This window comes from Desulfosporosinus fructosivorans (assembly GCF_004766045.1).
Lineage (GTDB): Bacteria > Bacillota > Desulfitobacteriia > Desulfitobacteriales > Desulfitobacteriaceae > Desulfosporosinus > Desulfosporosinus fructosivorans.
In genome coordinates this window covers 461,372-519,042 of the sequence record NZ_SPQQ01000002.1, presented here as the reverse complement: position 1 = coordinate 519,042, position 57,671 = coordinate 461,372, and the positions used below count along the sequence as shown (strand labels likewise).

47 protein-coding genes, 1 pseudogene and 1 riboswitch (2 of these 49 running past the window's edge) are annotated in these 57,671 nt (G+C 41.3%); of the genes and pseudogenes, 31 read left to right on the top strand and 17 right to left on the bottom strand.

Features of this window, described 5'->3' with window-relative positions:
- From E4K67_RS06600 to E4K67_RS06575, 6 genes and pseudogenes are all read left to right on the top strand, one after another.
- A protein-coding gene (locus E4K67_RS06600; RefSeq protein WP_135545621.1) for an HD domain-containing phosphohydrolase crosses the window boundary here: on the top strand, window positions 1–1,940 show its 3' portion. The gene continues 538 nt to the left of window position 1, outside the view; only the last 1,940 of its 2,478 coding nucleotides appear in the window; its start codon lies off the left edge, out of view; its stop codon occupies window positions 1,938–1,940.
- 89 nt (window positions 1,941–2,029) lie between these two features.
- Window positions 2,030–2,938 (top strand): Fpg/Nei family DNA glycosylase, encoded by a 909-nt coding sequence (locus tag E4K67_RS06595; RefSeq protein WP_243454348.1) that lies wholly within the window; start codon window positions 2,030–2,032, stop codon window positions 2,936–2,938.
- 339 nt (window positions 2,939–3,277) lie between these two features.
- Window positions 3,278–3,423, top strand: a riboswitch (cyclic di-AMP (ydaO/yuaA leader).
- Between the two features lie 98 nt (window positions 3,424–3,521).
- Window positions 3,522–4,880: a citrate/2-methylcitrate synthase gene (locus tag E4K67_RS06590; RefSeq protein ID WP_135545620.1), complete on the top strand. Its 1,359-nt coding sequence runs from the start codon at window positions 3,522–3,524 to the stop codon at window positions 4,878–4,880.
- 305 nt (window positions 4,881–5,185) lie between these two features.
- On the top strand, window positions 5,186–6,022 hold the full coding sequence (gene pheA, locus E4K67_RS06585; protein ID WP_135545619.1) for a prephenate dehydratase: 837 nt from the start codon (window positions 5,186–5,188) through the stop codon (window positions 6,020–6,022).
- 323 nt (window positions 6,023–6,345) lie between these two features.
- A complete protein-coding gene (locus E4K67_RS06580; protein WP_135545618.1) occupies window positions 6,346–6,549 on the top strand; it encodes a hypothetical protein in 204 nt (67 codons plus the stop codon).
- A 571-nt stretch (window positions 6,550–7,120) separates the two neighbouring features.
- Window positions 7,121–7,311 (top strand): annotated as a pseudogene (locus E4K67_RS06575) (DUF3102 domain-containing protein); the annotation flags it as partial.
- A gap of 335 nt (window positions 7,312–7,646) precedes the next feature.
- On the opposite strand, the gene E4K67_RS06570 reads toward E4K67_RS06575, so the two are convergent.
- The 3 genes from E4K67_RS06570 to allB (E4K67_RS06560) are packed head-to-tail and all read right to left on the bottom strand — an operon-like array spanning window position 7,647 to window position 11,852.
- Window positions 7,647–9,041 (bottom strand): NCS1 family transporter, encoded by a 1,395-nt coding sequence (locus E4K67_RS06570; protein ID WP_135545617.1) that lies wholly within the window; start codon window positions 9,039–9,041, stop codon window positions 7,647–7,649.
- A gap of 53 nt (window positions 9,042–9,094) precedes the next feature.
- Entirely contained in the window at window positions 9,095–10,447 is a 1,353-nt protein-coding gene (gene allB / locus E4K67_RS06565) for an allantoinase AllB (RefSeq protein WP_135545616.1), read from the bottom strand.
- Between the two features lie 13 nt (window positions 10,448–10,460).
- Window positions 10,461–11,852 carry an allantoinase AllB gene (gene allB / locus E4K67_RS06560; protein ID WP_135545615.1) on the bottom strand — a complete coding sequence of 464 codons (1,392 nt, stop codon included), beginning with the start codon at window positions 11,850–11,852 and terminating at the stop codon, window positions 10,461–10,463.
- A gap of 448 nt (window positions 11,853–12,300) precedes the next feature.
- Here allB (E4K67_RS06560) and E4K67_RS06555 point away from each other — a divergent pair, with 448 nt between their 5' ends.
- Window positions 12,301–13,533, top strand: a complete 1,233-nt coding sequence (locus tag E4K67_RS06555) for a Zn-dependent hydrolase (RefSeq protein ID WP_135545614.1) — start codon at window positions 12,301–12,303, stop codon at window positions 13,531–13,533.
- A gap of 159 nt (window positions 13,534–13,692) precedes the next feature.
- Here the strand turns inward: E4K67_RS06555 and E4K67_RS06550 are convergent, their stop codons facing one another.
- Window positions 13,693–14,214 carry an ureidoglycolate lyase gene (locus tag E4K67_RS06550; protein WP_135545613.1) on the bottom strand — a complete coding sequence of 174 codons (522 nt, stop codon included), beginning with the start codon at window positions 14,212–14,214 and terminating at the stop codon, window positions 13,693–13,695.
- A gap of 208 nt (window positions 14,215–14,422) precedes the next feature.
- On the opposite strand from E4K67_RS06550, the gene allE reads away from it, so the two are divergent.
- Window positions 14,423–15,184, top strand: coding sequence for a (S)-ureidoglycine aminohydrolase (gene allE / locus E4K67_RS06545; RefSeq protein ID WP_135545612.1), 762 nt, complete (start codon window positions 14,423–14,425; stop codon window positions 15,182–15,184).
- Window positions 15,185–15,223: 39 nt separating this feature from the next.
- Entirely contained in the window at window positions 15,224–16,888 is a 1,665-nt protein-coding gene (locus E4K67_RS06540; RefSeq protein WP_135545611.1) for a PucR family transcriptional regulator, read from the top strand.
- A 334-nt stretch (window positions 16,889–17,222) separates the two neighbouring features.
- Here the strand turns inward: E4K67_RS06540 and E4K67_RS31035 are convergent, their stop codons facing one another.
- The 4 genes from E4K67_RS31035 to E4K67_RS06520 form a co-directional block, all read right to left on the bottom strand.
- Window positions 17,223–18,074, bottom strand: a complete 852-nt coding sequence (locus E4K67_RS31035) for a methyl-accepting chemotaxis protein (RefSeq protein ID WP_135545610.1) — start codon at window positions 18,072–18,074, stop codon at window positions 17,223–17,225.
- A gap of 126 nt (window positions 18,075–18,200) precedes the next feature.
- Window positions 18,201–19,184, bottom strand: coding sequence for an amidohydrolase family protein (locus E4K67_RS06530; RefSeq protein WP_158408406.1), 984 nt, complete (start codon window positions 19,182–19,184; stop codon window positions 18,201–18,203).
- Window positions 19,185–19,256: 72 nt separating this feature from the next.
- Window positions 19,257–20,870: an SLC13 family permease gene (locus E4K67_RS06525; RefSeq protein WP_158408405.1), complete on the bottom strand. Its 1,614-nt coding sequence runs from the start codon at window positions 20,868–20,870 to the stop codon at window positions 19,257–19,259.
- Window positions 20,871–21,156: 286 nt separating this feature from the next.
- Window positions 21,157–22,332 (bottom strand): MFS transporter, encoded by a 1,176-nt coding sequence (locus tag E4K67_RS06520; RefSeq protein ID WP_135545607.1) that lies wholly within the window; start codon window positions 22,330–22,332, stop codon window positions 21,157–21,159.
- Between the two features lie 394 nt (window positions 22,333–22,726).
- Between E4K67_RS06520 and E4K67_RS06515 the strand changes: the two genes are divergently transcribed.
- From E4K67_RS06515 to sucD, 13 genes are all read left to right on the top strand, one after another.
- Complete coding sequence (locus tag E4K67_RS06515; RefSeq protein ID WP_135545606.1) at window positions 22,727–23,083, top strand: cupin domain-containing protein; 357 nt, start codon at window positions 22,727–22,729, stop codon at window positions 23,081–23,083.
- Window positions 23,084–23,230: 147 nt separating this feature from the next.
- A complete protein-coding gene (locus E4K67_RS06510; RefSeq protein ID WP_135545605.1) occupies window positions 23,231–23,656 on the top strand; it encodes a DoxX family protein in 426 nt (141 codons plus the stop codon).
- A 21-nt stretch (window positions 23,657–23,677) separates the two neighbouring features.
- Complete coding sequence (locus tag E4K67_RS06505; protein WP_135545604.1) at window positions 23,678–25,114, top strand: SLC13 family permease; 1,437 nt, start codon at window positions 23,678–23,680, stop codon at window positions 25,112–25,114.
- A gap of 458 nt (window positions 25,115–25,572) precedes the next feature.
- Entirely contained in the window at window positions 25,573–26,262 is a 690-nt protein-coding gene (locus E4K67_RS06500) for a GntR family transcriptional regulator (RefSeq protein WP_135545603.1), read from the top strand.
- A gap of 557 nt (window positions 26,263–26,819) precedes the next feature.
- On the top strand, window positions 26,820–27,581 hold the full coding sequence (locus E4K67_RS06495; RefSeq protein ID WP_135545602.1) for a creatininase family protein: 762 nt from the start codon (window positions 26,820–26,822) through the stop codon (window positions 27,579–27,581).
- Window positions 27,582–27,599: 18 nt separating this feature from the next.
- Window positions 27,600–27,956 carry a cupin domain-containing protein gene (locus E4K67_RS06490; protein WP_135545601.1) on the top strand — a complete coding sequence of 119 codons (357 nt, stop codon included), beginning with the start codon at window positions 27,600–27,602 and terminating at the stop codon, window positions 27,954–27,956.
- A 60-nt stretch (window positions 27,957–28,016) separates the two neighbouring features.
- Window positions 28,017–28,979, top strand: a complete 963-nt coding sequence (locus E4K67_RS06485; protein ID WP_135545600.1) for a phosphoglycerate dehydrogenase — start codon at window positions 28,017–28,019, stop codon at window positions 28,977–28,979.
- Window positions 28,980–29,054: 75 nt separating this feature from the next.
- Complete coding sequence (locus E4K67_RS06480; protein WP_135545599.1) at window positions 29,055–30,269, top strand: LeuA family protein; 1,215 nt, start codon at window positions 29,055–29,057, stop codon at window positions 30,267–30,269.
- Window positions 30,270–30,317: 48 nt separating this feature from the next.
- Window positions 30,318–31,988 (top strand): FAD-dependent oxidoreductase, encoded by a 1,671-nt coding sequence (locus tag E4K67_RS06475; RefSeq protein ID WP_135545598.1) that lies wholly within the window; start codon window positions 30,318–30,320, stop codon window positions 31,986–31,988.
- Window positions 31,989–32,041: 53 nt separating this feature from the next.
- Window positions 32,042–32,245, top strand: coding sequence for a 4Fe-4S dicluster domain-containing protein (locus tag E4K67_RS06470; protein ID WP_135545597.1), 204 nt, complete (start codon window positions 32,042–32,044; stop codon window positions 32,243–32,245).
- Between the two features lie 85 nt (window positions 32,246–32,330).
- The gene (locus tag E4K67_RS06465; RefSeq protein ID WP_135545596.1) at window positions 32,331–33,392 is read left to right on the top strand and encodes a Gfo/Idh/MocA family protein; all 1,062 of its coding nucleotides are present in this window, start codon (window positions 32,331–32,333) and stop codon (window positions 33,390–33,392) included.
- 146 nt (window positions 33,393–33,538) lie between these two features.
- Complete coding sequence (locus E4K67_RS06460; protein WP_135545595.1) at window positions 33,539–34,705, top strand: succinate--CoA ligase subunit beta; 1,167 nt, start codon at window positions 33,539–33,541, stop codon at window positions 34,703–34,705.
- Window positions 34,693–35,598, top strand: coding sequence for a succinate--CoA ligase subunit alpha (sucD, locus tag E4K67_RS06455; RefSeq protein ID WP_135545594.1), 906 nt, complete (start codon window positions 34,693–34,695; stop codon window positions 35,596–35,598). Before E4K67_RS06460 ends, sucD begins: the two co-directional genes overlap by 13 nt.
- 546 nt (window positions 35,599–36,144) lie before the next feature.
- Here the strand turns inward: sucD and E4K67_RS06445 are convergent.
- Window positions 36,145–36,945: a ParA family protein gene (locus E4K67_RS06445; protein ID WP_135545593.1), complete on the bottom strand. Its 801-nt coding sequence runs from the start codon at window positions 36,943–36,945 to the stop codon at window positions 36,145–36,147.
- A 209-nt stretch (window positions 36,946–37,154) separates the two neighbouring features.
- On the opposite strand from E4K67_RS06445, the gene truA reads away from it, so the two are divergent.
- On the top strand, window positions 37,155–37,892 hold the full coding sequence (gene truA / locus E4K67_RS06440; protein WP_199242477.1) for a tRNA pseudouridine(38-40) synthase TruA: 738 nt from the start codon (window positions 37,155–37,157) through the stop codon (window positions 37,890–37,892).
- Between the two features lie 127 nt (window positions 37,893–38,019).
- On the opposite strand, the gene E4K67_RS06435 is transcribed toward truA, so the two are convergent.
- Window positions 38,020–38,628, bottom strand: a complete 609-nt coding sequence (locus E4K67_RS06435; RefSeq protein ID WP_135545592.1) for a nitroreductase family protein — start codon at window positions 38,626–38,628, stop codon at window positions 38,020–38,022.
- Between the two features lie 1,210 nt (window positions 38,629–39,838).
- Here E4K67_RS06435 and E4K67_RS06430 point away from each other — a divergent pair.
- The 6 genes from E4K67_RS06430 to E4K67_RS06405 all read left to right on the top strand — a co-directional run bounded on the left by E4K67_RS06430 (window position 39,839) and on the right by E4K67_RS06405 (window position 49,226).
- A complete protein-coding gene (locus tag E4K67_RS06430) occupies window positions 39,839–40,897 on the top strand; it encodes an HD-GYP domain-containing protein (protein ID WP_135545591.1) in 1,059 nt (352 codons plus the stop codon).
- A gap of 231 nt (window positions 40,898–41,128) precedes the next feature.
- Window positions 41,129–42,712 carry a stage V sporulation protein B gene (spoVB, locus tag E4K67_RS06425; protein WP_135545590.1) on the top strand — a complete coding sequence of 528 codons (1,584 nt, stop codon included), beginning with the start codon at window positions 41,129–41,131 and terminating at the stop codon, window positions 42,710–42,712.
- A 255-nt stretch (window positions 42,713–42,967) separates the two neighbouring features.
- Entirely contained in the window at window positions 42,968–43,756 is a 789-nt protein-coding gene (locus tag E4K67_RS06420; protein WP_135545589.1) for an electron transfer flavoprotein subunit beta/FixA family protein, read from the top strand.
- 19 nt (window positions 43,757–43,775) lie between these two features.
- Window positions 43,776–44,987 (top strand): electron transfer flavoprotein subunit alpha/FixB family protein, encoded by a 1,212-nt coding sequence (locus E4K67_RS06415; RefSeq protein ID WP_135545588.1) that lies wholly within the window; start codon window positions 43,776–43,778, stop codon window positions 44,985–44,987.
- A gap of 263 nt (window positions 44,988–45,250) precedes the next feature.
- Window positions 45,251–46,651 (top strand): FAD-binding oxidoreductase, encoded by a 1,401-nt coding sequence (locus E4K67_RS06410; protein WP_135545587.1) that lies wholly within the window; start codon window positions 45,251–45,253, stop codon window positions 46,649–46,651.
- 265 nt (window positions 46,652–46,916) lie between these two features.
- Window positions 46,917–49,226 (top strand): HD domain-containing phosphohydrolase, encoded by a 2,310-nt coding sequence (locus E4K67_RS06405; protein ID WP_135545586.1) that lies wholly within the window; start codon window positions 46,917–46,919, stop codon window positions 49,224–49,226.
- Window positions 49,227–49,237: 11 nt separating this feature from the next.
- Here E4K67_RS06405 and E4K67_RS06400 read toward each other — a convergent pair whose 3' ends face one another.
- The 3 genes from E4K67_RS06400 to E4K67_RS06390 form a co-directional block, all read right to left on the bottom strand.
- Entirely contained in the window at window positions 49,238–49,423 is a 186-nt protein-coding gene (locus tag E4K67_RS06400) for a ferredoxin (protein WP_135545910.1), read from the bottom strand.
- A 148-nt stretch (window positions 49,424–49,571) separates the two neighbouring features.
- Window positions 49,572–50,042 (bottom strand): HAD family hydrolase, encoded by a 471-nt coding sequence (locus E4K67_RS06395; RefSeq protein ID WP_135545585.1) that lies wholly within the window; start codon window positions 50,040–50,042, stop codon window positions 49,572–49,574.
- A gap of 142 nt (window positions 50,043–50,184) precedes the next feature.
- On the bottom strand, window positions 50,185–51,462 hold the full coding sequence (locus E4K67_RS06390) for a M14 family metallopeptidase (protein ID WP_135545584.1): 1,278 nt from the start codon (window positions 51,460–51,462) through the stop codon (window positions 50,185–50,187).
- Window positions 51,463–51,736: 274 nt separating this feature from the next.
- Between E4K67_RS06390 and E4K67_RS06385 the strand changes: the two genes are divergently transcribed.
- Together E4K67_RS06385 and E4K67_RS31030 are read left to right on the top strand one after the other, a co-directional pair.
- Window positions 51,737–52,666 carry a chemotaxis protein gene (locus E4K67_RS06385; protein WP_135545583.1) on the top strand — a complete coding sequence of 310 codons (930 nt, stop codon included), beginning with the start codon at window positions 51,737–51,739 and terminating at the stop codon, window positions 52,664–52,666.
- A 306-nt stretch (window positions 52,667–52,972) separates the two neighbouring features.
- On the top strand, window positions 52,973–53,782 hold the full coding sequence (locus E4K67_RS31030) for a methyl-accepting chemotaxis protein (protein ID WP_135545582.1): 810 nt from the start codon (window positions 52,973–52,975) through the stop codon (window positions 53,780–53,782).
- Between the two features lie 212 nt (window positions 53,783–53,994).
- Here the strand turns inward: E4K67_RS31030 and E4K67_RS06375 are convergent, their stop codons facing one another.
- The 4 genes from E4K67_RS06375 to E4K67_RS06360 form a co-directional block, all read right to left on the bottom strand.
- Window positions 53,995–54,807 carry a GDSL-type esterase/lipase family protein gene (locus E4K67_RS06375; RefSeq protein ID WP_135545581.1) on the bottom strand — a complete coding sequence of 271 codons (813 nt, stop codon included), beginning with the start codon at window positions 54,805–54,807 and terminating at the stop codon, window positions 53,995–53,997.
- 12 nt (window positions 54,808–54,819) lie between these two features.
- Window positions 54,820–55,824, bottom strand: a complete 1,005-nt coding sequence (locus E4K67_RS06370) for an ABC transporter permease subunit (protein WP_135545909.1) — start codon at window positions 55,822–55,824, stop codon at window positions 54,820–54,822.
- On the bottom strand, window positions 55,817–56,734 hold the full coding sequence (locus E4K67_RS06365; protein WP_135545580.1) for an ABC transporter ATP-binding protein: 918 nt from the start codon (window positions 56,732–56,734) through the stop codon (window positions 55,817–55,819). The genes E4K67_RS06370 and E4K67_RS06365 overlap by 8 nt, the downstream gene beginning before the upstream one ends.
- A gap of 261 nt (window positions 56,735–56,995) precedes the next feature.
- Window positions 56,996–57,671 carry the 3' portion of a phosphatase PAP2 family protein gene (locus E4K67_RS06360; protein WP_135545579.1) on the bottom strand. Its footprint extends 221 nt past the window's final position, so 676 of the gene's 897 nt are visible here — the last part of the coding sequence; its start codon lies off the right edge, out of view; it ends in the stop codon at window positions 56,996–56,998.

The following is a 57,671-nucleotide window of genomic DNA, read 5'->3' as shown; positions in this document are numbered from 1 at the left end:
TGCTTATAGGAAGACTTATCGATGAGAATATGATTAAAGAATTAAACGAAATAACAGATAGCAACATTTCTCTATCTACTGTAAATAAGGACAGCGGTGATGTAGCTCAAGAACCTTCTTTGGAGGATAGTGAAAGTGTTTCATTGGATCTAGTGACGCTAACTAAGTCGAAAAACACTTTGCAAGCGGAATTCATAATCACAGATACTGCTTATGAAGGGTCTTCAGTACTGATGACATTAACAAAGACCAGAAACTTTTATAGCAGTGGTATGGATCAGATCCGAAATTTTATGTTGATTTATTCAACCATTATGGTCTTTATTTTATTATTAATCTTTTACTTATTGAGAAGATACATATCACGACCATTTATCAAATTAATTGATGAACTAAAAGGTTTAGACTTAACAAAAAATGAAATTCAAAAATTAAGTATTACTAAGGGGAAAAACGAATTTTCCTTCTTAAGAAATTCTGTAAATCATATGCTCAGTAGAATTGAGACTGAGCAATATAAAGTAAGAGAAAACGAAGAAAAATTATATGCAACATTAGTTTCTGTAGGTGATGGAGTAATAGCTGTTAATAGAAAGGGCATAGTAGACTTTATGAATCCAATTGCACAACATTTAACTGGTTGGAGCATGGAAGAAGGTTATGGAAATTCATTTGAAACTGTATTCCAGATTATTAGTGAATACACACGAGAGAAGATAGAAAGTCCTGTACAGAAAGTGTTTGCTACCGAAGAAATTATTGAGTTAGCCAATCATACAATTTTAATTTCAAAAGACGGCACGGAAAGACCTATCGAGGATACTGCATCACCCATCAAAGATACACTTGGTAATGTGATAGGAGCTGTGTTAGTATTTAGGGATTTTAGTGATAAGAAGGAAAAACGAAGGCAAATTGAGTATTTAAGCTACCATGATCAGCTGACGGGGTTATACAATAGAAGATTTTTTGAGGAAGAATTAAAACGGTTAGATACTAGAAGAAATCTACCGCTGTCCTTTGTGTTTGCTGATGTAAATGGTCTAAAAACCATAAATGATGCCTTTGGTCATCAAGCTGGAGATCTGCTTATTCAGCAGGTTTCAGATGTATTTAAAACGGAATGCCGCGCTGATGATATTATATCAAGGACTGGCGGAGACGAATTCGTCATATTACTCCCCAAAACCGAAGCTGTTTTTGTACAGGAGTTGGTTAAGCGGATAAAGGAAAAAATTGAACAAAAAAAGATAATGGACATTAATATATCAGTTTCATTTGGATGGGATACAAAAACTAGAGAGGAGCAATTTGCCCCGGATGTCTTAAAAAATGCAGAAGATCTCATGTACAAGAAGAAAATTTTTAACAATGCTAGCAAGAGAAGTGAGGTAATCAAATCCATCCTAAACACGCTTCATCTTAAGAGTCCTCGGGAAGATGCACATTCCAAAAGAGTAAGTATCATTTGTGAAGATATCGGTAGAGCCTATAACCTAAGTGATGATGAAATAAAAGAGCTAAGGATTGCAGGAGAATTACATGATATAGGAAAGATAGCCATTGATGAAGTGATATTAAACAAACCAAGCAAATTATCTGAGGCTGAATGGGCCCAAATACAACACCATCCAGAAACCGGGTATCGATTGTTAGGCACTTCTAACGAGTATTATAATATTGCAGAATATGTCCTTGCTCACCACGAGAGATGGGATGGTAATGGCTATCCTAAAGGATTAAAAGGTGAAGCTATTCACTGGAAGGCAAGGATAATATCTCTTGCGGATGCATACGATGCGATGATCTGTGAGCGACCTTACCGTAAGGCCTTAAGTGAAGAATATGCAGTTGCAGAAATAAAGAAAAATGCTGGCACACAATTTGATCCAGATATTGCTAGGGTATTTATTGAAGAAATTTTGGGTTTGACGTGGTGATTTGGGGAGGTCCGTCTGAGGTGTAAAGCTGAGGAACCATACATTTATTTTGGCTTAAGTGGAATTATAGATGCTAAGAGAAGTGATAAATGATGGAGGTTATTATGCCTGAAATTCCTGAGATGGAGATATACAAGGACTATTTGAACAAATGGGTTAAGGACAAACGGATAAGTGAGGTTAATGTCTTACGGGTTAAAAGTGTTAATCTGGAAAGTGTGGATTTTTGCCATAATCTCATCGGTAAAAGGATTCAGGACATTACCCGAAGGAGTAAGTACATTATTTTTCATCTTGACGACGGCTATTTTCTCTTGACACACATGATGTTGGATGGCAGGTTATTTTTGTTGCCATTAGATGAATCGAAAGAAGATCAGCCGATTAAGAATTTAAAGTCTGAGGTTGTAAATAGTGGGGCGGAAGATTTACGGCAACGAATAAAGCAACTACCGGGAAAACCAAGTGTCATTTTTGGATTATCTAACGATCTCGTGCTCTTCTTTTGTAGTCTTACGCTAGGTTATTTGCGCTACCTGAGCCAAGATGAGCTTGAGGCTAAATTAGGAGAATTGGGTAGCGAGCCCTTAGATCCTAGCTTTGATGCCCAAGAATTTAATCGCCTACTTACAGGGAAAAGGGGAATGATCAAGCCTTGGCTAATGAATCCCAAAAATATCGCTGGAGTAGGTAATGCGTATTCTAATGAAGCATTATTTGGAGCGGGTATTCTGCCCACCCGCTTGATTTCGACGCTAAGTAGTGCTGACAGGATAAGGTTATACAATTCCTTGACGATGATTCTTCGGGATTCTATTCGTCTTGGCGGAGATATGGAGGAACCGTTCGCTCCTTGGGACGATTTCACCGGTGGATATAATCCATATTTCAAAGTGTATGATCGAACTGGTAAACCATGTCCAGTTTGTCAAAACGTTATCGAAAAGTCCGAGATTGGGGGGCGGAACGCGTTTTTCTGCTCAATCTGTCAAAAATAATTAAACGAATACCTCTAGGACGATAAAAAGGGCACTATTCAACTTACAACCCAACTCTTTACTTCTGAAAGCTAAGCGCTAGCATTAATGAATATCGATATCACCGGAATGGAAAGAAGCTGCGCCTGAATTGAGTTACAGCCGAATACGGACGAAGAAATGTACAAATATTAAAAGTTATCTAAATCAATCGAAGAAAGAAAGAAATGGATTTTAATAAATTTTAACTAAAGTATGTTTTTTTGGTAAGGGCAAAATAAGTTGACTATTGTTAAGTGATAAACTAAAATGAATTTATTGCTACCCTAAAGTTTGTACACGACGATCCCAACTTAATATCTCGCATTATCGCTTAATTCTATTTAGAAGCGGGGGAACCATTTCTGGGGTGAATCCTTCACAGGCAAGAGTTGCAGGTGAGGGTAGGGTTAACTTTTCAACCCGAATCCGTCAGCTAACTTCGTAAGCGTGGAAAGGGAGGAATCGAGCACTGTAGCTAGCTTTGCTATTCCTTTGCTTTTTTCGTTAGCTGAACCTAGATGTTTTTGTCTGGGGCTTTTTATTTTTAAAGGGGGATCTTATAATGAATGATTACAATTCTGAAGAAAGAATTCTTAGCGAATTAACAAGGATGACTCAGAACAGCTTAATTAAACCTGAATTGTATAGCAAATACGCAGTTAAACGCGGACTCCGAGATTTAGACGGGAGAGGCGTACTCGTTGGTTTGACAGAGATTGGAGAGGTCCATTCCTATATTCTCGATGAAGGAGAAATTGTTCCTGTTCCGGGTCGCTTAATTTATCGCGGCTACGATATTGCAGACCTTGTGAAAGGCTTTACAGCCGATGATCGCTATGGGTTTGAAGAGGTAGTTTATTTGCTGCTCTTTGGACGTCTACCGGATCCTGATGTGCAAAAGGACTTTCAGCAACTTCTTGGCAATTATCAAAGGCTACCCGAGGATTTCGCTCGTGACATGATTTTAAAGGCACCCAGCAAAGATATAATGAATACCCTGGCTAGAAGTGTACTGGCGCTATACTCTTTTGATGACAATCCCGATGATACGTCTCTGGAGAATGTTTTAAAACAGTGCATGCGACTTATTGCTTGTTTCCCATCTTTAGCGGTTTATGGTTTCCAAGCATTTTCCCATTACCATGGGAATCAAAGCCTGTATATTCACAGTCCACGAGCGGACTTAAGTATTGCGGAGAATGTTCTCTCTATGTTGAGACCGGATAGTAAATATACAAAGCTTGAGGCAACGCTGCTTGATCTAGCCTTAGTACTTCATGCCGAACATGGGGGAGGTAACAATTCGTCTTTTGTGACCCACGTCGTCACTTCTACCGGTACAGATACCTACTCTGCTATGGCTGCGGCCATTGGTGCGCTAAAAGGCCCACGGCATGGAGGGGCGAACATTAAAGTTGTTCAGATGTTTGAGGATATGAAAGACAAATTAATGAACTGGGATGATGATGAAGAAATTGAGAACTACCTTACCCAGATCCTTAGCAAAGATGCCTTTGATCGGTCAGGTTTGATTTATGGGATTGGCCACGCAGTGTATTCAATCTCTGATCCTAGGGCAGTAATTCTAAAAGAATATGTTGCCCAACTTGCTCAAGAAAAGGGGCTGGAAGCTGAATTTCAACTCTACTCAGCTGTTGAGAGACTAGCACCTAAGGTAATAGCTAAATCTAATAAAATGTATAAGGCTGTCAGTGCTAATGTCGATTTCTATTCTGGTTTTGTTTACAGAATGCTGAACATCCCAGATGAAATGTTCACTCCAATTTTTGCTATTGCCAGAATCGCTGGTTGGAGTGCTCATCGCATTGAAGAAATTGTCAATGCAGGGAAAATCATTAGGCCGGCTTACAAAAGTGTTGCACCTAGACGGAAATATGTTAGTATGATCGACAGAACCTAATTGGATTTTATTAATAAGCTATCTGATTTTATTCAGATGGCTTATTTTTCGATTTTCTTTGCTAATCTAATCCAATTGAAATAATATATATTAAAATATTAACTATAACGTTGATTCCTATAAAATGTTAACTGATTATGTCTTTACTTTATAGTGGAACAATCTCTGATTTTTTTCTTTCTGTATTGCGTGGTCAACTTATGATGCGATTGCAAAGGGTTTTTGGGAGTGAAAAAGTGTTAGCGCTGAGGCATTATCTCCCAAGGTATGACTTATATTCATTAATAAAGACGGGGGAATTTTATATGCAAAGAATTGGCTTTCTTGGTCCGGAAGGTACCTTTTCCCAACGAGCTGCGTTAATTTATATCACAGATAAGCCTTCTGAATTAGTCGGAATGTCTAGTATTCGAGAAACTCTTTTAGCTGTTCAACATGGCGAACTGGATTTGGCCGTTATCCCTTATGAGAACTCTTTGGAAGGGTCAGTAAATGTAGTCTTGGATATATTGGCTTGGGAGGTGGACTTACATATTATTAATGAACTAACTCTTCCTATATCACAGACTTTAATGATTAATCCTGGGGCAAGGTGGCAGGACATTACTGAGGTTTTCACTCATCCCCAATCAGCCGGTCAGTGCCGTCTTTTCTTGGAAAAACAACTGCCGCAGGCGAAATTGTATTTAACAAACAGTAACTCAGAAGGTGCAAATCAGGCTAAAAAAAATGGAATTACTGCGGGGGCTATAGGTGCTGAACAAGCAGCAGAAATTTTCGGACTTGAAGTGGCACTTCGCGATATTCAGGATAACAGGAATAACTTTACTAGGTTCGTGGTTGTAGGGAAAAATCCTGCCCATAATACTTCCGATCAGAATAAGACTTCAATTGTATTTTCGACGGAACATAAGCCTGGGAGTTTAGCATGCATCCTGGATATATTTAGCTTGTGGGATATTAACATGAGTAAGATCGAATCCAGACCTTCTCGTGGAAAACTTGGTAGATATATATTCTTTATAGATATTGAAGGGCATATGACTGATCCGGATGTTCGAGATGCTTTAACCATGGTAAAACGGAAAACAACTTTTTATAAGTTTCTCGGTTCTTATCCAAGGGTAGATTCGGATAAGTGATTATCCGAATTTCTTCGAAGGCTATTGAATTTTTGACAAGTCTCAAGGTTCAACTTTATACGCACTGGCTGGTACAAGTAAAAGGCGAGGCAACATTTGCTTCGCCTTTTGCCTTTGTGACGGTGAAGATAATGGATACATTGTGCCATTTTGTTCCACATAGATGTTCCTTTGTATACATAGAAAAAGATATTGATAGATTGAGTGAAATATGGTACGATATCCTCAATACTACTTAAGTTTAAAACTGGGTTTCATTATATGAAACGATAATGAAATCTCGTCTTAAGAGAAATAAATTAGCATGTAAAGGAGCGATCTAGATGACTGTTTGTCGTGTTGAAAAGCAAAAGAAACAAGTATGTACAGAGTTGAATCATTTATCAACTGCTAATGATTTGGCAAATGAGGTTCGAGAAAACAAACTAGATTGCAAGAACGAATTTCAAACTAAAATTGATAAGGCAATCGAATCAAATAATCTTTACTACAACTGTGAAACAGGGTTTCACTATATGAAACAATAATGCTGATTGGCGATGTTATAGAACCAATAAGATGATCATTCAGTAAGGAGGATTGCCTATGAAAAAAAATACCGTGATGGATTACTCGAGGAAAAGCGGTTGTTTTTCTGCACTAAGGGTGATTCCTTGCTGAGAGGGCATAGCCATATATCTTCGTTAGGTAATTCATATTCTGTTTTCCGTTTTGTGTCGTCTTTGAGTTGGTCTACAGGACTTCTGTTTGTTGCATTCTCAGACAAGTGCTTTGGAATTTGCGATACAAATTTACTGTTTGGCTAATACCCTGTTTTCGAAAAAGCTTCCTAGACTGAAAATAAAGTGTACCCTATAGAGTAGACAGTTTAAAAAACGTCTACCTTATAGGGTATTTCTATTTAGGGTTTGCTAACCAACTCCCTTTTTTCCTCTTAGGCAACCAGAATCTTACGATTTTCCGACTTAATATCCAACTCAGACTTTGGGCAAATTAGACAAGGGTGGATTGGCGCTATAGCCCTCACGCTTGTCTGGGGCTCGGCATATCCTATAGTGGTATCTGAAAAGACATTCCGTAAATGGATGGGCAGCCGGTATGAGGATGGAAGTTTCCAACAGGACGCCTGAGCAAATCGCGTCCGAGATTAACTTTATCAAGGAACAAAGCTGCAAATGCTGCTTAGCAACGCCGTTGAGATCGGACGGCGTTTGACGGAAACCAAAGAACTGGTACCCAATGGGGAGTGGCGCAAATGGCTGACTGAATCAGTGAGTTACTCCCGAGCGGGGAAGAGAGGCCAAATGGTGCAGCGCTGCACCATTTGATTTTAACTCCAAGGGCACGGTTTTGACGCAAAGGCTGTTTTTCCATGCACACAGTTATTAAGACACTACCCGTAAACCCTTGCGAAGTCTAAACTCTTTTTCAAGTTGTCCTTGACAAGGGGTACACTTTAAAGTGTAGGGGAGCTTTTTTCTATCCTGTGATAAAGGAGGACAGCGAAATAAGAGCTTCAGATGCTCTGGCGTGGTTTAGATGAGTGCACCTCGCAGATGTGAGAAAAGGGACTGTAACTAAACTTTCCAGTTTGTTACAATCCCTTTAGTGATGTAGGCAATTATTACTCAAATATCGTGCCCTTTTTGAATTTTGAGTCTTTAAAAGCATACTTTGTCAGAAGAAGATAGGCAATCCCCCCCACAACAACGCCGATAATCCATGCCAGCTCCACTTTTGTAAAGGCAGCACCGGCACCGATGAGCAAGGCAAGCAGCGCAGCTGGATTATATCCGGCAAATGGACCATCTTCCTTATACAAATCTGCTATATTTACTTTTTGCTTTCTTAATATATAATATTCGATTAATAAGATTGAAACAATCGGGCCTAAAAATGCGGAATAGATAAGAATGAACATACCAAGACCCTTTGCCGAAGAATCCTGTACTAGCACCCAAGGGAATGAGCATAATGCAAGCAGTCCGGTTATGGTAACAGCAGGTTTATATTTAATTTTTGTCAGCAATGTAATAACATAGGTCGGTGGAATAATATTGGCAACCATGTTTACTGCAATCGCACCCAAAACAATAAATGCGGAGACAAAGACTGTAATATATGAATTGTCGACCACTATGGCCATCGCTTTGACAGGATTAGTAATGCCGGTTGCGGAAGCAAGCATGGCGCCGATGCAAAGCACAAAGCCGTAGGCTATTACAATAGGGATAAAGTACAAAAACCCTCGTTTAGCGTCGCTAATGCCGGATTTCAGCTCTCTCGAGTAATCCGCTGCGCTTAAAAAGATAGCCGCATAATTTCCCATAAACATCATTATGAAGGCAAAGAACGGCAAGCCCCATGTGCCTCTTGCATGAACCCATTTGTCTGCAATAACAGCGCTGTGGGAGGTTAGAAGAACACCAAATACATAGAGAAGCGCTAGCATAATAACAATCGAGGTAAGCGATTCCACCCATTTGATGGCATGGAAGCCGTACAGCGAAAGACCAATTTGCACCAATTGAAGCACAACAAAGCAAACGAACACATTATCAAAGGCACCACTAGTAAAGACTTTAATAATTTCATTTAAGGCAGTACCACCAATCCAACTTTGAAAACCGTACCAAACAATGGCTGGGATACCGCGCAAAAGTGAAGATATGATGGAGCCTTTTAGTCCGAAGGACATTCTGAGCTGCACAACATAGGGTATACCCGTTCTGTATCCGAGTCTGTCATTTAAAGCAAAAACAGCTGAGATGATACCGATTGCTAAGATAGCTGCGGCAAATGTCTGAAAGATGTTTAGTGTCGCAATTCCCGCTGCAACCAAACTAGCGCCAAGCGTCATATTGCCTAAATTAACCCCGTCTCCAATCCACATAAACATATAAGATATCGGACCTACCGTTCTAGCCACTTCGGTTTTCGGATTTAGTGATTCATCCACACCCGTATCATGAAGGATCTGAGTCGTTTTTGTGACGACAGTTTCTGGATTTGTAGACATCGTGCATCCAACTCCCTTATTCATTGTTTATAGTGTCTATGAGGAAATTTCGTTTACAAGTTAGGTCTTAGATGTCTTCCAATCGGCTTGGATACAATCTTTCCATCTTTAAAAACGGTTGTTCCCCTAAGAATCGTTTGGGTCACTGACCCGCGGAAGCTGTCACCGAGATATGGACTTACCTTGTGTTTATAGAAAAGATCCTCTGGCTGCAATATAAATTCCTTATCTAAGTCTACTAGTGCAAAGTCTCCATCGTAACCAACAGCAATTTTCCCTTTCCCTTGAATTCTAAAGATCTCATTGACATTTTGGGAAGTCAATTTTGCAATATCCCCCAGCGGTACTTTTCTATCATGGTAAGCATGAGTGAGCATGGCTGGAAGCGTTGTTTGGCAAGCTGAGATTCCGCCCCATACCTTTAAAAATTCCCCGTCTTTCAGCTTCGGGTCGCAGGGCGAATGGTCGGAGGAAACGAAGGCTATCTCACTGTTTAATAGTCTGGCCCACATCTTTGTTTGGTTTGCAATATCGCGAATGGGAGGTGAGCATTTGGCCACTGTTCCCATCCGTTCTACATCGTCATCGGTAAGAATTAGATAATGCCCTATTGTTTCACAGCAGACGTCAATCCCTCTGTTTCTTGCCTGTGTAACAAGCTCGACGGCCTTCGCTGTGCTGATATGGGCAATGATTAATTTGCAGCTTGTCTCCTCTGCAAATGAAATCATACGCGAGACATTTTCTATTTCCGTAATGGGCGGACGTGCTGCAAAATAGTCCCGAACAGTTGTTTTGTTATTGGAAAGTGCAAGCGCCGTCAAATCTCTTGTGATCTCAGCATTCTCACAATGCACCATCAGCGGCAAGCCAAGCTTTGCTAATTTTTCCATGCCCACTAAGGTTGTGTAATCGTCCGCTCTTTCAAATTCGTCAATACCACTATTACACGAAAATGCTTTAAACCCTATTACGCCACACTCGGCAAGCTCATCAAATTTATCTAAATTTTTGGGAGTAAAGCCGCCCCAAAATCCATAATCAACTAAAGAGTCCTTCTGTGCGACAGCTAGCTTAGCATTAAAATTTTTAGCGTCAAGTGTGCATGGGCTGCAATTGAGCGGCATATCAAAGTACGCAACGCCGCCGCCTGCTGCTAGGGCACTGCTTCCGGTTGTGATTGTTTCCCACTCTGTTCTTCCCGGGTCATTAAAATGCACATGCCCGTCTGTTGTGCCGGGGAAGACGTATTTTCCCGTTGCGTCGATGGTTTCTTTGGCATCCCCAGATAAATCTTGGGCTATTGCTACAATTTTTTCATCATAAACAGCAACATCCGCTTGTTTAAGGCCATCAGGACAAACAAGAATTCCGTTTCGAATGATTAAGTCATAACGATTGCTCATTTCTTAATCCCCCTCATTTATTAGTCTTAGCATTTGGACTGATATGCTTGCCAAATGGCTTCACCAGTTCGCCAAATCCTTTTTGACCCACTAATTTACCATCTTCCGCTACAACCTGACCTCTTACTAAGGTGCATATAGGCAGACCTACACCCTTTAAACCTACAAAGGCTGAAATATTATTCATATAATATAAGGAATCCGGTGTGATTTCCCAAACGCGTTCTGGATCTAGGATTACAAGGTCCGCATCAAATCCAACCTCTATTGCGCCTTTTTTACCATAGATTTCGAAAGTCCTAGCTGGACCTTCGCTTAAGGATCTGGCTAGCAACGTAGGACTATAGCCTCTCTTAGAGACCCCTTCACTAAAGAGAACCTGCATAATGTTTTGGATTCCACTGATACCACCCCAGGCTCCAAAGATACCATGCTTTTCTTCACTCTTTTCACTCAATTCGCAAGGTGAATGGTCAGAACCAACACAGCATAAGGTTCCATTGTTTACATACTCCCACATTTCCTCAACTGCAGCAGCGTCTCTTAGTGGAGGTGCACATTTGAACAGACTGCCATTTTTCAATACATCCTTATCAGTAAAGGTGAGGTAGTGACTACAAGTTTCAGCTGTTACATCGACACCTTCTAGCTGAGCAGATCTGATAATTTTGGCAACACTTGGGTGGCTTACATGACATATATGAACTTTAGCATCAAGCTCTCTTGCCAGGTCGATTATGTTTTGGGTAGCAATTAATTCTGCAATTACAGGTCTAGAATTAAGGAAATCCTGCCAATCGTTTTTGTCTTTTCGTTTAGCTCTTGCTTCTTCCCATTTGATTATAGAGTAATCTTCGCAATGGAAACCAGCGCGGGCATCGCAATCCTTTAAAATCTCCAAAGCTTCTTTAGCTTGTCCTATTGTTAGTGACACATAATCGGGAGAAACAGGTCCAATAAAGGATTTGAAAGCAACACAACCCTTTTCATCCAATTCTTTCAATTTATCCAGATTGTAGTCTACCAGGCCGCCCCAGAAACAATAGTCTACATAAGCGTTTGGAGAAACTGCTTGAACTTTTTCATCGAAGATCTTGGCATCAGTCAATGCAGGTTCATTTTGAAGAGGCATATCGATGATCGTTGTGATTCCCCCAACCCCTGCAGCTGCAGTACCATGTGTATAGTCCTCTCTCCAGCAGTATCCAGGATCGTTTAAGTGTGCATGGCTGTCAATGGCCCCTGGAAACACAAAATTACCTCTTGCATCGATGACCTTTTCTGCTTCGACTGGGCTTCCGACTTCAACGATCGCTGCAATTTTCCCATCGTTCACACAAATACTTGCCTCAAAAACTCTGTTTGGGGTTACAACCTTACCGTTTTTAATTACTAGATCAAACACATTCCTGCCCCCTATCTCTAATGATAAAATTGTTATGAAGAGGGTACTCAACTTTCGCACCCCGGTTGTGAAATATGGCCCTAACCGTGTAAGCTGTACTTGTTATTAAATAATTCCTCCAAAAATGTCAATTTGCAATTAACTATCTTGGGTTACATTAAGAATATACTAAATATTTCTATTTTTCATTATCAGTCTTTACTAATTAGTTAGAATTCTTTTTATCCCATTAAGACTAAAGGGTATTATGGCCGTATGCTTAACGGTCAATACAGAACAGGTTACAATAAATAATCGCTTTCAAATAATTAAACGTCGATATCATTAATAAACGTAGGGATAATTGAGTAGTCTCATAACTATCCATGATTACCAAAGACAAAAAGCGAAAAATACTGAATAATGAAGATAGGAATTAGAATTACTGGAGATTTGAGGTGATTGCAACATGATTAACAAAGAGCGTCTTTTTAATCGTCTAATGGAACTGGGGGAAATAGGCAAGCTTGCGACTGGTGGTATTACACGACAGGTATTTACCCTGGAGGACATATCTGCAACTACATTAGTGGCCACCTATATGCGCGAAGCGGGGTTAAGCGTTCGGGTAGATGCAGTCGGAAATTTGATTGGACGAAAAGAGGGGTTGAATACTGAGGCGTCCGTAGTATTAACGGGTTCCCATATTGATACAGTGCATGAAGGTGGGGCTTTTGACGGCAGTCTCGGTGTGCTCGGGGGAATTGAAGCCTTGCAAACCATGAACGAACAGGGAATACAGACAGAGCAGCCGATCGAAGTGATTGCCTATAAGGATGAAGAGGGGTGTAGATTCAGTTTTAGTATGCTGGGAAGTAGAGCGATCGCCGGGATTCTCAAAAGGGAGGACTTACAGTGCCTCGACCGCGATGGAATGAGCTTTGCGGAAGCGCTCAAGATGAATGGATTTGTCCCGGATCATTTTCAACAGGCAGCCAGACCTTTGGGCTCGGTGAAAGCCCATCTTGAATTGCACGTAGAGCAAGGGAAAGTGTTAGAGAGTAAGAATCTTTCGGTCGGGGTAGTTACTGGAATTAATAGCTCTTTGTGGCTTAAGATAACCCTTAAAGGCGAGGCAGGTCATGCTGGAGCAACCCCGATGGGTATTAGACATGATCCTTTAGTGGCAGCCGCAGAAATTATACAGGCGGTGGAAGAGGAGACCCTTAAAACAGGAACAGCGGTGGGAACTGTGGGAAGAATTCAAGTGCAACCTGGAGGAATTAACATTATCCCGGGGAGTGTGGAATTTACAGTGGATTTGCGTGATCTTAACCAAGCTGTTGGAGAAAGGTTAGAACAGACTCTACTGCAACGAGTCGCTGAAGTTTGCCAAAGGCGTGGAATAGAAAATGTGATTGAAGTTTTACAAAGAGTACCCCCAGTGCCTTGCTCTGAACCTATCCAAGAGGCAATTAAACAGGCCTGCAGAAAAGTGGGAAAAGAAATCTATTCACTACCGAGTGGGGCAGGACACGACTCAATGCAGATTGCCAGACTCTGCCCGATAGGGATGATTTTTGTCCGCTCAAAAGATGGGATCAGTCATAATCCTGCGGAATGGAGTTCTGCAGAGGACTGCGCTGATGGAGTTAATGTCCTTTATCATTCCTTACTTAGCCTGGCTAATAATGAAAAATAACCTTCAGATAAGCTGAAAAGTGTCTGAATACTTATGTGAGAAACAAGCGAAAAATCTATTCAGGCAGAGATGCTTGGTCCAAAAAGCCCCACAGATAATCGTTAGAAAATCTGTGGGGCTTTTTGGTTTAAGGTGGGGCTTGTGAAGTTACTTGGGTTATTAAAGGATTAGCTCAAAGGTCACTCCGAGGTCCCGTATTTGTACATCTCCATCATAAAGCGGAGAGGAAGATTCATCTGTGGTTTTATCCCTTGTAGCTAGAATGTAAGCAAAATGAGGTTCCAATGGAAGAATTGTGCCATGCCAAACACCACGATGGAGGACAAAAGCTTTATCACTTTCCAGGAGAAAAGCCCGTACGGTATCTGGATTAGGAAGGCTTTCGGGATCTAGCGGATCTGTGGCTGGGGCGACGGTGATAATGGCAGGGCCATTGGACATGGGGAAGAAACCCTGTGTTACTCTAAGATGTCGTTCTAATAAGGAAAACTTAAATTCCTTTCGTTCGAGAAGAGCATAAACAAACTCTGCTTTTCCGTCGTCAACTTCAAAGGGCATACGTGACGTGAATTTGGGAGGTGTCTGTTTAATCAGTGGGGTTCCCGGGTCTTTGGAGATAACACAACCAAAAGGTCGGAAAGATTCAGACGTGAGGAGTTCTACTTTAAGTATTAAAGTCATGTTTTTTTCCTTTCTTAACGGGTTAGATTGCTAGTTATCATGTTCTTGTTCAGCCTGAATAATCCTTTAGCCATTGTGGATAAATTGTAGATGGAGTATTTATCAATATTAGGTAGAGGAACAGGAGGGAAATTGCCGAATGTTAATATTAAAGAGAAAGATCTAGCTATTTATAATCTTGTGCTTATTTTGAAAGGGGTTTTTAATCATGGGTTATCCAAATGATTTACTTTCCACGCGCGCTCTTATCCAACACGGCAGGTATGCCTTGATTCCTCCAGAAGGTAGGGTGAATAATGTCATTCCCAATCTGCAAGATTGCCGTACGAGCATTATTGCTTCACCTGAACTCGGTCCTCGTTTTGCTATGTATACGGTAGAAATTCTCCCCAATGGTGGGACAAATAAGCCTTTCCAAGAAGAGGGCATAGAAACGTTTGTTTATGTGATGGCAGGAGAAGTCACGGTTACTGTAGAAAATAAAGCCTATACACTGACGGCTGGAGGGTTTGTGTTTGCCCCAGCGTCCTTGGGTCTAGGTTTTAAAAATAAAGCTCAAGAATCATGCAGGTTGCTTCTATATAAACAACGTTATCGTCCCTTAACTGGATATGAAGCAAGAATTGTGGTTGGAAATCTGAATGAAATTCCAGAGGAAGATTATGACGACATGGAAAATGTCAAGATTAAGAATGTCCTCCCCACTGATTTGGGTTTTGATGTAAACTTTCATACGTTAAGTTTCTATCCGGGAGGCTGTCATCCGTTTATTGAGACCCATGTCCAAGAGCATGGACTCTATCTTTTGGAAGGTGAAGGGGTCTATCTCATTGACGATCGTTGGATTCCTGTGAAGACAGAAGACTTTATCTGGTTTGGTCCTTATGTCCCCCAAGCCTGCTATGGAGTTGGGCGCACGCGATTTACTTATATCTACACCAAAGACTGTAATCGAGATATTGAATTATAAGAATTAATTGGATAAGATACGGCCTTGGGGGTGGTAATATTGGAGATAACGGTTAAAGAATTGATGCAATTAGGACCGCTTAAAGCCTCGCAAGTCGTTGCGGGTTATCAAAACCTAGACAATGTTGTCAAAGGTGTTACCATTATGGAGGCCCCGGATATTGTAAATTGGTTATCGGGAGGGGAATTACTCCTGACTAGTTTATATTCAACGTCAGGTGGAGAGGTCAACTATCCGGAGTTCATTCAAAAGCTTTCCGCCAAAGGAGTCTGCGCCCTCGCTGTTAAGGTAAGACGATTTGTGGATGATATTCCGCAGGAAATTATTGAGACTGCCAATGAAGTAGGATTGCCCATCATTGAACTAGAAGGCAATGTCCGCTTTGTCGACATTATGTATCCTGTGATGGAGATGCTTTTTAATAAACAGGTTGTTGAACTTAAATATTATAAGGAAGTGCAAGAACGCTTTACCGCTTTGGCCCTTCATTGTGAAGGGCTGGAAAGTATAACGACTACTCTGGCTGAGTTGATTGGGAATCCCGTTGCTGTCTTTGACAAAAGTCGAAAATGCCTCCATACGACAGATGAAAAAATTAATCAGTTTAGTGAAGTGACGGAGCTTTATGATCGCGAATTGTTAAGTGATAAATTCAGCTTTTATCGCCACATGGTCGTCTTCCCTTCCTGTGGAGAAGAACCGATTCCCCAGGTTGTTGTACCCATCCAGGCGCTCAATCAAATCAAAGCTTATTTGACCGTCGCTGAAATTAATAGGCCTTTGCAGGATATGGATTTCATTTGTTTGGAGCACGCTGCCACGGTTGTAACGTTAGATAGAGTGAAGCGGTTTGCGGTTAAAGAAGTGGAACAAAAGTTCCGTAATGATATTATTGAACATCTAATCAGTGGTGAAGTGGAAGTTAATACTCTTTTAGAGCGAGCAAGTCTGCTAGAATGGGATATTAATCGTCCTTTTGTGGTCGTGCTTTTTAATATCAAGCATATTGATGCCTACTTGGCGGAGAAGAAGGTACAACCAGATAAATTGGCCTTGCAAGGGATTAAATCAGAGATTCAGACCATGATTACGAGCCTTATGAAGTTCCAGACCAGAGACTTTATCCTGGGACATAAGGGCGACTCCATCATTGTCTTATGGCCGGTGATTGAGAATATAGAGCAGTTGTTGCAAGATATTAAAAAGACGGGTCTAGAAGTTCAGAATCTAATGAAGAAAAGACTTAAAAAAATCTCGATCAGCATGGGTATAGGAGATGTAGCCGCAGAGATTCAGGATATTCCCCAAAGCTATAAAGAAGCGCAGGATGCAATTCTTTTTGGGGAAATGCTCCATGGCGATAATGTGATTTCTAGCTTCCAAGAACTGGGAGTCCTTCGGATACTTTGTAAGTTTGGTGAACGTAATGCCTTAGAGGAATTTGTGCCAAGACCACTAAAGAAACTCTATGATCATGATCAGACTAATCAAGGAGAACTCCTTAAAAGTTTAAAAGTATTCTTGGAGTGTAATGGGAATGCGAGTAAGGCTGCAAAAGAACTTTTTATTCATTACAAAACCTTGCTCTATCGTTTAGAAAGGATTAAAGATATCACGGAACTTAATTTGGAGAATAATAAAAACCGATTGGAACTGGAGTTGGGACTCAAAATCATGCTCCTGTTGAATCAGACGAGCGAATAGGTGATTTGTACTTAAATGATTATAGAAATTTAATCGCTCTTCCTGATGGAAGGAATTAATGAGATGAGAGTTTTGGTTAATTAGTTAATTTACTGTAAGGCCCCGAGAAGAATGCAACGTTAATACTTGATGGGATCGGTTTAGAAAAAGAAACACAAGACAGCTTTGCGCAAGTCTTGTGTTTCTTTTTCTAAACAGCGTGGATGACCATAGGTAATCAAGAAAGCGGCGTACGTTATTACAAGCTATGTATCCTCGCCCATCCTCCAATTCATTGTCTTGAACTGAACTCCAGAAAAGGTCGGACTTGTAGAGTTTAATACGATGGTTTCAGTTAACCCTTAACAGAAAACATCTCATCAGCAACAGCAGACAAATCGGTGGCCATGGCGGCCAGGTTCTGGCTGGATGCCGTCAGTTCCTGGATCGTATCTGATTGCCGGGATACAGATGCTTCAAAAGAGCTGGTACTCTCTCCCAATGCTTGGATAGACTTGTTGATTTCCTGCAAAGACTGGGTAATCTTCTTGACTGATTCGGCACTTACGGCGGCCAGCTTTCTCACCTCCTCCGCCACAACGCTGAACCCTCTGCCGGATTCTCCCAGCCTGGCTGCTTCTATGGATGCATTTAATCCCAATAAATTCGTCTGTCTCGCCACGCTTTTAATGAAATCCACGATTTGATCAGTTTGAGAGACAGCTTCACTCAAATTTATTTGTAATTGCTCTAATCTCTTGCTGTTGTCTGAAATCTCCATAGCCTTTGTATATAACTCCATCATGCCAGCGCTGAACTGTTGAGCGGAGCCGGCCAGCTCACCAGCAAAGGTGTTAATCTTCTCTAAATTAGTAATGGGCTGGGTCATAACTATGCAACCCACGACTTTACCTCCATCCTTGATTGGGGTGGAACAGTTGATAAAAGGTACGCCGAAGGGGGATTCATCTTTCCTGAACACTTGAACAACTTGTTCGCCCGACTTTAGGCAGCGGGCCACTGGTCCGTTATTGACTTTGAGAGTATCCCCGGCTTTTGTTTTTAGGTCCAACGATTTGGCTGCAACATAGGTCAAAATGATATCATCCTTGATGACAGAAATACCCATGTCCTGACCGGTTATATCTTTCAAAATGGGTGCTAGTTCTTTCATCATTTCCAGAACTTCTCCGCCACTTCGTTGCATCAGTATCACCTCCGAGAGAAATTTATCAAGCTCCCCTCCGGTTGTTTTAGCCGGTTTTGTTCAGATTAGTTTGAGCTGATGGCCTGGCGGGTGAATGTGTCACACAGAATGTTCATTTCCTTTGCTTTACTTGTCAAGTTTCAGCAAGTGCAACAAATTGCCGCCCAAAAAAGCCTCTTTGTCCGCAGCCGAAATATCCAGGTTGCGCACACTGTCTAAGTAATATTTGATATCTCGGCCTGTGTGTATTTCAAAGGGGTAATCACAACCCCACATAAGTCGGTCGTGACGAACCGTCATCATGGCTAGCTTGGTTATGGGTTCCCAACCACTAGAGCCAGCTCCGTCCCAATAGAGTTTGTCGAAAAGTTTGTCAAAGGCTTTCTTATATCCCAATTCATCAATTTCTAACATAGTTTTAGGCAACGGCTTGATTTCTTGGGGCACGGGAATACCCAAATCTTCCCGAGGCTCAAAAAACATGTTCATGCGGCCTTTCATAGCTAAGGTACTGCCACCAAAATGGGGCATCACGAATTTAATATCTGGAAAATGAGGATAGACATCGTAAATGATCCTCAAAAAGGCCTTGTTCTCATCAAAACCACGTCCTATGGCCCGGTTGATCGTGCAATCTAGTTCAATGCCATATGGTTTTAGGTGGGGATGTAAGAAGATGGGCACATCCAGCTCACAGGCTTTCTGAAACATGGGCCACATCAAATCCTTGTTGCTCATGTTCACGTCGGCCCCCATAGAGGTAAGCATGGCAATACCCTGAAACTTTAATTCTTTGATCATGTATTCCATCTCAGCCACAGCCGCTTCAGCATTGTCTTGGGGGATGCATCCCGCTGCAAGGAGACGATCCGGATGACGGATCAGGTCTTCGGCAACTGCCTCGTTAATCCGGCGGCACAGTTCGGGCCCACCTGTATTCCATTGGGATAAGCTCAAGAGGGTCATATCAACACCGGCTTCATCCATATCTCTCAAGTGAGCATCTAGCTGGTGTAGGCGAACATTGAAGGTAAAGTCATTCTTACTGTCGACAACTCGTTTCGAGGGTCCATAGGGATCGGAAAATTCTTGGTAGATTTTCAGTGGCATGTAATGGTGGTGCATCAATAATTTTCATAGATAATACCTCCAAGAAGGTTGTTTTTTGGCCATTGTTGGTCGTTATTTAGCGAGGAAGGGGAAAAGCCAGTTGGTCCAGTTATAAATAACGAAGGCGGTAATCGGAATAGAAAATAGGCTCAAGACACTGCCCACTTTTACAAACTCCGTAATTTTAAGACCGCCGCTCCCGTAAACTAGGGCCATTTGAGGTGCTGCAATAGGCATGGCATAAGATTGCTGACAGGCGATTGCGACGGTCAATCCTATGGCCACCGGGTTTAGCCCGACTGCCAGCGCAGTAGGAACCGCGATGGGAATAAGCATGGCGATGGCCGGAACGTTGGGCAGAAACTGAGTCAGTGCTACGCCGATGGTCGTAAGCCCAAGGATAACCATCCAGGGTGAGGAACCAGCAAAAACATAGGAAAGCTGATTGGCGCTCCAGGCGAGGAGTCCCACATCCTTGGCATTCATGGCGTTGCCTAAGGCAAAGCCCGTGGTGACGATGATAATGGCTCCCCAGTTGACCTCACGCTCTGAATTAGTCCAGTTGACTGTAAACTTTCGTTCTTTCCAGTCGGTAGGTAGCAAAAAGGCGAGTAATGCGGCAAAAAGGGCCACGATCGTTCCATTGAGGACTGTATCAAGATATTTTGTCAAAGCGGCGTCTTTCCCCAAAATCATGGATGCCACGCTGGGCACTAGCCATAAGACAATGGCTGTGATCAGTACGATCAACCCATTGCGTTCTCCCACAGTCAGAGGTCCCATGGCCTTCAGTTCTCGTTCTGCATATTCCCGGGCGGACCCCAGGTTTTCCAGCTTCAGGTTGAAAATGCCACGGAAGTAAAAGATCATGATAACCAACATTACAATGCCGAAAGGAATACCAAACGCCATCCAGTCGCCAAACCGAACCTGATATCCAGTTAAGGAAGCGATCAGTCCCATGGCTAAGAAATTTGTATTAGGAGAGCCGATGGGTGTCATGAAACCACCCGCCTGAGAACCATAAGCTGCGCCAAACTTCATGGCCTTAGAAAAGGGGTGAACGTTATTGATGTTCAACGCTTCAGCAACGCCGGCGCCAATGACCAAAAAGAGCATCGTGCAGGCGATGTTGGATAAGAATGCTGAAACGATGGCAACGGCTAACGTATAGGTGAATAGCAGGGCAAAAGGGCTGACGGAGGCCACTTTGCGGGATAGGATCCATAAGGCCATGCGCTTTGTGAAACCATGTTGCACCAGTGCTCCAATAAATATATAGGCGCCGATCATGAGCCAGTTGTTTTCATGCCCTAGGACCGCGAGAAAATCTTTAAGAGGAATTATACTCATGGCCGGAATCATAATGAATGGAATTAAACCTGCAGCGGGAATGGGAATGGGTTCGCAAATCCACCAAGTAATGGTCAAAGCCGTGATGGCTAAAACTTCCTGGGCCTTGAAGGTCAATCCAGCAGGTGCCGGCATAAGCAAAATGATCATGAACAGTAATGGCCCCAGCCAGAGGCCGATCGAACGCCGAGCCTTTTCAAATTTTATTTCGGCAGGACTATAGCTTTCTTTTAACTCTTCGAAACTTTTCCATCCTGAACTCATGTCTATTTTGGATTTGGGTTGTTCACTCATAAATACACCTCCAATTAATTTAGGCGTGGAGCATTTCATGAACGCCTCCACCGTCACTTTGCTTAGGCTTGACATGGCTAGTTTGTAACTTCGTCAATGAATAATAAGATATTCCTTTACTACTCCTCCTTTCGGTTAACTAAACTTTATTGATTCTATTTTAACCCCAAACTTCGATAAATGAGCTTGGCGGGGATTACTTTAATAAGCTGTTGTATATGGAAAAACGTTGATCATTAAACAGCTCTATTAATGATCCAGTAACCAATATGTTCAGTTTAATAGCAGAATCGGAATAAAGTGACTCAAGGACTACACGTTATTGTTAAGAAATATTAGATATCGTCGTTATGGGAGTAGGGCGGAATAACTCCCGTTTTGATATTAGGAGCACCATGGCCGATAAGGGGAACATGGTAAAAGTAAGATAAATAGCCTCATATCCCCAATACTTGGCAACATATCCCGCCAAAATGGCCCCGATGCCAATCCCTAAGTCAAAGAAGGTCCAAATAGTTGCAGTTGCTTTGGCCTTGTTGTGAGGTGCCAATTGGATGGCAGCAGCCATCATCAAGGGATGAATGGCACCAAAGCCAAGCCCCCAACAGACGGCGGAAGCCAGCAGTCCGGTTAGAGTATTCAAACGGCACAAGAGCATCAAGGCCATAACCGTTGCCATCAGTCCCGCCAGTGAGACAATGTAAATTCCCTTCCGGTTGGCCAAGCGCCCCACAAAAGGCCTCGTCAATACCAACACGGTTGCAAAAGTGGCAAAGTACAGACCCAAGTAGCTAATCACTCCCTTTTCACCGGCATAAAGAGGCAAGAAAGGAACGATGGCACCTTGAATCATGGTAGCGCAGAAGAGGATTAGCGACGGAGCTAATGCCGCTTTCTCCAGCAAATTTAGAATGCCGCCCTCTGAAATGTCCGTCTTTTTTGGAGCCTTTACTCTCAGCATAGTCAGAGCGGCCATGACACTGAAGGTCATGGAGCAGAAGAACAGTTTGCCGAATGTAAAGCGGGAAATCAAATAGATCCCTAGTCCAGGGCCTATAGCCATGGCAATATTCTGGGATAAGGTGAAATACCCCATTCCCTCGACCCGTCGCATGGCAGGGATAGCATCGGCTGCTACTGCAGATGTGGCTGTAGTCGAGATACCCCAAAGAGCGCCATGTCCAATTCGTATGAGAAAAAAGACAAGTAGAGATGAAGAAAAATTGTAACAAATGGACAAAAAACCAAAAACTAACAGCCCTAAAACAGTGATAGCTTTAGCCTCAGGGCGTTCCATCAATTTTCCAGATATAGGGCGCAAAAGGACCGCTGAAAAAGTGTAAACACCCACTACAATGCCTACAATTGCATCGTTATGGAAGATCTTGCTGACGAAAAGGGGGATCGTAGGAATTAAAATTTGAAAGGATATAAAAATGAAAAAATTCACTAGCCAAATTAGACAGAATTCCCTGTTCAAGATGCGTTCTGATGATGGCATGTCTTTTCTTTGCTCCCTTGCTCAGTATTAATTCAGCATGCAATAGTGACCCTGATTAGGGACTTTACTATAAACACAAATAAAGAGAGCTATCGCATTCAGATCTGTAAACGTAATTGTGCTTGTAATAGTCACACAGGATTCCTAATATATGATATATCATATATTAGGAATCCTGTAAATCATTTGTTTCAAGATTTCAAATCTTTGTGAATTTTCTTATTGACAGGATTAATGGATAATGCTAAATTAAAGTCGTCATCATATATCGTATATAATATACGATATATGATGAAAATCCTTCTTCTCACTTATGCCAAATAAATCACAAGGAGGGATAAAGTTCGTTTAATCTTTAAGCCCATAGACTAACAATTGATAGGTAGGTAAAATCATGTTTAAAAAAGTAAACGTTATGGAGGCTCATTTTGAACAGGCGACGGGTCGAGTAGTGGCCGAACTCCTATCGGCAGCAGCAAATGGTGCGGAGAAAGTAACTTGTCGAGTAGTTAGTATTTTGCCTGAAACTAAAGGTGGTTCCAGAAAACCGCATATTCATCCAGACGTGGAAGAAGTCATCTTCGTACTGACTGGAGAAGGACGGGTATGGATCGAAGGCGAAGAGATCCTAATTGAGAAGGATGACCTCATCATGATTCCGACTGCAGTGCAACATAGGATTATTAATTCTAGTGAAGCTGCCTTAGATTTACTCTGTGTATTTCCTGCAGCCGAGATTCCAATCCCCTAGTTTAAATAATGTTGCCTCACGGATGCATACAGGTTGAGTGGAAGCAAATAGCTGAGTATAGGTATCAACTACGAAAATACGATGAGTAAGCCCAAACACGATAAAATCTTTAAATCTTCAAGCAGGGTAAACAAGGAGGAAATACAAATGTCCAATTTTGTACATTTTTTTTCTTTTGCCGGAAACTGGTCTGAGGCAGTATTATTTATTGTTCGCATCATTACGGCAGTTATATTTGCTTCGCACGGCTGGTTTAAGTCTTTTGGTAAACAAAAGTTTCGCGGATCGGCGGATCGCTTTGCTGAGCGCGGCATTCCCTTTCCTTTATTCCTATCATATGTAACTTCACTAAGCCAATTAATTGCAGTACCTCTCTTAGTGCTAGGTTTTCTTACCCAGTGGATTGTTTTGATACTTGCGATGGAAATGCTTGTTGCCGTTTGGGCTAAATACATGGACACTCACGCAATTTTTGATGGCATGGATTTGCCATTAAGCGATTTGGCAATTTGCATGATGCTTTTTGTACTGGGACCAGGTGCTTTTTCAATTGATGCTTTGATTCGAATGTAAATTGAAGGGGGTAAATTGAAGATGGAAAATCTAAATCCGGTCCCTGTGCAAGAAAAAAGCGTTTTATCAAAGGAAATCTATGGATTAGTTGGGGCAATTCTTTTAGGTCTTATTGTCTGGTTCTTTTCCGCCGGTTTGAGCCCACAAGGGCGCATGGCTTTATCATTAACGATGGCGGCTATTGTAATGTGGGTATTTGAGGTCTATCCCGTAGAGATAACGGCTGTCTTATTAAGTACGTTCTTTGTCTTCATGGGTGCGGCCAACCCAGTGGATGCTTTCTCTGGATACGGAGATTCCATCGTTTGGTTTATCTTTGCTGCGTTAGTATTTGGCACCGCTGTTGAACAGTCTGGCATTGGCAAAAGAATTGCGTGCACTCTCATGCGTTTTTCTGGTTCTTCCTTTAAATCCATGATGGCGATCATCGTCGTTGTCGGTGCGTTGTTATCTTTCTTGACTCCTGCAGGGGTAGAGCGGCTCTTAATCATTTATCCTATTGCTCTTGGTGTTGCTGCAGTGTTTGTCAAAGGAACTGTGAAAGGGACAAATACCGGAAAATTGGCTATGGCGATTACTTATTTGGCAGGAAATACTTTCGGTTTTGGCATCCTGACAGGGATTGCGGTGAATATTCTTGGGGTAGGGATTATTAAGCAGATCTTAGGTATAGATGTGTACTGGTCGCAATGGATTACCTGGTTTGGCGTTCCAATCGTAATTACGACCCTCATTTCCATTTTTGTCGCCTGGAAGATCTTCCCGCCAGAGGATTATGTCTTACAATCCAGAGAGCAAGATGCGAGCAAAGAGTTTAGTAATTTAGGGCCGATAACGGGTGTCGAAAAACGGGCTTTGCTTTACTTGTTGATTATTTTGGGGTTATGGGCTACCGACCGTTGGCACCATCTTCCTTCTTGGGGTGTGGCCATTTTTTCAGCTGCGTTATTCTGCGGTCCAGGCTTTGGTGTGATTACAAAAGAACAATTAAAGAAGATTCAATTCTCAATTGTTATTTTCTCTGGCGCAGCGATTACGATTGGCACCGTATTAGGCAAGACCGGAGTAGCTACTTGGATGGGTAAGGCTTTATTAGGCACTTTCATCAAACCAGATATGAGCCCACAGGCGATGGGAGCAGTAACCTATTTGGTTGGTGCAGTCGCCCACATTCCTCTAGTTGAGAGTAAAACTGCTGCGGCAGCCTTTACGCCAGCAGTAGCTGCTTATTTTAAATCTTTAGGGGTGCCGGCCCTTGGCCCTTCCCTTATGTCAATTATCAGTGCGGATACCGTTGCCTTTTTCCCTTATATGATGATGCCCTTTCTAGCTTTGATGGGGTTGGGCTATTTTTCCACGAAGGACTCCATCAAGCTTCTTTCTTCTTATACGGCAGTGGCGATTTGCGTGCAGGTTCTTTCCTGCTTTACCTGGTATCATTGGATTGGACTACTCTAAGATTTCTAGCCCGTAAAGTAATGGCATAAGAGCTACCGTTTATTATACGGGGCTTGTCAAAATGTCAGAGTTTTATGGGCCAACGCTCTTTTCATTGATCATTATAGAGTGTGTAGGATTTAAATGGCTGGATATGTCCAAAATTGGCGGGTAGGAGCGCTCCCTTTTTAGGAAAATTTTCTTGTATTTACCGAAGCAAATCGACGCTAATGGCGCATGGTTCTGAAGAATATCTGAATAAACAAATGGTCAATACTTTATCTGTTTATTATAATTCGGTTATGAATAGTTGTCGGCTGAAGTCTCTGAATTTTATATAGGTCGAGTGGTTTAGGTATCTCTTTCTATATTGTCAAGGCAATCTCACTATGAAATAATCTTCAAATAGATGGCATTGAAATATAATATATGATATATTATATAATTAATATCAGAGACTTCGAACGGGAGATGAGTATGTGCCTATTTTTAACACGCAAATTAACTGGAGAACAAAAACAGAAATGATTTACAGTACGCTACGTGAAGCGATTATGTCGGGAGATTTAAAGCCAGGTGAGCGAATCGTTTTGAGCAAAGTGGCAAGCGATCTTGGTGTTAGCACGATTCCTGTTCGTGAGGCAATTAAACAACTGGCATCCGAAGGGTTGATTGATTTATCCGCCCACAGCGAAGCTACCGTCAGTCGTCTCTCCGAAAAGGATTTTCGAGAGTTAACAGATATTCGGGTTCTTCTAGAGTCTTATGCCGCGAGGTTAGCAACTGAACGGGCTACTCCTGAATTTATCGCAGAACTTAAGGAAGAATTGGCAGAAATGCAGGAGTGCGTGTCGCAACTTGATTATAAGTGTTACGGAATCATGAATCTGAATTTCCATCGAACTATCTATGCATTCTGTGGGAATGAACAGTTGGAAAAGATGATCGATTCGATTACCGTGCGCACCTATCGGGCCCGCGCTATTTTTTCCTATAACCAATCCCGTTTAAGGGAATCTTTTGCCGAGCACCAAGCCATCGTAGAGGCCATTGTGGCTGGTCAAGCAGATCGCGCAGCTGAAATGGTGGCTGCCCAAACTCAGATTGGCTTAAAATTATTCTTGCAATACTCGTTGAATGTACAAGATCAGCAAGTTATGGGCGATTAAGGGTATTTCTTCTTTTTAAGAAGGTTTTTCAGAAAAAAGGTAACCGTATCTATGGTACGGTTACCTTTTTTCTGAAAATGAAGGAGAGAACTGTGAGATCTATGGGAGCTATGCTTTTGTCATTGGTCAAAAAAGAGATGTTAACCGCTTATTTTCTCTACTGCAGATAATCAAAGAAACACTGGAGATCTATCTAACTTAATGGGGTAAAGGAAGAGTTCGGGTGATGGTAATTGCTCAACGGTGATTGTAAAAACGCCCAGTGGTATCAAAAATGCAACCAGTAAAGTTAATCTTAGCGACGAGGATTGGAGTTTAGAAAATAAGCAGAAAAGTGAAAAGATAGGTTGACAAATATGCATAAAGTAGTAAACTATGTATGATATATCATATACGATATATCGTTGCGTTTAAGCAACGAGAAGTTGTTTAAATAAGTATGTTTGGAGGAGGACGTATTCACTAGAAGGTATTTCTCACTTTATACAGGATATATAATGTATGATATATTGCGCATTATATAGAATTAAAAAATTGTGAACATTGGAGTGATTGATTTGCTAGGTGCTAAAAACAACTATTTACTCGAGATAACCCAACCTGAGGCAGAAGAAATTCTTAAGCGTTCCCAACTGGTGATTATTCCTACAGGTAGCGTCGAACAACATGGACCCCATCTTCCCTGTGGTACAGATCATTATGCCATTATGGCTATTGCCCGCAAAGTTGCTATAGGACTGGACGGTTTATTATTGCCATTTAGTCATACTGGGGTCACGCCTTTTCATGCTTCTTTTGCGGGCACGTTAACTTTGAGGCAGGAAACTTATGTTAGCCTACTTACTGATACAGCAACAAGTGTCATAAGGCATGGCGCAAAAAAGATCGTCTTTGTCAACTGGCATGAGGGAAATACGACTTCGATTAATTATGCAGCATCCCAACTTCAAAAAGATTATCAAGTAAGCTGTGTTGTAGCTCAAGCCTGCTACATAGCAGAACAACTTTATAAAGATGAAGCTGACTTAACCCATGCTGGAGCCTTGGAGGTTCTTCCGGTGCTGGCTTATTGCCCAGATTTCGTTAAATTGGATAGGGCAACAAATCCATCTCCCTATGAGGTAGCCAAAGAAGTAGATGCTTTGCGGCGGTCCAAGTCAGTCTACCCACTCTTAAAAGATATTCGGCAGATCGCACCAACTGGTTGGTATGGAGATCTGAAAATCGTGAGTCAGGAGAAAGCGGTGGAACTGGTAGAGCGTGTGAGTGCTGAAGTGGTTCGGGCGACTAAACAAGTATTTGAGCGCATGGAAGAGTAGAAAAGAGGCTAGAAAAAGGTGTTCACGTTAGTCAATATTAATCAGGCAAAATTTCAGCAGGCTACTGGCAGAATTGTGGCAGAGCTTGCCTCTGCTGCAGTGACAGGTGCAGAAGGGGTCACATGCCGGGTCGTAGAGATTTTTCCAGAGCATGAGGGTGGGGCTCGGATGCCCCATACGCATTATGATATGGAAGAAGTAATTTTTGTACTTGAGGGGCAAGGGAAAGTTTGGGTGGAAGAGCGAGAAAGGGTAATTTCGAGAGATGATTTAATCGTAGTGCCTATGAAAATGAGGCATAGAATTATTAATCTAGGGGATAAGGCCCTCCGACTTTTATGCTTTTTTCCAGGAGCTCAAGTTGAAATACCTTGATTTGTAAATTTAGCATTAGCAATTGTAAGTAACAAACTTCAGAGAAAAGAGGGATTTGCGTTGGTACAATATACTATCCTATCGACTTCTCCAACGTTTACTAGGTATTCAGGCAGAGCTGCTAGTATATTAAAAGAAAATAATTGCAGTCTGGTCATGATTCCTCCGAATGATCTGCGTCAAAGGACAGATTTTAAAAGTGTTTTATCAGAAGCCCATGCTTGGGTGGTCGGTATTAACAAGGTGTATGCAGAGGATCTGGAATGTGCTCCTAACCTTAAGTTGATTATCAAACATGGTACCGGTGTTGACAGTATTGATCTTAAGGCAGCGGCGGCAAAAGGAATTACCGTAGCCAATGCCCCCGGGACCAATGCTAACTCAGTAGCCGATTTAGCTTTCGGGTTCATACTAGGCTTGGCCAGACAAATTGTCTCGGCGGATAAACGCACTCGTGGGGGATTTTGGGGTCCGATTATGGGACAGGATGTTTTCGGAAAAACGATCGGGGTTTTAGGACTAGGTCAAATCGGAAAAGGGGTCATTCGTCGAGCCAAAGGCTTTGGAATGAACGTATTGGGTTATGATGTGGTCCATGATGAAGCATTTGAGGAACAATATGGAGTTAGAGCTGCAACTTTAGATGAAATTATGTCCAGCTCGGATTATATTTCAGTTCATTTGCCACTCTTTGAAAGCACGAGAAATATCATTGATCGTGAGCAGCTTGAAAAAATGCGCTCGACAGCTTTTATAGTTAATACGAGTCGTGGCGGAGTGGTGAATGAAGCGGCTCTCTATGACCTGTTAAGTAAAAAGAGGATAGCAGGAGCAGCTTTAGATGTCTTTAAAACAGAACCACCTACACTGTCGCCATTTTTTGAATTGGATAACGTCATCGTTGCACCCCATATGGGAGCCTATACTGAGGGGGCTATGGGAGCCATTAGCGAAATCGTATCTCAAAGCATTGTGAATGTTATAGATGGAAAACCGCCTATGTTTGAAGTTAAATCTAACTAAACTTAACTTAACTAATATCATCCTATTCAGTAAGAGGATTTTGATAGTAATAAAAAAATAAGGAGGTAAAGTAGAATGAACGGAAAATGGTGGACTGAAGACTGGTGGGTTAGTGAATATAATTACAATACAGAGGTGACCAAGGATTTCCATCTTCCCGAGAAAGTCGAAATTCACGATGCGACCCTACGTGATGGTGAACAGACTCCTGGCGTAGTGTTTACGAAAGACGACAAAGTAAGAATTGCAGAATTGTTAGCGGAAATCGGGGTTGATCGGATTGAGGCTGGAATGCCAGCGGTGTCTAAGGATGATGCCGAAGCGATTCGAGAAATTTCTAAACGAAATTTAGGACCTAAGATTATGGTGTTTTGTCGGGCAATGCGGGAGGATGTCGACCGCGCTGTCGATTGTGGAGCAGACGGGATCGTCCTTGAAGCACCCAGTGGATATCCAAAGCTTAAATATCAATTTGCCAGTAAATGGACTGAAGAAAGTTTAACCGAAGCGGTTATTAATACCATTAACTACGCGAAAGAAAAAGGTCTGTATGTAAACTATTTTCCCTTTGATACGACCCGAGCTGAACTTCCCTTCCTAAAAAGACTTTTGACCAATGTTACGGCTCACTCAAAGCCCGATTCGATGACCGTTGTCGATACTACTGGCTCAATTACTCCGATGGCTATGCGTTTTCTAGTCAGACAAATTAAGCAAACCATTGATTTACCCCTTGAAGTTCATACTCATAATGATTTAGGGTTAGGCACAGCAACCACTTTTGCGGCGGTTGAAGAGGGAGTGCAAGTCGTTCATAGCTGTATTAACGGTCTCGGTGAGCGAACCGGAAATACTGCTTTGGAAGAGATTGCGATAGGTCTAAAGATTCTATATGGCATGAATATGGAGAAATTCAACTTTAAAAAGCTGGGAGAGCTTTCCAAACATTTAGAAAGAATGTCCGGTAAAAAGTTGGCTCAGAACAAACCCGTGGTGGGAGTGTTGCCATTTACGCGTGAAATAGGTTTAGGTATGAAAGTACTGCAAGATTACCCAACAGCTATTTTCCCGTTTTTGCCTGAGTTTGTAGGACAAGAGATGAAAATCGTAATGGGGAAGAAAAGCGGCAAGGAATCGGTGATTATGAAGCTTGAGGCAGTGGGCTTACAGGCGAGCGATGAACAATTACAAGAGATTGTTCATCGTACCAAGGAAGCTGGGATCGCGAAACACGATTGGCTCGAAGATGACGAATTTTTGGAAATAGCACGACGAGTATTAGGTTGTTAAGGCAGTTTGGTTTGTCTTTAGTATAGTAAACATAGGGGAGATGTTAAGGTGAATAAAGAATGCTGGGTCATGACGGATGTTCTAGTGGTAGGGGGTGGTTCCGCGGGCACTATGGCAGCCTTGGAGGCACGCAAAGATGGATTGGAGGTTGCCCTTGTAGACAAAGGTGGAATTTATCGTAGTGGTTGCGGTGCTGCGGGGAATGATCACTTTTTGGCGGTACTTGAGACAGGTCCTGAATGGGATACTCCCGAGGTTTTCCTCAATTGGTATAAGCGCCTAACACAAGGTTTAGTAGATATTAAAATTGCGGATAAGGTTTATATTCAACGAATTAAACAACTAGTTGCGGAATTAGAAGAGATGGGAATTCCGATGAAGGATCCAGGAGAGAAGGATTATATCCGTACTAGATCTTTTGCTCAACCGGGGGATTACTTTATCAACTTTGATGGACGAGCCTTGAAGCCTATGGTTTCCAAAAAGGCAGAGCAAGCTGGGGTGAAATTCTTTTCTCAAATTGCCATGGTAGATCTTCTGGTAAATGGTGGGAAGGTTATTGGCGCGGTTGGTTTCCATATAAGAACGGGAGAGTTTTACGTGTTTCAAGCCAAAGCGGTTATCATTGCTACAGGTAACGCTACTAGGATGTATGAAAATCCCTCGGGATTACCGTTTAACACTTGGCATAGCCCCTATAACACTGGGACAGCTCAGGCTATGACCTTACGAGCTGGTGGCGAAGTCAAAAACCTAGAATTTGTAAATTACACGATTACTCCCAAGAATTTCAGTGCTTCCGCCTTAAACGCTGTGGTAGGAATGGGAGGGCATCTGGTCAATGCTAAGGGTGAGCGTTACGTTTTCAAATACCACGAAAAAGGTGAACAAGGACCTCGTTGGGCAATGCCATGGGGAACTTTTGTGGAGGAACAAGAAGGTAGAGGGCCATGTTATTTCGACGTAAGGCATCTCTCGGAAAGCGCTAAGAAGCATCTGATCGAGCACCTTTTGCCCGTCGATAAAAATACCTTCATGGATTATTGTGAGCAAAAAGGGATTGACCCTGGGGCAGATCTTATGGAAATACAAATTAGCGAGGGACAGCACCCTGCCTTTTTGGGGTCGGTTAGTGGTATCTTTGTGGATGAAATGTGTCGCACAACAGTCCCTGGTCTTTATGCAGGCGGTGCCTGTGCAGTAGGAATCGGTAGTTTAGCAGGCTCGATGTGCTTTGGTCAATCCGCAGGCGCAGAAGCTGCAAAATATGTTTTGCATGAGGGTGAGATCACGGCTCCTTTAACAGAGCAGATTATGGAAATCAAACAAGCTATCTATGCTCCGTACCAAAGTTGTGGTGAATATACTTACAGCGATGTGGAGAATAAATTGAGACAAATTATGAGTGACTATCTTTGCATTAGCCGGACAGCAGAAGGATTGACAGCTGGTTTACAGGAGCTAAATAAGCTTGAGGAGATTTTCGGCCAGATTAAAGCCGATAATGGACACGACTTAATGAGAATTCATGAGTTGCGCGACTTAATCTTAATTAGCAAAGGGATAGCTGTTGGAGCTTTGGCTAGGACGGAAACTCGTTTTGGTTTGTCGCACTATCGCCGTGATTTTCCAGAAACAAATGTCGATTGGCATAAATCAACTCATCTAACCTATCTGGACGGAGAATTAAGAATTAGTTACGTTCCAGCCTTTAGCTGAGATTTGGGTGTGGGTCAGTGCCATTAAGTTCTACCTAGAGAGGAGCGATAAAGATGTTACCTATTAAAATAGATTATAAACGTTGTAACGGATGTGGCATATGTGAGCGGAATTGTCCTGGTGACTTAATTTATATGGATCAAGTCACCAAAATGCCGTTTGTTAAGTATCCGGAAGAGTGTTGGTTATGTGGCGCTTGTCGTATTGACTGTCCGAAAGAATGCATTCAAATAATATTTCCATTAATTTCGCTCTAAAGGAAAGCTGTCTTTTTGTATCGGATGGGCTCAAGAAAGTTTAAATAACAGTAAAGCTATTAAAGATTTTAGAGGAGGAATTCTTATGTATAATTCTGTAGGAGTGGCAGCAGTAGGTTTAGGACGCTGGGCATATGTATTGGCTGACGCCTATACACGAAGTGGAAAAGTAAAGCTTGTTACTTGTTTTTCTCGTACCTCAGACAAGAGGGACAAATTCGCTCAACGTTATGACTGTGGCACTGATCTAAGTATGGAAGCGTTATTAGCCCGTGATGATGTAGAGATGGTTATAGTAACCGTCCCCAACGATAAGCATGCTGAAGTTATTGAACAATGTGCTCGTGCAGGAAAACACGTCTATGTTGAGAAGCCGATTTCTGTGAGCGTAGAGGATGCCAAACGTATTGACAAAGTAATTAAGGAAACTGGAGTCAAGTTCCTTTGTGGTCATAGTTCCCGTCGTTTGGGTGCATTACGCAAAATAAAAGAGATGATTGACACCAAGGAAATCGGAGAAGTATCAACGATCGAAGCAGTCTTTTCTAATGAACGAGGTTTGGAGTTGAAGAAAGGAAATTGGAGAGGGGATCCTGCAACAGCTCCTGGTGGACCTTTGACTCAGTTGGGCGTTCATCAAATTGACAATTTACAGTTTTTATTGGGACCAATTGCTAGGGTCTTCAATTTTGGTAAACCAATGTATACTGAGGTTGAGAATATCACAGTTAATCAAACTATTTTAGAGTTTGAAAACGGAAAACAAGCCTACTTAGGCACTAATTGGGCTTGCCCAGGCGTCTTTTCAATCAATGTTTATGGGACCAAGGCTAATCTATTCTATCAACTTGACTTTAGCTGGTGGAGTAATTCAGATGTGACCGATGAACATTCTACTTTAATCAAACGAGAATTCGCTAGCATGAGTGATGACCCTGATGATCGTATTTTGCGAGATGTTAAGGTTGAATTTGAAACGATTGATCATTTGAGAGTTGAAGTAGAAGAGGTTGCAGACGTTATCCGAAATGGTGGAGAAACTGAGATCGGGGCTGAAGCTTCATTAAGAAATCTCGCAGTTGTTTTAGCTGCAGTAAAATCCGTTCACGAGAAACGACCTGTAGAAATTTCAGAGATAATTATTTAAGGTGTTAAATTATCACAGAAGGGGAACGGAATCGTTCCCCTTCTGTGATAATCAGTCAAAAGACTTTACAAATTAATGATTACTAAGGGTATGAACATAAATATTAAAATAGGGCGTTAAGGACTTTGGTTAAAGGGGAGGAAATTATGTACTTATTTGAGTTTGAAGCCAAAAGAGTTTTCAGTGAATATGGTATTCCAATTGCTCAGAATGGGTTGGCGTCCAATCCGAAAGCTGCGCGGGCTATTTACGAAAAAATTGGGAAGCCTGTCATGCTCAAAGCCCAAGTGATGGCTGGTGGGCGGGGTAAAGCTGGTCTGATTCTATCTGCTGACGATGCTGATTTAGTTGAACAGGCCGCAGTAATGATTTTAGGCAAGGAGCACCATGGGGAAAAGGTGTTCAGTATTTTAGTAGAAGAACAAATTGCAATTGCTCAAGAGGTTTATGCTAGTATCACAATGGATTTTGCTGTAGGCAAACCAGTTATGATGGTATCCACGCAGGGTGGTGTGGAGATTGAGAGTTTGGCATTAACCAATCCCGAGAAGATTGTAAGAGCCTATCTCGATCCATGTCAAGAAGTATTTAGTCATAAGTTAAGAGAGTTATGGTCTACAGCAGGTTTTCAGGGCAAGCAGGTGGTTGAATTAGAGGTAATCCTGAAAAAATTAGTTAGAGTTTTTTATGAAACCGACGCTATAACTGCAGAAATAAATCCTCTGGTGATTACTGATGACGGGAAATTGATCGCAGCGGATGCAAAATTGATTATCGATGACGAAGCTCTGTTCAGGCATCAAGAGTTCCTGAATGTTTCACGAGTTGTGGATAACCAGTTTGAACAGAGGGCTAAGGAGATCAATGTAACTTATGTTGGGCTTGATGCAGAGGGGGAAATTGGAATTATCGCCGGTGGGGCTGGCTTATCAATGGCAACTATGGATGCCGTTTATGCAATCGGGGCAAAACCAGCTGCATTTATTGATTTAGGCGGCGGAATATCTAGGGAAAGAATGAAAGAAACCTTGTGTCTAATGGCAAAGACTCCCAATCTTCAAGGAGTTATCATCAATGTTTTCGGTGGAATTAATAATTGTTTAACGATGGCCTTGGGGTTAGCAGATTTCTTAGATGAAGGACCAACAAACATCAAATTCGTTGTTAAGATGCGGGGTCATGAACAGGAAGAAGGGTGGAGTATCCTGGAAAGGTATCGCATCCCAACTGTAAAGTTCGGAACAACGGATATAGCGATTCGGTTGCTAAGACATGTTTTGAACGGGGAGGTAGTAAGCCAGTGTGCCTTATAATTACGAAAGAAACAAAAGTTATAGTTCAGGGGGGGACGGGTAAGCAGGGTTCTTATCACGTCAAAGCAATGAAAGAGTATGGAACTAATGTGGTTGCAGGGGTGACGCCAGGAAAAGGTGGTACAAATGTAGAAGGTGTTCCTATATTTGACACGGTCAAAGAAGCGATGGACAAGTACAAAATTGATGCCAGCTTGATCATGGTACCCGGTCCCTTTGTGTTAGATGCTGCTAAGGAAGCAATTGATGTAGGAGTAGCTCTAATAATCATTGTAACAGAGCATATTCCAGTCCATGATACCATGAAAATCAAGGCCTTTGCCCAAATGAAAGGGTGTACACTTGTCGGGCCAAACACAATCGGAATCATTAATTGTCAAGAAAAAGTAAAGATCGGGATCATGCCTGGTTTCCTCTATGGAACGGGAAACATTGGACTAATTTCTCGTAGTGGTACATTAAGTCATGAGACAGCCTCTAATTTAATGTATAAGGGTATCGGTCTAAGTACCGTAGTAGGAATTGGAGGAGATCAAATTATTGGAACGGATTTTGTAGATGCACTAAAGATATTTAAAGATGACAGGGCAACTGAAGCGGTAGTAATGCTTGGAGAAATTGGTGGCAACCGAGAAGAGAAAGCGGCAGAGTACTTACAGAGCTGCGATTATGGAAAACCAGTTTTTTGTTTTATTGCTGGTCGTAATGCACCTCCTGGTAAAAAAATGGGCCACGCTGGAGCTATTATTCAAGGTGACGCCGGAACAGTACAAAGCAAAGAGGAAAAGTTGCAAATAGCTGGTGTTCAGGTTGCAACAAGCCTTGAAAATCTAGTTGAAAAAGTTGTCAGCTTTCAGGAATGTGCTAAAGAAGCTAGTTGTAACCAGGAATAAAGTTAATCGAATACTGGACGCTTTAAATTAGAAATGGAAAATAACGTATCAGGTGAGCACGGACCTAAATGCGTGGCTTTGTCATGCTGGAGTTTGGTACACTGGATGGCGATTTTGATCGCTCAAAAGGATTTCCATTACGATGGCGATTACCTGGAACTTACTAGAAAGATAATTTGGGATGGAGCATTTCTGGATTGAGAGGTGTTCGTTCGAAAAACAGCCGATCTTCCTGACACGAGAGGTACTTAGCGCATATATCGTTCCACTTTTGGAGTCCATTAATGTAACATGAATGATAAGATAACCCTGAGTGGCTCCAGGTACCTACAGAAATAAGAGCTGGACTGGTTGTTTAATATAGCAGTGATGAGAACGACGGCAGTTTCAGCAACTGCCGTCGTTCTCATCACTAAAATGGGAGATTATATTGTATGTAGCTCGGCTACTAGAACGTAGAATCGCCTAATCCTGTATTTGCCAACATTTATCACTTACTCTTTGATCCATATCACATTCGCAAGACTGAGGGGCAAGTAACCATACTTACGCTATGGCTAATACCTCCTTAACAAAAGAAAGGTATTCGGGTGCTTTATTAATGTCAGGTTCACCGTCGGACTGAGCTAATCCATGGCGTATAGCTCGTTTAATAACTGTGTCAAAGACCTTTATGTCAGGGCTTTCAGCAAATTTTCTCCTTAGTTCTTGGAGCTTCACATGATGAAGGTTAGTGTGGTCTTGGACCATCGTAGGCAAAATTCCTAAAATGTTTAGCTTTGCTCCTTGTTCCTGAATACCTTTTACTAGAAAAATTGTTTCGTATATGCCGTCAATGGATAGACCCTCTGGAAGTACAGGGATGATAATATCCGTGGAAGCCAACAGAGAATTCATAGTTTGCATGTCATTGCTAGGAGAAGTGTCAATTAGAATGTAATCGTACTGAGTCTTTATCTGAGCAATGGCTTTCTTTAAAAGGTATTTGGGAGCTGGGAATAACTTGGCATTAAGGTGTGCAGTAACTTTTGGGCCAAGATCAGAGAGGGAATTGTTAGATAAGTACAGATCCACCCCAAATGCAGTCTGCTTGATGTCTTTCATTGTCGCTTCAGCAATTAAGACATCATAAATCGTTTTCTTTAAGTTATTTTTCTTTAGCCCGAACGATAAGGCAATGTGTCCTTGAGCATCCATGTCGATGATCGCAGTCTTATATCCAAGACTAACTAACCCTACAGCCATGTTTGTGACGGTTGCTGTTTTGCCAACCCCACCTTTTTGTGAGGCAACAGAAATAATTCGTGCAGTTTTAACGGTATTAGCAGTTTTAGAATGTTTAGCCATGTGACACAACCCTTCTTAAAATATGTCTTGGTATATTTTACCATATATTACCAAGATGGTAAATAGTTGGGTTTAGTAACGTTCGAAGATGATAGCAAATGAAAACTGCTACCAAAGCCATGTGTTTTATGGCCAAAGTACCCCTCTGATAATTAATGTAGTATACTAACGTATGTCCGTTAAAACGGGTATCGGAAAGGTGGAACATAATGAGAAATTTAAAAATGATTATAGCCTATGACGGTTCTAAGTATAAAGGGTGGCAAAAGCAAAAAGAGAATGACCTAACAATTCAAGGTAAGATAGAGGCGGTACTATCTAAAATGGCAGGAGAGGCTATTCAGTTAGTGGGTTGTGGAAGAACTGATTCAGGGGTACATGCTGAAAATTATATCGCAAATTTCCATACTAAATGTTCGTTTAGTACAGATGCTATGTTAGATTATTTATATGAATATTTGCCTGAAGATATCGTTGTTAAATCCATTGAAGATGTCGCTGAGCGATTTCATGCGAGATATAACGTGAAATCCAAAACCTATGTCTATAGGTTAAACACTAACAAATTCAGAGATGTCTTCAATAGAAAATATAGTTATCACCTTGCGGACAAACTTAATTTAACAGAAATGAGGAAGGCTTCAGAGGTTCTAATCGGAAGCCATGATTTTCAGAGTTTCGTGAACTCACGAAATAGTGACAAATCCACGGTAAGAACGATCAATTATTTAAACATCAATGAAAAGGATGGCCTTGTAGAAATAGAAGTCAATGGAAACGGATTCTTATGGAATATGGTAAGAGTAATTGTAGGAACACTTTTAGAAGTTGGTAAAGGTAATCTTAAGCCGACAGATATTGAAAAAATATTGGATGAAAAGAAACGATGGGAAGCAGGACCCTTAGCTCAAGCAAAAGGTCTTGTCTTAAGAGATGTTCAATACTAGAAGTAACTCACTCGGGGTTTAATATTCGCAACGCTTCTTAATCAACTCTAGGTATAGTGACCTCCTCCAAAAACCAAAGGGACAGATACGTCGTTTTAGAAACTACGTACTGTCCCTTTGGTTGCCATTAAATCTCCTTAAGCAATATCTGACTTAACTCAATTCTAGGACGAGCGTTGGGGTTTTGATCAGGGTAACCGACTGGAATCAGAGCTACGACGTTGTAATTTTCGCTTAGCTCAAGGATTTGTTTTACTTTCGCTTGGTCGAACATCATAACCCAACAGGTCCCAAGACCTAGGTCGACAGCACGCAGTGTTATGTGATCGATGGCAATGGCTGCGTTTAAGCGGAGATACGCTTCGGCGGTAGCTTGATCCATTGGTTTGCGTTTGGCATAGCTTTCTGGGTCCATCTTATCGAGGGGGGTATCTGCGAAGGCCCCTGCTTCCTTGAGTTCTCGCGCCCGAGTGCCCATATCGCTTAAGGAGTCTGTGTCTACACAACATGCGATGATAACGGGTGCTTGGCTGACAAACGGTAAGGGGGTAGCTTGGCTTAATTGTGCACGAACAGCATCACTTTTAATCACGACAAGGCGAGTAGGTTGAATATTGCTACCAGATGGAGCTAGTTGGGCAGCTTCGATAAGTTGCCCAACGAATGCTTCGGGGATGGGTTCAGATTTAAATTTTCGAATACTTCGTCTAGCTTTCATAGCATCGAGTAATTCCATTTAAAAACATCTTCTTTCTTGAGTTATTTGACCATTATTAGATTTTGTTTCTTCCCTCAAAGTATACAGTAACATTCTATTGGATTGGATTATCTTTTGCAAATTTGGCTGCAGTTTAGGATGGTTGTTGCAACGGAAGACACCTGAATGAGTACTTAGGCGTTGTATAAAAAAAGAGTCTAAAAAATGCGTTAAGTGCCTGTCAAAACCCCTTGACAATGATCTGAATTCAGCTATAATATAGACATAATCACTTAATTGTAAAAGATTCAGTTTAGAACATCTTGTTGGTCGCGTGCTAGGTAAAGTTTCGATTCATCGAAGGTTTAAGCATTGCAATCAGTTGAGCAAATGCTGAATTTCGGAGAATTGGAGCCACCTAGGAGGGTGGTTTTTGTAGTTAAAAAGTAAGATTTCCCGCAAAGTTCCTCTAAGTTAGACTATAAGTATTAAGATTTCTATCGGTAGTCTGTAAACGAAATCGGGAAATTGAGTTCAGAATTCAGGTGATTTGCACACAGGGAGTTTCTCTATTTTGAATGGGTTGTTTTCAGATTAACACTCGTCGATTTTTCTAACGAAATAGTGGAGGATTTGTCCAGATTAGTTTCCTTACCTTAAATCCTTGTTTTTGACTGGTTTGCTTTTAGTATAGGTCAAAGTATTAACCTTCTTACTGGTTGGTTTTTCAGAAACGTTTTTTAGCTAGTAGTGTTCACTTAGTTGTAAGGTGTATTCGGTAAAACCTATGTGATTCTGGTTAATAGTAGTTTTATGAAGCTTGGTTGATTAATCTCGAGCCGTGTATCCATTAATTCTGGAGGAACTTTGCGGGATTCAATTAGATTTTAAGGCCACTCAGTGAGTGGCCTTTTCTTTTTTTCTGCCCTGGGAAAACCAGGGGAACAGGCTCCATAATCCATACTCTTATTTCGTTTCGTTTCGTAATATTGCATTCAAGGCAGAGGCACGAACAGAGGCTGTCCACAAGGCTCTTTTGTTCGTTATCAAGAGTTAAAGGACATTCTGAATTGAAAAACAAAGTAGAGCTCGTCCGAAGGACGGGCTCTTAAAATTTTGCATTCATGAATAAAGGAAAAAAGAGAAGTTCGGCGAAAAATATAGATACTAGTCAAACATGCTTATATCCACGTGAAGGATCTATCAAGACAATCAGAATATACTTAGTTTGAAGAGAAGAGGAAACAAAGTGCGAGAAGTAAGCGTTGAGCGCCTTAACGAAGGAGATGTTTTAGCAAAAGAAGTATATTCCTCAAACGGTAAAGTATTACTCGGCAAGGGCGTGGTTTTGAATTCAGTGTATATTGCTAGATTACGGGCGTTGGGTGTGTATGGTATTTATATTGATGATGACTTGACTAGCGATATTATCATTGAGGATGTTATATCAGATCAACACCGTTATGAGGCTATGGCTGCCATTGAAAAGTCTTGTAAAACTATCCAAACCCAAAAGGATAATGAATTAGGTATTAAGGAATCGATAAGCAATATTGTGCAGGATATTCTCTTTCAAAAGGAAATAATGATTAGCCTAATGGATATGCGTAACATAGATAATAGAGTATATGCTCATTCTGTGAACGTTTGTGTATTATCTACCGTTCTGGGCAAAGGGCTTGGCCTAGCGGTAGATAAGCTCAATGAGCTTGCCCTAGGGGCGTTGCTTCATGATGTGGGAATTGTCAATTTGCCTAAAGAGGTTATAAACAAAAGAGGTCCTTTCACGAAAGAAGAAAGGGACATATATCAGACTCATACTCTGCATGGTTATGATCTCATCCGTAATAAAAAAGAAACCAGTATTATAATTGCCCACATGGCTTATCAACATCATGAATGGACAAACGGTAAAGGTTATCCGCGCCAATTAAAAGGTGCAGCAATTCACCCTTTAGCGGAGATTGTTGCCGTAGCAGACTTCTATGATTGCCTTATCCATGGTTCGCCTGGGATTCCTCGAGTTTTACCACATGTTGCCTGCGAAATACTGATGGCGAACGCCGGAGTCCGTTTTCGGCAGGAGCTCATTCATATTTTTTTAAAGTATATTGCTGCCTATCCTACAGGATACACAGTTAAGCTTAATAATGGAGAAACAGGAGTTATTGTCGGACAAAACAAAGGGTTACCTACTCGTCCAATTGTACGCATTTTTAACGGTAAAATTAATCGTAAGCAAGTACGGGTTATCGAATATAATCTCGTGGAAGAACGGACGCTATTTGTTGAATATATTATTGAATAATTTTGTAATGAACATATAAGTTTATAGAGAAACCCACACAAAGAGCTCGTCCTCAGGACGGGCTCTTTTGTGCGGTCTCCTGAGGTTCGAAATTTCCATGCTGATTCCTATTTCTAGAACTATGGTGCACCCATAGTTCTAGAAGTGGGCGTTTCTACTCGAATGAAGTTTTGAAATGCCCTGAGCTTACATAGATATAGATCAAACATTGTATGGTGAAAGGTTAATCACATGAAGAAACAAAGTTTGGTCAAAGGAGCCTTTGTTCTAACCGTTGCCGCTTTCATAACGAAAATCTTGGTTTTCATCAATTCAATTGTCCTATCAAGAGTTTTAGGTGCCGAAGGAATTGGATTACAAAAGATGGTCATGCCCTTTATGGGATTGATGATGACCCTTACGACTATTGGTTTACCGGTGGCTATTTCTCGTTTGGTAGCGGAAGCAGATGCCCAAAGAGATGGGGTAAAAGTAAAAAAGATACTCATTATATCTTTGGCAATAACGGTCAGTTTGAGTATCCTTGTCGTCTGTATCACGGTTTTAGGAGGTAAGACATTCTCACGTTACTTTTTGATCGATTCGCGATCGTATTATTCGTTTATGGCTATGATCCCGATTATTCCGCTTGGGGCAGTTTCAGGTGTGCTTAAAGGTTATTTCCGCGGCCGGCAAACTATGAATCCGATTGCCATTGCACAAGTAATCGAACAAATTGTGCGGGTTAGTTTTACCTTTGGTTTGGTACAGTGGCTGATTCCATTGGGGATTGAATATGCCGCCGCAGGAGCGGTGATTAGCAGCGTTTTAGGGGAAGGTTGTTCCTTGCTTATTTTTATTGTTCTGTTCAGAATCTCACATCATAGGAAATTTCGAGTTACTCATCCTCGTTGGAATCAAATTATCCGTGGAAAAGATGTTCTAATGGAATTACTACAGACTGGTTTACCTACCACAGGCAATGGTTTTGTGATGTCCTTTTCCAGGGCTCTTCAACCGGTTGTAATTACTAAAAGTCTGGCTTTGGCTGGAGTCAGTTCCGCCCTGATTACAAGACAATATGGGATGTTGACAGGTTTCGTTATGCCCCTGTTATTTCTGCCTGCTTTTATCAACCAGTCCCTTGGAGTTACTTTAGTCCCTGCTATTAGCGAAGCAAATGCTCAAAACAATCTCCGTTTAGTCAACCGACGGTTAAATCAAGCGCTTGGCGCTGCCCTGATCGTTGGCGCACCTAGTACTATTTTGCTGTATCTCTATGCGCAAGAATTAATGACAGTGGTATACCACGCGTCGGCTGCGGCGCCATTATTGAAATTAATTGCACCTTTTTTTCTATTAAATTATCTCCAGACTCCACTTCAGTCTGTTTTGGTTGGAATAGGGCAAGCGAAGACCGCGATGTTCAATAACCTTATAGCCAAGTGCACAGCAGTTGCACTTATTTACCCATTGGCCTCCAATCCAATGCTGGGAATCAACGGCGTAATTTTAGCTATTAGCATTGGCGTAATTTTGGAAACCGCCTTACACTACGCTTCCGTTGTTAAATTTATTCATTTCGAGCTGGAGATCTCGACATTAATCAAGATTTTAGGAGCAGCGATGGCGATGGGATGCCTTGGACGGATGCTTTTTACTGGACTTAATAATTTGTCGTCCAAATTGGGCGTGACAACGATCATGTTGATAGGAATTATGTTTTCAATATTTGTCTATGTCTGGTTGCTGGGTATGTTAAAGCTAATTCGCCAGAACAATATCATTAAAATTCCTTTAATAGGTAAGATCCTGGCCTCTTTGTTTCCTAAGTAATGATTGCCTATTGATGGGTAAGTAGTCTTAGCTTAGGGTAAAAAGTCTTAAAGTTGTTAAAAAGACACTGTTTCAAAAATTGTAAATATTTACTTTGTGGAAGAGCGAATGCTATGCTATTATTAATTGGTCAGGTGGTCTGACCGGTTGTTGTGATGTTTGTTTTTTGTAAGAAGTTAAGAATAATTATGTAACGCTATACTAATTAGGTCTGTGAGTAAGGACTGTAAAATTACAATATAGGGAGGGTGCATCATGGAAATATTAGTTTGTATCAAACAAGTTCCAGGAACCTCGAAAATTGAAGTTGATCCGATAACAGGCGTTTTAAAACGAGACGGAGTCGATTCGAAAATGAATCCCTATGATCTTTATGCAATTGAAACAGCCTTAAGAATTAAGGAACAAAAAGGTGGTACGATTAAAGTTATAAGTATGGGACCACCACAAGCTAAAGAGGTTATAAAAGAAGCCTTTATGATGGGTGCTGACGAAGGAGCTTTAGTATCCGATCGAAAATTTGCGGGAGCAGACGTTCTAGCAACTTCCTACACACTTTCCCAAGGTGTGCGTAAGATGGGTAATTTCGATCTTATACTTTGTGGAAAGCAGACGACCGATGGAGACACTGCTCAAGTAGGCCCTGAGATGGCTGAATATCTAGAAATACCTCATATTGCCAACGTATTAAAAATAATTGAACTCAAAGAAAAATCTGTGGTTGTAGAAATGGACATGCCCAATACGCTTGAAATAGCTGAAATTCGATTTCCGTGTCTGTTAACCGTAGAAAAAGATATATTTCAGCCAAGACTTCCTTCCTATAAGAGAAAAGTAAGTACGAAAGATAGAGAAATTCAGATTATAAGCTTAAACGATTTCGAAGATCAAGATGAAAAGCGATATGGGCTTACGGGTTCACCGACCCAGGTGGAAAGAATCTTCCCCCCCTCTGTTAATAATGACCGAGAAACATGGACTGGAACTGGGACCCAACTTAGTTCTAAAATAGCGGAAAAACTCACACAGCTAAAGTTTGTATAAAGAAAACGGAGGTAGTCTGATGAGTAAGTTGATTTGTCACCAAGAAAAGGTTAGTGAATCAAACATTCAAGCATTAATAGATGTTTGTCCATTCGATGCTATTGAAAATAATAACGGGATTATTGAAATCACTGCTGGCTGCAAAATGTGCAAAATCTGTGTTAAGAAGGGCCCCAAAGGGGTCATGGAATTTATCGAAGAAGAGGTTGCTAAGGTCGACAAGAGTTTATGGAAGGGTATTGGAGTCTATGTTGACCATGTAGAAGGGGAAATACATCCAGTAACCATGGAACTGATCGGAAAAGCCAAAGAACTTGCTGCAGTGGTTAATTTTCCTGTCTACTGCGTATTTATCGGATACCATATTACGGATAAAGCTAAAGAATTACTTCACTATGGAGTAGACGAAGTCTTTGTCTATGACTACGAAGAATTAAACCATTTTAGAATAGAACCTTATACAGCCGCTTTTGAAGACTTTGTTAATACTATGAAACCGTCCTCCTTACTGGTTGGAGCGACAACGGTTGGGCGTTCATTGGCACCAAGAGTCGCTGCAAGGTTTAGAACGGGTTTAACAGCGGACTGCACGGTCCTTGAAATGAAAGAAGATACAGACCTTGTGCAAATAAGACCTGCTTTTGGTGGGAACATTATGGCTCAAATTGTCTGTCCGAACACGAGACCCCAAATGGCAACTGTGAGATATAAGGTAATGAATGCACCTGAAAAACAATGTGATCCAAGTGGGAAGATCACGGTATGTGAACTAGACAGAGCGGTATTAGCGTCTAATATTAATGTTTTAAAGGTTACGAAAAAAGAAATCGAAGAAAATATATCTGATGCAGAAGTTATCATAGCTGTCGGAAGAGCCTTAAAATCAGAAAAAGACATGGTCATGATTCAAGAACTGGCCGATCTTCTGGACGCTCAAATTGCAGGGACAAGACCCCTCGTTGAATCTGGTTGGATTCATGCCAAGAAGCAAATAGGTCTCTCTGGGCGAACGGTTAAACCGAAACTCATCATTGTTCTTGGCATTTCAGGCGCAGTTCAGTTTGCTGCAGGAATGAATAGTTCAGAGAGAATATTTGCGATAAATAAAGATCCAAATGCTTCAATTTTTAACGTGGCTCACTATGGAGTGATCGGAGATATCTATGAGATCGTTCCTCAATTAATTGAAGACCTTAAAAATTCAAAGGCTGAGGCTTGCGCAGCACGATAGTGAACTTGCTTAACCATAAAGCTGAACATCGAGGCTTCGGTGGGCGACTACCTCCTTCGCCGCTAAGTTCCCATTGAGAAAGGCGGCACGGCGCTACTCTCCACCGGAGAGTAGTCATCAAATTGGAAATCGGAACATCCACTATAGAAGTGGGTGTCTTGGAATTGATAAGTGGAGTTTGAAAACTTGATCTGAATTTGGCTGAACTTTTTAAGAGGCTGAAATGTGCGATGTCATAAATTACGAAACATGGAGGAGATTTCATGAACGATTATAAGATACTTGATGCCAAAGATATAGAGTTCTTAGTGTCCCTACTAGGGGAAGAGAGAGTCTTTACGGGAGAGGCAATTAATGAGGATTTCAGTCATGATGAATTGGGTGGAATCAGCAGAATGCCTGACGTTTTAGTGGAAGTTCTTTCGACAGACGAAGTGTCAAAAATCATGAAATACGCCTATGAAAACGTTATTCCTGTTGTAGCTAGAGGATCAGGAACAGGACTTGTGGGTGCATCCGTGCCAATTTTCGGTGGAATTATGATAAACATGTGTCTGATGAACAAAATACTAGAAATCGATGAAGAAAACTTAACGCTAACACTTGAACCCGGTGTGCTGTTAATGGAGATAAGTAAATATGTTGAAGAATACGATTTATTCTATCCACCAGACCCAGGTGAAAAATCGGCAACCATAGGGGGTAACATCAATACGAATGCAGGTGGAATGAGAGCTGTTAAGTATGGAGTTACAAGAGATTATATAAGAGGGCTGGAAGTCGTTCTTCCTAATGGAGAAGTCATTAATACTGGAGGAAAAGTAGTTAAAAATTCTTCTGGTTACAGTATAAAAGACTTAATCTGCGGGTCTGAAGGAACTTTAGGTATCGTGACAAAAGCGATCTTGAAACTAATACCCCTGCCGAAGAAAGCAATCTCTTTGTTAATACCGTTCCCAGATCTCGATATGGCCATTAGTACCGTTCCAAAGATCATCAAATCAAAAGCGACCCCTACAGCTATTGAATTTATGCAGAGGGAAGTAATCTTAGCTGCCGAAGAATTTCTCGGCAAAAAGTTTCCGGACAATTCTTCAGATGCTTATTTATTGTTAACCTTTGATGGCAACAGCACGGAAGATATTGAAAAAGATTACGAAAAAGTAGCGAATATCTGCCTTGAAGAGGGGGCTTTTGATGTCTTTATTATTGATACGGATGAACGAAAAGAAGCCGTTTGGTCCGCAAGAGGAGCTTTCCTAGAGGCAGTGAAGGCATCAACGACTGAGATTGATGAATGTGATGTTGTTGTTCCCAGAAATAAAGTGGCAGAATTTATTAAATACACAACTCTGCTTCAAAAGCAGTTTGATGTAAGAATCAGGAGTTTTGGGCATGCGGGTGATGGTAACTTACACGTTTATGTCTTAAAGGATGATCTTTCAGAAGAGGCATGGAAGAGGAAGTTGGCTGAGGTTTTTGAAGCAATGTATACTAAATCCGTGGAACTAGAAGGATTAGTATCGGGTGAACACGGTATTGGATTTGCCAAAAAAAGCTATATGCTAGAGCAATGTGGATGTGAATATGTAGGGCTGATGAAAAATATCAAATTAGCTTTTGATCCTAAGAATATACTGAATCCAGGGAAAGTTTGCCAGTAACCATAGACAGGAATCACCAATAGTGTGGGCGCTCACTTTAATTAACATTAAAGGAGCGCCCTTTCTTTACGTTTGATTTAATCGGCAGGTTCCTACTTTTACACCCAACAATTCCGTCAAGCTGGATGGGGTAGCGCTTGGCTGTGAGGGCATTAATTATCTTTATTTCTTTGACTCGGACGTATATAATTGGGTACGAATAATAAGTGTGGAGCTAATAGCCTGAGAATCATTCTCATGCGTAAAATATTTTTGTGAGGTATTTATGAGAAATAACAGGAACAAGCACTTCTTAATCCTAGTAATAGGTTTATTATTATTTCTATTAAATACTACTTATGTGGGTGCTGCTGAGGACACTAAAGCGATTAATGTCGTCCTTGATGACAACTATCCCCCTTACTCCTTTAGAGATGATCATGGAATCTTACAAGGAATTACGATCGATCAATGGAAACTCTTTGAAAAGAAGACTGGTATACAAGTCAGAATTAACGGAATGGATTGGAATAAAGCCTATTTAAGCATGATAAGTGGAGAATATGATGTAATCGATACTATCTCCTATAATAAGGATAGGGCAACAATTCTTGAATTCACGGATTCCTATGCAAATATAGATGTTCCGATTTTTTCGCACCGGAATATCTCAGGGATTTCCAACGTGTCTTCGTTGTCGGGTTTCACAGTAGGGGTCAAAAAAGGAGACAACAGTATTCAGTTTCTTAAAGAAAATGGTGTAAAAAATATAGTTGAATATGATACAGCTGAAGAAGTTGTTCAAGCGGCTAAGGACCAGAATATTGTAATATTTACTCTGGGAAAACCTCCAGCATTATATTATATGTATAAAATGCAAATTCAGGATGAATTTAATTATTCTAGTTCGTTATACACGAGCACGCTTCATAGGGCAGTTAAAAAGGGGAATTTTGAACTCGTTAGTACTATAAATAGTGGTTTCGCGAAGATTTCAACCGATGAATACAAGTCGATTAATAAAAAATGGTTCGGAATCTCAAGTCCCTCGTTTTATGAAGCGGAAATCTTTAGATCTGCGATCAGTATTTCAATTATTATCCTTTTGGTTATATTAGTTCTCTTTTCCTGGAATAGGACCCTTAAAAGAAAGGTAGAACAAAAAACCAGAGAACTTGATAATTTGATCAAGGATCTAAAAATAAGTGAATCGACATTTAGAACATTGTTTGAAGGTTCCTCGGATGGGATACTGCTGATGGAGTGTAACCAAATAATTGATTGCAATCCTGCTGCCCTTGATTTATTAGACTATGATTCTAAAAATTCTATCATCGGAAAAAGCCCGTGGGATTTCTCCCCTAAAAACCAATCTAATGGCAAAAATTCCAAAGAAGAAACACTAGAAATCATTAAAACTGCTCAAAAGGAAGGTAAGCTGAAATATGAATGGTGGTTACAAAAAAGCGATGATCGAATCATAACTGTTGAAGTGATGATGACTTCGATCCTGCTTAATGGAAAGAAAACCTACCATTCATTGTTGAGAGATATTAGCGATCGAAAACATATGGAACAGAAGTTGCAATTCTTAAGCTACCATGATCAACTTACAGGACTATACAATCGTAGATTCTTTGAAGAAGAGCTAAAGCGACTTGATGTGAAAAGAAACCTTCCCTTGACTATTGTAATGGCCGATGTAAACGGGTTAAAGCTAGTCAATGATTCCTTTGGGCATGCTATTGGGGATGAATTACTCAAGAAGGTGGCAAAGGTTATGACCCAAGGTTGCCGAGCGGATGAAATTATAGCTAGACTTGGCGGGGATGAATTCGTGTTTCTGTTACCCAATACGGATGCCTATGAAACAGAACAAATTATTAAACGTATTAAGGCCCTTGCCTTAAGAGAAAAGGTCGGCTCAATTGATCTCTCGGTATCCTTTGGCTATGAAACTAAGCGAAATGAAGAAGAAATAATGCGAGAAATATTAAAAAAGGCAGAAGAGCTTATGTACAAGACGAAACTTCATGAAAGCCCAAGTATAAGAGGGAAGACAATAAGCGCAATTATCAGTACCCTTCATGAAAATAATAAACGGGAAGAACAGCACTCTTATCGAGTTTCAGCTTTATGTGAAAAAATGGGCAGAGCGCTTGGTTTACCTGAAAGCAAAGTTGAGGAACTGAAAACTGTGGGTTTACTACATGACATAGGTAAAATAGCGATAGACGTAAACATACTTAATAAACCAGGAAAACTTACGATAGATGAATGGGAACAAATAACCCGTCACCCAGAGATAGGCTATAGAATACTAAGTACGGTAAAAGACATGTCTGAAATGGCAGAATACGTACTAGCTCATCACGAAAAATGGGACGGTAGTGGATATCCAAAGAGGTTAAAGGCGAAAGAAATCCCCCTTCAATCGAGGATTATTGCTATAGCGGATGCATACGATGCCATGACTAGCGAAAGAAGCTATCGCAGTCCTCTACTTAAAGAAACTGCAATAAATCAATTGGAAAATAGTGCTGGCATTCAGTTTGATCCGGAGTTGGTAAAGGTATTTATCAGCATAATCCCTTGAGTGCTTTTGCGTCACTCCAAAATAATTGCTGCCACCGGGCAACTTTTTGCAGCTTGTTTAGTCGCTTCTTCGGCATCTTGAGGAATCGGATTAGTATAAGCTTCGGCGATCTCATAGAGGTTTATCCTGAAAACTTGAGGACAAATCTCTTCACAGGCACCGCACCCAATGCAATCTGAAGTTACAGTAGCATACATAGGTTTCACGCTTCTTTCTTAATACTCCAATCGAGAGAGTACCACTTCTACAAGTGGAAGTGGTACTCTCGTGTTCCACTTCGGTGGGGTAGAGTCCCCCACCGAAGTCTCGATGTTTAACTTTAATTGAACGAGTTCACTAAACTCTTTAACGTCTTAAGGTCGCTTTGAGACGTTGAGGTTCTATGAGTAAACCGAAAGCATCTTCAATTTTATTGACAACTAGGTCGGCGGATAGAAGTGCCTGCACGGAGGCTCCCTCGAACCCGATTATTCCGATACCTAAATGCGCTCGTTTCAGCATTAGATGATCGTTGGCGCCGTTACCTATAGCGATAATTTCCTGGGTGTTAAACTGGCTTAAATAATCTGCTTTTTCTGTAGTATGATCCATACTCTCTAGCACCTTTATCTGTACGGGTAATCCCTTACATTGACGCTCCACAGTGCCATAAGTATCCGAGGTAAGAATGTGGATCTGAAGGGACTTGGACAAACAAATGAGACTGTCCTTCACAGATTCAAACATCTTTCCATCGAGGGCTAATGTTCCATTAAAATCTAAAATCAGTATTTCCAGGTTCAGGGTGTCTCTGCCTGGAATTTTCATCTGAATCATATTGCCCACCTCCCATCTATTTAGCGTACCAGAAAATTGTCTTATTTAATATAAGCCTGACTGAATTCGTTAACAAAAGTTAAGCCCGCGAACAGAGGGTTCCATGGTTATATAAAACCTTGGAACCCTCTGTTAAAATTACTTAAAGGGGCTGACTAGGGGCTGCCAGCAATATTCCTTCATTATCTTCATAAATTTTTGCAAACTGAGATATTGGAACGGGATTACTACCTTGACCTACTTCTATCGTGAAGCCAGGTCGTCGGTATTTGTCGATGAACCAATCTTTGTAGCCGGCGTAGGAAGAAATTCCAGTCGTTTTCGCCAAGGAGTATCCACTTAATCGGGCGAACAATTCACCGATACGTTGTGCTTCGGGTGGAGTCTTATCTTGATAAGTCCAATATATCACTTCACCTTGGCTATGGTAAGCAAGGACTAGTCGGAAATTGTGATTTCTAGTAAAGTTAGCCACAGCTTTTGATTCTGGCTCGGACTCTGGTGACGGTCCGGAAAATCTAGTTGGACCTGGTCCATATACGCCATAAGATGGCTCTGCTTGTTTAGAAAGTTCCCAGGAAGCGTCGTAGTTGTGGTTTAAATCGACCCCTTTAATGTTGGCTTCCCACACCTCTCCAAAGTTCATTCGACCCTTGTTCCAAGTAATTAGCTGGTCATAAAAGGGATTATCCCTTTGCAAGCCCTGAAGTACTAAGTCGACTCCGTCAGGATTAACCATGGGCATAATATATATCGTGTTCTTCCGCCAAATATCTCTCGGATTATAGCCGCGCATCTGGCGCCCCTCAGCGTATGCTTTGGCGAAGTTCTCGGTGAATTTCATCAACAGGGGAGAGGTTATCCATTCCAACGCATGATGAGTAGCGTTATAGAAGACTTCTGCTGGGCCATTTCCTAATTTTAGAGTGTATAAGTTTTTTCCAAGTACACTTTTTCCGGCTGTCCCAACTTCGATAAAAGGATATCGACTTTTTAAGCCCTGTATATCTCTCTCCATGATTTCATAAGTATAATTTATATTGGTATCTACGACGTCAAAGGCGAAGGGAACTTTGATCACTTGACGGATTTGGAGCTTCAGAGGATCAGTTCCTGAGTTCGCAGTAACTAATGCGGCGAGATTAATATGATACTTTTGGGCGATTTTACTTAAGGTGTCTCCCGATTTGATAGTGTAATTCTCATAACCCAGTAGGAATCCTTGCAATACTTTATCTGTGCGCGAGCCAATGATACCGTCGGCGGTTAGTCCGTATTTTCTCTGAAACTGTTTAATTGCTTCCTCGGTGCGCAGGCCAATAAATCCGTCAATCGGTCCAGGATTAAGACCCATCTTCTCCAAGAGGCTCTGAATTTCCATGACATCATTACCGCTGGAGCCTCGTTTGAGCGTCCGCATGTAACATACCCCCTTGCACCAACATATGTAAGGGGGAGTATTTTGTTGCGCTCCTATAGACCTGCATTATTCACTTGTATTTGGAGTTGAACTTGAGAAGTTTTAAGAATATTGTCATAAAAATGAGTTTCCTGAAGGATTTGTCAGGGTAATGGAGAATAATGCTATTGAAGGCTAGAAACTGTGGACAGTGAACTCAAGCAAGTCGTTGGACGGTTGACAATTTAGGAAGAGATGCTGGGTTATAATTTATAGCAGGAGTGGAGAGGTATATATGAAAACAGATCAAGGTGTTTTATTGGAGTCGGGAACTGGTGAGCTTGAAATTCTCCATTTTACAGTGAGTGGAGAGCATTACGCGATCAATGTTGTTAAGGTGAAGGAAATTATTCACATAGATAATATTGTTAAAGTACCCCTGACACACCCGGCGGTGCAGGGGATATCTCTGATCAGAGGAGAAGTTATCTCGGTCATTGATATGAAACAAGTTCTAGAAAATATGAAAAGTGAAGATATTAAAAGATCCATGGCCTTGGTCTGTGAATTCAATATGCTCAAAGTTGCATTTTCAGTGGATGAGGTAGTTGGAATTACGAGAATTAAATGGAGTGATATTCACAAGCCAAATGTCTTGATCGCTAATTCCTTGGTCATTGGCAATATTAATTTAGATGATACACTTCTCATGCTGCTTGATTTCGAAAAAATAGTGATGGATATTAGTCCAGAATCAGGGATTAACTTGGCAAGGCTTGAAAATTTAGCAAGCAATGAAAATCGAAGTAAGCATAAGATTATTTTAGCGGATGATTCTCCCTTAATTCGTGAGGTACTTAAGAGTACTCTGACACGAGCAGGTTTTGAACATCTAATGTTTTTTAACGACGGGAAAGAAGCTTTAGACTATATTATGGGAATCTATAATGAAAAAGGTAGGGATTTTATCCAGGAAATTAACTTGTTAATTACAGATATTGAGATGCCACAGATGGATGGTCATATGTTAACTCGTATGATCAAAGAGCATAGTGATCTGAAAAACTTACCAGTTGTCATATTTTCATCACTAATTACCGGTGACTTGAGACATAAAGGTGAATCAGTAGGCGCAGATGCCCAATTGAGTAAGCCTGAAGTCCGCGAACTCGTAACCCTGATTGATTCAATAATGGATACAGTGGCGAAGTCTCCCAAAGAATAGGGTTAAAAGGTCTGTCTCAGGGTCTTTGAAAAGAATTCAACTGCCATTTGAGCGTGAGACTCCCACTTCTTTCCCCCCTTCAATCTTGCTGAGCCCTACGGATAAGAGTGAAGACAGATGTTGCTAGGAGTACATAGTCTGTGGGTATAGGCCAGCACAATTATTAGCGCGAATATTAAAGGTTATACTTGCTTAATGTCGAATATAATCAAATCGGTCCTCTAGGAATTTTTTCAGGACAGCCTATTAATGATTGTCTTGTGTGAAATTAATAGGGTGTAGCTAATAAAACACGGGGGTATTGAAGTGAAAAAATTCCAGGCTTACCAGCTTATAGTTGCTGAGGTTCAACAGTTTTTCAATGATGACGTTGCGGTAACACTATTCGATACGGAGAAGATTATTGCCTACTACCCGGGGAAGGTGATCGACACATTGGCCAAGATTGGGAACAGACCTACTCCAGGCTCAAATGTTCTAGAAGCTCTTACGAGCGGAAAGCGCGTTGTGCGGAATGTTTCTAAAGAGCTTTTTGGAGTTCCCTTTGTTGGTATTGCCCTACCAATCTTCGAGGAGTCGGAAATTGTTGGTTGCCTTGCAATTGCATGTTCAGTTGAGCTCTATGATAACCTTTTCACAACTGGTAAAGAAATGCTTGAGGCAGTGGTAACAATTTCTTCTGCTGCTCAGAACTTGTCAGGTGCTACTGAAGAAATAGCGGCAACTATTCGGAGTATGGACGATGAGACGGAACACGTGAGCACTGAAATGCATAGAACCAACGAATTAACCAAGGAAATTAAGAAGATTTCCAAACAGAGCAACATCTTGGGGCTCAATGCTGCTATTGAAGCTTCTCGGGCTGGTGAGCATGGGCGAGGTTTCGCAATTGTATCGGCCGAAATAAGGAGACTTGCTTCGGATACTGAAGCTTCGACGAAAGCAATTGACAGTAATGTTCAGGAGGTTCAATCCTCCGTGGGCCTTTTAATCGCCGCAATTAAGCAATTGACAGCAGCAACTGAAAATCATGCCAATGATGTGTCGGAAATTGCTCTTAGTCTGGCGAGAATAGAGAGTATGGCAAAAAAACTTGTGGAAATGGGACATAGCTAAGGGGAAAAAGCAACCAAATGGTTAAACATTTTAAACCTGAGTTAGAGCAAAGGTTTATGTTAATGCTATTTATAGAAGTGGGGGAAATCGCAGTAATTGGGTCTCTAGAGGGGGCCCTTACTAAGTTTGAATAATTAAACCAATGAATAGTTAGGAGTCCATCGTCCTTTATGACGGTGGACTCCTAACTATTTTCATCAAATCCTCAATAATCAGGATCCCGTGATGATCATTTCTACCGATTTACTGATTCTATTGGAGATGGCTTGATATCCTGCAGAATTCGGATGTAGGCCGTCCTTAGCAAGAAAGCGATCAAGATTATATTTCAATAGGTCGTGGGTTGGAATAAAGATTGCCTTCCCATCTTCTTCAACGAGTAGTTGGGTATTATAGTTCCAGGTATTCAAGAGTCTGGTATCTTCGGCGCCAGTTGCTTTTTCATAGGGGTTATAAAGGCCTAGAAAAATTATGGTAGAATTCGGGTTGGTGTCTCTTAGTACTTTTAGTGTTTGTTTTAAATTGCTAAGAAAGCTGTCTTGTCTAACTTTGAACGCATCTTCTTTAGCAAGAGTGTTTAGAGTCAGAATGCTTCTGATATCATTGCCACCGATAGAGACTAAGATGAAGTCCGAATCTACGATGGTTTTTTCCAACTTCCTGCTTTGGAGTTGTTCTAGAAGGCCAATACTTTCAAGCCCGTCTATTCCCGCGTTAGTGACTAGGATCTCTTTTGGGGTGCTTTTTTTGAATTGTTCGGGTAGATAGCCTGAAAATCCCTTGCTATTTTCATCGCCGGTGCCTTTAGCAACAGAGTCACCGAGGATTAGCATATTAAAAGTAGTAGAATTTTTGGAAGCTAGTTTTGTTGAATCCGGTGGAGTTAGAGGAGTTTCGGCTTGAGTTGAGGGATGAGGATTGACCTTCGTCGTGACCATGAGCGCCTGATAGAAACCCATCGATAAAACGATGAAGCCAATACAGGCAATCGTAAGGATTGAGTACCACATGCTTTTTTTCACCATAATAATTTCTCCTTAAACGAGGATATCTTGTTTTGTAAAATAGACAAAGCTTATGACGATTGAAGCAATAGCCCATCCCAAAAGGACTGTGACCGAGAAAAGCATATTCATCCCGTCAATCGGCTGGAAAGAGCCCGATAAATAATCTGTAAGTCGCAGATTGACCATAAACATGTAGCGTGTTATCTTCCAATCAGAGAGGAAGAAGCTAAGGAAATTACCTGCTACTAAGGTAGACATAATGATACCAATCGAAGCGGCCGTGCTTTTGACGAGGATTGAGATCATAAATGAGATACTGCCTACGACCACGGCAACATAAAATGCCAAAGAATAAACCATGAGAGAATATTGCCACTGGGGGACGTTAAGGACACCCGTGGAGTCTAATTTTCCGGCTAGGACTTTGAAGCCTGTTGCCACCGGGGCAAGCCATCCTCCAAAACCAAAGAAGAATCCTGAAATAACCACAGATAACACAAAAGCAATGGAGACAACCAAAATCTCCAAGATTATCAGTGTTAAAAATTTGCTGAGAAGAATTTTCCACCTAGGAACGTTCCTAACCAGAAGTAGTTTAATTGTACCACTCGAGGCTTCCCCAGATACCATATCTGCCGACAACATAATAATTAAAAGCGGCAAGAACAAGAAAATAGCTTGTTCCATGAATTTAGTTGTAAATTTCGCGGCAGATTGTTCAAGGGGATTAATATTATTATCAAGGTTGTATTGAAGTTGCTCCATTCTTACTCTGCTTGAAGATTTACGGGTCTCGTCCATATAAGGGCTGTCGAGCCTGTTTTTCATATCGATTAACTGCTGATTAGCTAGCTTGCGCCAGTCCTCAGTGGCTGAAATCCCCATGCGTTGAGTGAGTTGGGCCTTGGTCCTTTCTAGGGTTTGATTTTGACCATAAGCAAACACCGAGATCAGTACAACAAGAATAGCTAAAACAAACATCAGTCGTTTCTTTGAGATCATCTTTATTACTTCATTTTCAATTAACCTAAACAATTTCATCACCTTCAGTAAGATCTAAAAATAAATCTTCTAAAGTGTGTTGCTTGGTCGAGCAATAGGTGAGCGCCAGGCCTTCTCCAATAAATAAGGCATTAATTTTATCAAGCGGGTGCTGACTTATGTCAGCGCTAACGATATTCTTTTTCATCTGAACACCTTCGATATTCCAATGTTCCCTGAGGAGTGCTATCGCTTTCTCAGGGTCATTTAACTGCCACTCTATCCGATCATCATGTAAGATGTCTTGGATATTAGCGGTTTTAATGACATTCCCTTGCTTGATGATGGCGACACTATCGCACATTTGCTGAATTTCTAACAGTAAATGGCTCGATACGAAAACCGCCATTCCTTCTTCATAAGCTAGTTTTCTGATCAAATTTCTGAACTCAGTGATACCTGCAGGGTCGAGGCCATTTGTCGGTTCGTCAAGAATTAGAAGTTTGGGCCTGGACAGGATGGCTTGGGCGATTCCTAAACGTTGGCGCATACCCAAAGAATAAGTATTTACTTTGTCCTTGACCCGATGCTGGAGACCTACCATTTCAACGACGTCGTTAATTCGTTGCTGACTTATCCTCTTATCCATGGCAGCATATTGTAGTAAGTTTTCCATCCCTGTTAAGTATGTGTACATATCGGGACTCTCGATAATGCAACCAACATTCGATAAAGCTTTCACAAAATCGTGGGCTACAGAATGACCGCAAATGGTTACAGACCCTGCAGTCGGCTTAATTAATCCGACAATCATGCGGATCGTCGTCGTTTTTCCCGCGCCATTAGGACCTAGAAACCCGAAAATCTGGGAGGGATAGAGTGTTAGGTTTACTCCCTTAATAATCTCTTTTCCTTTAATGGTCTTTCTTAAGTTGGTGAGTTCCAAAACTGCATTTTGTTGCATGAATTCTCCTTTTAAAACCTATAAGTTCGTTACGCTCCATTATAAATAAAATTAGCAAAAATAAACAGCTGCAGTTACTTGGATTATCATAAGGATTAGTGTGGAAGTAGTGTGGAAGTAGTGTGGAAGTAGTGTGGAAGTAGTGTGCGCCATGCGAATTAAACGGATTGCTTATGTTATATTGAATTATTATTTCTTAGTGAATAAGGTTCTGCGAGTAATAGATTAATAGTAGGAATGGCTTTGGAACATCTAGAATGTCTAGCAATCTTGCAAGGGGTCCGACTTATAGAAGAACCTTTTCTTGAGATTTTCAATAAGCCAGTCCCCTATCTTGACAGCTGCAAGGGCCAAGCACATTCCAGCGATGACATCGGTAACCCAATGAATTTCAAGATAAAGAGTCGAATAGATAATTGATAGACAAAATAGAGTCCAAACCCAGCGGAAGAGTTGATCCTTTTCTCTCCATGCGAGTAGGAGCATAGCGAAGGCAATCGAGGTATGCATAGAAGGAAAACAATTAACAACGACTACAGTTGCATCAGCGGCTGAAAGATTACGGGACATACCATCGGGGTGGCCAAGAACATACCAGACTTCCTTAACGTGAATCGTAAGATAAAAAGGAAAAATTAAAACAAATTGTAAGACATGAGCAGATAAACTATAATGGAGCATTTTTAATGAATCCTTAGCTAAGAAGGAACGGAAAATAGGGATAAGGACTGGAAGTGTAAAGCCATTAGCATAAATCCAACGGAAATAGCTGCTCAGCCATGGTGTTTGGATCACTCTGAACAACCAGCCATCATTCCCGGGTATTGATTTGAAAAGAGCGTCCAATTCGAAAAGGTGAGCACTGGTACCCAATTGCCAATATACAACTTCGTTCCATAATGGAGGGAAATATTGCCACATAACTATCGGAAAGATA

Excerpts from the sequence above, each read along its gene's own strand:
- truA (WP_199242477.1), top strand. The coding sequence starts at position 37,155 with ATGAGAAATTTAAAAATGATTATAGCCTATGACGGTTCTAAGTATAAA.
- E4K67_RS06510 (WP_135545605.1), top strand. The coding sequence starts at position 23,231 with ATGTCCAATTTTGTACATTTTTTTTCTTTTGCCGGAAACTGGTCTGAG.
- E4K67_RS06395 (WP_135545585.1), bottom strand. The coding sequence starts at position 50,042 with ATGATTCAGATGAAAATTCCAGGCAGAGACACCCTGAACCTGGAAATA.
- E4K67_RS06470 (WP_135545597.1), top strand. The coding sequence starts at position 32,042 with ATGTTACCTATTAAAATAGATTATAAACGTTGTAACGGATGTGGCATA.
- E4K67_RS06525 (WP_158408405.1), bottom strand. The coding sequence starts at position 20,870 with ATGAAATGCTCCACGCCTAAATTAATTGGAGGTGTATTTATGAGTGAA.
- E4K67_RS06390 (WP_135545584.1), bottom strand. The coding sequence starts at position 51,462 with ATGCGGACGCTCAAACGAGGCTCCAGCGGTAATGATGTCATGGAAATT.
- allB (WP_135545616.1), bottom strand. The coding sequence starts at position 10,447 with ATGAGCAATCGTTATGACTTAATCATTCGAAACGGAATTCTTGTTTGT.
- E4K67_RS06520 (WP_135545607.1), bottom strand. The coding sequence starts at position 22,332 with ATGCCATCATCAGAACGCATCTTGAACAGGGAATTCTGTCTAATTTGG.
- E4K67_RS06505 (WP_135545604.1), top strand. The coding sequence starts at position 23,678 with ATGGAAAATCTAAATCCGGTCCCTGTGCAAGAAAAAAGCGTTTTATCA.
- E4K67_RS06400 (WP_135545910.1), bottom strand. The coding sequence starts at position 49,423 with ATGTATGCTACTGTAACTTCAGATTGCATTGGGTGCGGTGCCTGTGAA.
- allE (WP_135545612.1), top strand. The coding sequence starts at position 14,423 with ATGGGTTATCCAAATGATTTACTTTCCACGCGCGCTCTTATCCAACAC.
- E4K67_RS06530 (WP_158408406.1), bottom strand. The coding sequence starts at position 19,184 with ATGCCACTGAAAATCTACCAAGAATTTTCCGATCCCTATGGACCCTCG.
- E4K67_RS31035 (WP_135545610.1), bottom strand. The coding sequence starts at position 18,074 with ATGCAACGAAGTGGCGGAGAAGTTCTGGAAATGATGAAAGAACTAGCA.
- E4K67_RS06435 (WP_135545592.1), bottom strand. The coding sequence starts at position 38,628 with ATGGAATTACTCGATGCTATGAAAGCTAGACGAAGTATTCGAAAATTT.
- E4K67_RS06420 (WP_135545589.1), top strand. The coding sequence starts at position 42,968 with ATGGAAATATTAGTTTGTATCAAACAAGTTCCAGGAACCTCGAAAATT.
- E4K67_RS06375 (WP_135545581.1), bottom strand. The coding sequence starts at position 54,807 with ATGGTGAAAAAAAGCATGTGGTACTCAATCCTTACGATTGCCTGTATT.
- E4K67_RS06445 (WP_135545593.1), bottom strand. The coding sequence starts at position 36,945 with ATGGCTAAACATTCTAAAACTGCTAATACCGTTAAAACTGCACGAATT.
- E4K67_RS06415 (WP_135545588.1), top strand. The coding sequence starts at position 43,776 with ATGAGTAAGTTGATTTGTCACCAAGAAAAGGTTAGTGAATCAAACATT.
- E4K67_RS06410 (WP_135545587.1), top strand. The coding sequence starts at position 45,251 with ATGAACGATTATAAGATACTTGATGCCAAAGATATAGAGTTCTTAGTG.
- E4K67_RS06555 (WP_135545614.1), top strand. The coding sequence starts at position 12,301 with ATGATTAACAAAGAGCGTCTTTTTAATCGTCTAATGGAACTGGGGGAA.
- E4K67_RS06590 (WP_135545620.1), top strand. The coding sequence starts at position 3,522 with ATGAATGATTACAATTCTGAAGAAAGAATTCTTAGCGAATTAACAAGG.
- spoVB (WP_135545590.1), top strand. The coding sequence starts at position 41,129 with ATGAAGAAACAAAGTTTGGTCAAAGGAGCCTTTGTTCTAACCGTTGCC.
- E4K67_RS06595 (WP_243454348.1), top strand. The coding sequence starts at position 2,030 with ATGATGGAGGTTATTATGCCTGAAATTCCTGAGATGGAGATATACAAG.
- E4K67_RS06385 (WP_135545583.1), top strand. The coding sequence starts at position 51,737 with ATGAAAACAGATCAAGGTGTTTTATTGGAGTCGGGAACTGGTGAGCTT.
- E4K67_RS06365 (WP_135545580.1), bottom strand. The coding sequence starts at position 56,734 with ATGCAACAAAATGCAGTTTTGGAACTCACCAACTTAAGAAAGACCATT.
- E4K67_RS06570 (WP_135545617.1), bottom strand. The coding sequence starts at position 9,041 with ATGTCTACAAATCCAGAAACTGTCGTCACAAAAACGACTCAGATCCTT.
- E4K67_RS06405 (WP_135545586.1), top strand. The coding sequence starts at position 46,917 with ATGAGAAATAACAGGAACAAGCACTTCTTAATCCTAGTAATAGGTTTA.
- E4K67_RS06465 (WP_135545596.1), top strand. The coding sequence starts at position 32,331 with ATGTATAATTCTGTAGGAGTGGCAGCAGTAGGTTTAGGACGCTGGGCA.
- pheA (WP_135545619.1), top strand. The coding sequence starts at position 5,186 with ATGCAAAGAATTGGCTTTCTTGGTCCGGAAGGTACCTTTTCCCAACGA.
- E4K67_RS06480 (WP_135545599.1), top strand. The coding sequence starts at position 29,055 with ATGAACGGAAAATGGTGGACTGAAGACTGGTGGGTTAGTGAATATAAT.
- E4K67_RS06550 (WP_135545613.1), bottom strand. The coding sequence starts at position 14,214 with ATGACTTTAATACTTAAAGTAGAACTCCTCACGTCTGAATCTTTCCGA.
- E4K67_RS06460 (WP_135545595.1), top strand. The coding sequence starts at position 33,539 with ATGTACTTATTTGAGTTTGAAGCCAAAAGAGTTTTCAGTGAATATGGT.
- E4K67_RS06580 (WP_135545618.1), top strand. The coding sequence starts at position 6,346 with ATGACTGTTTGTCGTGTTGAAAAGCAAAAGAAACAAGTATGTACAGAG.
- E4K67_RS06515 (WP_135545606.1), top strand. The coding sequence starts at position 22,727 with ATGTTTAAAAAAGTAAACGTTATGGAGGCTCATTTTGAACAGGCGACG.